At 68.9% G+C, this 57,671-nt stretch carries 52 protein-coding genes (1 of these 52 running past the window's edge); 26 read left to right on the top strand and 26 right to left on the bottom strand.

Annotated elements, in window-relative coordinates; all coding sequences use genetic code 11:
• A protein-coding gene (locus ACFV15_RS05210) for a dihydrofolate reductase family protein (RefSeq protein ID WP_378348867.1) crosses the window boundary here: on the bottom strand, nt 1-91 show its 5' portion. The gene continues 509 nt to the left of window position 1, outside the view; 91 of the gene's 600 nt are visible here — the first part of the coding sequence; its start codon is at nt 89-91; its stop codon lies off the left edge, out of view.
• A gap of 165 nt (nt 92-256) precedes the next feature.
• Here ACFV15_RS05210 and ACFV15_RS05205 point away from each other — a divergent pair, with 165 nt between their 5' ends.
• Both ACFV15_RS05205 and ACFV15_RS05200 read left to right on the top strand, forming a co-directional pair.
• The gene (locus tag ACFV15_RS05205) at nt 257-1,198 is read left to right on the top strand and encodes a D-alanyl-D-alanine carboxypeptidase family protein (RefSeq protein ID WP_378348866.1); all 942 of its coding nucleotides are present in this window, start codon (nt 257-259) and stop codon (nt 1,196-1,198) included.
• Nucleotides 1,199-1,301: 103 nt separating this feature from the next.
• Nucleotides 1,302-3,374: a caspase family protein gene (locus ACFV15_RS05200; RefSeq protein ID WP_378348865.1), complete on the top strand. Its 2,073-nt coding sequence runs from the start codon at nt 1,302-1,304 to the stop codon at nt 3,372-3,374.
• Here ACFV15_RS05200 and ACFV15_RS05195 read toward each other — a convergent pair.
• The 4 genes from ACFV15_RS05195 to dapA form a co-directional block, all read right to left on the bottom strand.
• Nucleotides 3,361-4,722, bottom strand: coding sequence for a permease prefix domain 1-containing protein (locus tag ACFV15_RS05195; RefSeq protein ID WP_378348864.1), 1,362 nt, complete (start codon nt 4,720-4,722; stop codon nt 3,361-3,363). The two genes, ACFV15_RS05200 and ACFV15_RS05195, sit on opposite strands and share 14 nt — an antisense overlap.
• Entirely contained in the window at nt 4,719-5,084 is a 366-nt protein-coding gene (locus tag ACFV15_RS05190) for a PadR family transcriptional regulator (RefSeq protein ID WP_378348863.1), read from the bottom strand. Before ACFV15_RS05190 ends, ACFV15_RS05195 begins: the two co-directional genes overlap by 4 nt.
• Before the next feature lie 44 nt (nt 5,085-5,128).
• On the bottom strand, nt 5,129-7,291 hold the full coding sequence (gene helR, locus ACFV15_RS05185) for an RNA polymerase recycling motor ATPase HelR (protein WP_378348862.1): 2,163 nt from the start codon (nt 7,289-7,291) through the stop codon (nt 5,129-5,131).
• 662 nt (nt 7,292-7,953) lie between these two features.
• Entirely contained in the window at nt 7,954-8,796 is an 843-nt protein-coding gene (gene dapA / locus ACFV15_RS05180; protein WP_378348861.1) for a 4-hydroxy-tetrahydrodipicolinate synthase, read from the bottom strand.
• A gap of 73 nt (nt 8,797-8,869) precedes the next feature.
• On the opposite strand from dapA, the gene ACFV15_RS05175 reads away from it, so the two are divergent.
• The 4 genes from ACFV15_RS05175 to ACFV15_RS05160 all read left to right on the top strand — a co-directional run bounded on the left by ACFV15_RS05175 (nt 8,870) and on the right by ACFV15_RS05160 (nt 13,526).
• Nucleotides 8,870-9,763, top strand: a complete 894-nt coding sequence (locus ACFV15_RS05175; protein WP_378348860.1) for a LysR family transcriptional regulator — start codon at nt 8,870-8,872, stop codon at nt 9,761-9,763.
• 5 nt (nt 9,764-9,768) lie between these two features.
• Nucleotides 9,769-10,125 (top strand): hypothetical protein, encoded by a 357-nt coding sequence (locus ACFV15_RS05170; protein ID WP_378348859.1) that lies wholly within the window; start codon nt 9,769-9,771, stop codon nt 10,123-10,125.
• A 37-nt stretch (nt 10,126-10,162) separates the two neighbouring features.
• Nucleotides 10,163-12,430, top strand: coding sequence for a protein translocase subunit SecD (gene secD / locus ACFV15_RS05165; protein ID WP_378348858.1), 2,268 nt, complete (start codon nt 10,163-10,165; stop codon nt 12,428-12,430).
• 172 nt (nt 12,431-12,602) lie between these two features.
• On the top strand, nt 12,603-13,526 hold the full coding sequence (locus ACFV15_RS05160) for an anti-sigma factor RsbA family regulatory protein (protein WP_378348857.1): 924 nt from the start codon (nt 12,603-12,605) through the stop codon (nt 13,524-13,526).
• 21 nt (nt 13,527-13,547) lie between these two features.
• On the opposite strand, the gene ACFV15_RS05155 is transcribed toward ACFV15_RS05160, so the two are convergent.
• Nucleotides 13,548-14,045, bottom strand: coding sequence for a multiprotein-bridging factor 1 family protein (locus ACFV15_RS05155; RefSeq protein ID WP_378348856.1), 498 nt, complete (start codon nt 14,043-14,045; stop codon nt 13,548-13,550).
• A gap of 135 nt (nt 14,046-14,180) precedes the next feature.
• Here ACFV15_RS05155 and ACFV15_RS05150 point away from each other — a divergent pair, with 135 nt between their 5' ends.
• Genes ACFV15_RS05150 through ACFV15_RS05140 form a run of 3 tightly spaced genes read left to right on the top strand, consistent with a single transcriptional unit; the run spans nt 14,181 to nt 16,163 of the window.
• Nucleotides 14,181-15,152: a hydrogenase expression protein HypE gene (locus tag ACFV15_RS05150; protein WP_378348855.1), complete on the top strand. Its 972-nt coding sequence runs from the start codon at nt 14,181-14,183 to the stop codon at nt 15,150-15,152.
• Nucleotides 15,153-15,156: 4 nt separating this feature from the next.
• Nucleotides 15,157-15,624: a NifU family protein gene (locus ACFV15_RS05145; protein WP_378348854.1), complete on the top strand. Its 468-nt coding sequence runs from the start codon at nt 15,157-15,159 to the stop codon at nt 15,622-15,624.
• Entirely contained in the window at nt 15,621-16,163 is a 543-nt protein-coding gene (locus ACFV15_RS05140) for a DUF5947 family protein (RefSeq protein ID WP_378348853.1), read from the top strand. The genes ACFV15_RS05145 and ACFV15_RS05140 overlap by 4 nt, the downstream gene beginning before the upstream one ends.
• On the opposite strand, the gene ACFV15_RS05135 is transcribed toward ACFV15_RS05140, so the two are convergent.
• A complete protein-coding gene (locus tag ACFV15_RS05135; protein ID WP_378348852.1) occupies nt 16,138-16,281 on the bottom strand; it encodes a hypothetical protein in 144 nt (47 codons plus the stop codon). The genes ACFV15_RS05140 and ACFV15_RS05135 overlap by 26 nt on opposite strands.
• A gap of 270 nt (nt 16,282-16,551) precedes the next feature.
• Entirely contained in the window at nt 16,552-18,399 is a 1,848-nt protein-coding gene (locus tag ACFV15_RS05130; RefSeq protein WP_378348851.1) for an FAD/NAD(P)-binding protein, read from the bottom strand.
• A gap of 177 nt (nt 18,400-18,576) precedes the next feature.
• On the opposite strand from ACFV15_RS05130, the gene ACFV15_RS05125 reads away from it, so the two are divergent.
• The 4 genes from ACFV15_RS05125 (at nt 18,577) to ACFV15_RS05110 (ending at nt 22,287) form a co-directional block, all read left to right on the top strand.
• Nucleotides 18,577-19,470, top strand: a complete 894-nt coding sequence (locus ACFV15_RS05125; protein ID WP_378348850.1) for an NAD(P)H-binding protein — start codon at nt 18,577-18,579, stop codon at nt 19,468-19,470.
• A complete protein-coding gene (locus ACFV15_RS05120) occupies nt 19,467-20,075 on the top strand; it encodes a type II CAAX prenyl endopeptidase Rce1 family protein (protein WP_378348849.1) in 609 nt (202 codons plus the stop codon). Before ACFV15_RS05125 ends, ACFV15_RS05120 begins: the two co-directional genes overlap by 4 nt.
• Nucleotides 20,076-20,117: 42 nt before the next feature.
• On the top strand, nt 20,118-20,657 hold the full coding sequence (locus ACFV15_RS05115) for an AAA family ATPase (protein WP_378348848.1): 540 nt from the start codon (nt 20,118-20,120) through the stop codon (nt 20,655-20,657).
• A 367-nt stretch (nt 20,658-21,024) separates the two neighbouring features.
• A complete protein-coding gene (locus ACFV15_RS05110) occupies nt 21,025-22,287 on the top strand; it encodes a DUF222 domain-containing protein (protein WP_378348847.1) in 1,263 nt (420 codons plus the stop codon).
• Between the two features lie 270 nt (nt 22,288-22,557).
• Here the strand turns inward: ACFV15_RS05110 and ACFV15_RS05105 are convergent, their stop codons facing one another.
• From ACFV15_RS05105 to ACFV15_RS05075, 7 genes are all read right to left on the bottom strand, one after another.
• Entirely contained in the window at nt 22,558-22,710 is a 153-nt protein-coding gene (locus tag ACFV15_RS05105; RefSeq protein WP_378348846.1) for a hypothetical protein, read from the bottom strand.
• The gene (locus ACFV15_RS05100) at nt 22,707-23,156 is read right to left on the bottom strand and encodes a DUF664 domain-containing protein (protein WP_378348845.1); all 450 of its coding nucleotides are present in this window, start codon (nt 23,154-23,156) and stop codon (nt 22,707-22,709) included. The genes ACFV15_RS05105 and ACFV15_RS05100 overlap by 4 nt, the downstream gene beginning before the upstream one ends.
• Nucleotides 23,157-23,255: 99 nt before the next feature.
• Entirely contained in the window at nt 23,256-23,753 is a 498-nt protein-coding gene (locus ACFV15_RS05095) for a hypothetical protein (protein ID WP_378348844.1), read from the bottom strand.
• Nucleotides 23,754-23,843: 90 nt separating this feature from the next.
• Nucleotides 23,844-24,674, bottom strand: a complete 831-nt coding sequence (locus ACFV15_RS05090) for a carbohydrate-binding protein (RefSeq protein WP_378348843.1) — start codon at nt 24,672-24,674, stop codon at nt 23,844-23,846.
• Between the two features lie 69 nt (nt 24,675-24,743).
• Complete coding sequence (locus ACFV15_RS05085) at nt 24,744-25,649, bottom strand: AraC family transcriptional regulator (protein WP_378348842.1); 906 nt, start codon at nt 25,647-25,649, stop codon at nt 24,744-24,746.
• A gap of 117 nt (nt 25,650-25,766) precedes the next feature.
• The gene (locus tag ACFV15_RS05080; protein ID WP_378348841.1) at nt 25,767-26,213 is read right to left on the bottom strand and encodes a hypothetical protein; all 447 of its coding nucleotides are present in this window, start codon (nt 26,211-26,213) and stop codon (nt 25,767-25,769) included.
• A 67-nt stretch (nt 26,214-26,280) separates the two neighbouring features.
• Nucleotides 26,281-27,288: a hydroxyacid dehydrogenase gene (locus ACFV15_RS05075; RefSeq protein ID WP_378348840.1), complete on the bottom strand. Its 1,008-nt coding sequence runs from the start codon at nt 27,286-27,288 to the stop codon at nt 26,281-26,283.
• 181 nt (nt 27,289-27,469) lie between these two features.
• Between ACFV15_RS05075 and ACFV15_RS05070 the strand changes: the two genes are divergently transcribed.
• From ACFV15_RS05070 to ACFV15_RS05030, 9 genes are all read left to right on the top strand, one after another.
• Nucleotides 27,470-28,798, top strand: coding sequence for an ABC transporter substrate-binding protein (locus ACFV15_RS05070; protein WP_378348839.1), 1,329 nt, complete (start codon nt 27,470-27,472; stop codon nt 28,796-28,798).
• Nucleotides 28,795-29,757 carry a carbohydrate ABC transporter permease gene (locus ACFV15_RS05065; RefSeq protein ID WP_378348838.1) on the top strand — a complete coding sequence of 321 codons (963 nt, stop codon included), beginning with the start codon at nt 28,795-28,797 and terminating at the stop codon, nt 29,755-29,757. The genes ACFV15_RS05070 and ACFV15_RS05065 overlap by 4 nt, the downstream gene beginning before the upstream one ends.
• A complete protein-coding gene (locus ACFV15_RS05060; RefSeq protein WP_378348837.1) occupies nt 29,754-30,620 on the top strand; it encodes a carbohydrate ABC transporter permease in 867 nt (288 codons plus the stop codon). The genes ACFV15_RS05065 and ACFV15_RS05060 overlap by 4 nt, the downstream gene beginning before the upstream one ends.
• 28 nt (nt 30,621-30,648) lie before the next feature.
• Nucleotides 30,649-31,929 carry an alpha-L-fucosidase gene (locus ACFV15_RS05055; protein ID WP_378348836.1) on the top strand — a complete coding sequence of 427 codons (1,281 nt, stop codon included), beginning with the start codon at nt 30,649-30,651 and terminating at the stop codon, nt 31,927-31,929.
• A 13-nt stretch (nt 31,930-31,942) separates the two neighbouring features.
• Entirely contained in the window at nt 31,943-33,385 is a 1,443-nt protein-coding gene (locus ACFV15_RS05050) for a chondroitinase-B domain-containing protein (RefSeq protein WP_378348835.1), read from the top strand.
• 22 nt (nt 33,386-33,407) lie between these two features.
• Entirely contained in the window at nt 33,408-34,436 is a 1,029-nt protein-coding gene (locus ACFV15_RS05045) for a LacI family DNA-binding transcriptional regulator (RefSeq protein WP_378348834.1), read from the top strand.
• 66 nt (nt 34,437-34,502) lie between these two features.
• Nucleotides 34,503-35,645, top strand: coding sequence for a Gfo/Idh/MocA family protein (locus ACFV15_RS05040; RefSeq protein WP_378348833.1), 1,143 nt, complete (start codon nt 34,503-34,505; stop codon nt 35,643-35,645).
• Nucleotides 35,642-36,403 (top strand): sugar phosphate isomerase/epimerase family protein, encoded by a 762-nt coding sequence (locus ACFV15_RS05035; RefSeq protein WP_378348832.1) that lies wholly within the window; start codon nt 35,642-35,644, stop codon nt 36,401-36,403. Before ACFV15_RS05040 ends, ACFV15_RS05035 begins: the two co-directional genes overlap by 4 nt.
• Nucleotides 36,400-37,059 carry an SGNH/GDSL hydrolase family protein gene (locus tag ACFV15_RS05030; protein WP_378348831.1) on the top strand — a complete coding sequence of 220 codons (660 nt, stop codon included), beginning with the start codon at nt 36,400-36,402 and terminating at the stop codon, nt 37,057-37,059. The genes ACFV15_RS05035 and ACFV15_RS05030 overlap by 4 nt, the downstream gene beginning before the upstream one ends.
• Before the next feature lie 165 nt (nt 37,060-37,224).
• On the opposite strand, the gene ACFV15_RS05025 is transcribed toward ACFV15_RS05030, so the two are convergent.
• Nucleotides 37,225-39,009: a hypothetical protein gene (locus ACFV15_RS05025; protein ID WP_378348830.1), complete on the bottom strand. Its 1,785-nt coding sequence runs from the start codon at nt 39,007-39,009 to the stop codon at nt 37,225-37,227.
• 196 nt (nt 39,010-39,205) lie between these two features.
• On the opposite strand from ACFV15_RS05025, the gene ACFV15_RS05020 reads away from it, so the two are divergent.
• Nucleotides 39,206-40,363: a PucR family transcriptional regulator gene (locus ACFV15_RS05020; RefSeq protein WP_378348829.1), complete on the top strand. Its 1,158-nt coding sequence runs from the start codon at nt 39,206-39,208 to the stop codon at nt 40,361-40,363.
• Nucleotides 40,364-40,391: 28 nt separating this feature from the next.
• Nucleotides 40,392-41,096 carry a class I SAM-dependent methyltransferase gene (locus ACFV15_RS05015; protein ID WP_378348828.1) on the top strand — a complete coding sequence of 235 codons (705 nt, stop codon included), beginning with the start codon at nt 40,392-40,394 and terminating at the stop codon, nt 41,094-41,096.
• On the opposite strand, the gene ACFV15_RS05010 is transcribed toward ACFV15_RS05015, so the two are convergent.
• The 5 genes from ACFV15_RS05010 to ACFV15_RS04990 are packed head-to-tail and all read right to left on the bottom strand — an operon-like array spanning nt 41,097 to nt 47,861.
• Nucleotides 41,097-41,939: a DUF3592 domain-containing protein gene (locus ACFV15_RS05010; protein ID WP_378348827.1), complete on the bottom strand. Its 843-nt coding sequence runs from the start codon at nt 41,937-41,939 to the stop codon at nt 41,097-41,099.
• A gap of 8 nt (nt 41,940-41,947) precedes the next feature.
• Complete coding sequence (locus ACFV15_RS05005) at nt 41,948-42,475, bottom strand: hypothetical protein (RefSeq protein ID WP_378348826.1); 528 nt, start codon at nt 42,473-42,475, stop codon at nt 41,948-41,950.
• A gap of 58 nt (nt 42,476-42,533) precedes the next feature.
• Nucleotides 42,534-45,527, bottom strand: a complete 2,994-nt coding sequence (locus ACFV15_RS05000; RefSeq protein ID WP_378348825.1) for a hypothetical protein — start codon at nt 45,525-45,527, stop codon at nt 42,534-42,536.
• A gap of 1 nt (nt 45,528) precedes the next feature.
• Complete coding sequence (locus ACFV15_RS04995) at nt 45,529-46,572, bottom strand: hypothetical protein (RefSeq protein WP_378348824.1); 1,044 nt, start codon at nt 46,570-46,572, stop codon at nt 45,529-45,531.
• Nucleotides 46,569-47,861, bottom strand: coding sequence for a hypothetical protein (locus ACFV15_RS04990; protein WP_378348823.1), 1,293 nt, complete (start codon nt 47,859-47,861; stop codon nt 46,569-46,571). Before ACFV15_RS04990 ends, ACFV15_RS04995 begins: the two co-directional genes overlap by 4 nt.
• A gap of 431 nt (nt 47,862-48,292) precedes the next feature.
• Here ACFV15_RS04990 and ACFV15_RS04985 point away from each other — a divergent pair, with 431 nt between their 5' ends.
• Nucleotides 48,293-49,444: an IS481 family transposase gene (locus ACFV15_RS04985; protein WP_378348822.1), complete on the top strand. Its 1,152-nt coding sequence runs from the start codon at nt 48,293-48,295 to the stop codon at nt 49,442-49,444.
• Between the two features lie 64 nt (nt 49,445-49,508).
• Here the strand turns inward: ACFV15_RS04985 and ACFV15_RS04980 are convergent, their stop codons facing one another.
• The 5 genes from ACFV15_RS04980 to ACFV15_RS04960 all read right to left on the bottom strand — a co-directional run bounded on the left by ACFV15_RS04980 (nt 49,509) and on the right by ACFV15_RS04960 (nt 54,490).
• Entirely contained in the window at nt 49,509-50,489 is a 981-nt protein-coding gene (locus ACFV15_RS04980) for a VWA domain-containing protein (protein ID WP_378348821.1), read from the bottom strand.
• Nucleotides 50,486-51,424: a DUF58 domain-containing protein gene (locus ACFV15_RS04975; protein ID WP_378348820.1), complete on the bottom strand. Its 939-nt coding sequence runs from the start codon at nt 51,422-51,424 to the stop codon at nt 50,486-50,488. The genes ACFV15_RS04980 and ACFV15_RS04975 overlap by 4 nt, the downstream gene beginning before the upstream one ends.
• Nucleotides 51,424-52,488 (bottom strand): AAA family ATPase, encoded by a 1,065-nt coding sequence (locus ACFV15_RS04970; protein ID WP_378348819.1) that lies wholly within the window; start codon nt 52,486-52,488, stop codon nt 51,424-51,426. Before ACFV15_RS04970 ends, ACFV15_RS04975 begins: the two co-directional genes overlap by 1 nt.
• A 116-nt stretch (nt 52,489-52,604) precedes the next feature.
• Complete coding sequence (locus ACFV15_RS04965; RefSeq protein ID WP_378348818.1) at nt 52,605-53,153, bottom strand: molybdenum cofactor guanylyltransferase; 549 nt, start codon at nt 53,151-53,153, stop codon at nt 52,605-52,607.
• Nucleotides 53,150-54,490, bottom strand: coding sequence for an NlpC/P60 family protein (locus ACFV15_RS04960; RefSeq protein WP_378348957.1), 1,341 nt, complete (start codon nt 54,488-54,490; stop codon nt 53,150-53,152). Before ACFV15_RS04960 ends, ACFV15_RS04965 begins: the two co-directional genes overlap by 4 nt.
• A 313-nt stretch (nt 54,491-54,803) precedes the next feature.
• On the opposite strand from ACFV15_RS04960, the gene acnA reads away from it, so the two are divergent.
• Entirely contained in the window at nt 54,804-57,614 is a 2,811-nt protein-coding gene (gene acnA / locus ACFV15_RS04955; RefSeq protein ID WP_378348817.1) for an aconitate hydratase AcnA, read from the top strand.
• Nucleotides 57,615-57,671: the final 57 nt, after the last annotated feature.

The following is a 57,671-nucleotide window of genomic DNA, read 5'->3' as shown; positions in this document are numbered from 1 at the left end:
ACCACTGGAACAGCAGGTCGAAGCCGCTTTCCCCAGGACCGGCGATGAAACCGTCGAGCGACATGGTGGCTCCGGTGATGACCTTGCTCATGGGAGATCTCCTTCATTTTTCAGTGCTTTCGACTGGCTTTCGTCAACGCGTCGATCGGCGATCACCGGTTTCGACACCCGTCGGGACGAAATCGGGACATAACCGGGTCAAGATCGTCGAACTTCCCGGACCGTCTGACGATCTTCGCTGGTCAGAGTGGTGAGCATGCATCCGACAGCCGAGAAAATCACTTCACGCCGCCCTTGGGCCGTCCTCGCCGTCGTCGCGGCGCTCATGGCCGGGATCGCGATCTGGGTGGTGTCCGCGCACACGATCGCGGGCTCGGCGAGTCACCGCCCGCTCTCGGTGCCGTCGCTCAACTGGCCGGTCGACGGCCAGACGGCGGTCGACGTCGAAGGGCTCGGCCGCATCGGCACGGTCGGCGTGCAAACGCCAGTCCCGATCGCCAGCGTCACCAAGGTGATGACCGCGTATGTCGTGCTCCGCGACCATCCGCTGCGCGACGGCGAGGCGGGTCCCGACATCGTCATCGACCAGCAGGCCGAGGCTGAGTCGTCGTCGACGGAGGAGTCCACCGCGCCGGTCCGCGCGGGCCAGCGGCTCTCCGAGCGCAAGCTGCTGGAGCTGCTGCTCATCCCGTCCGGCAACAACATCGCCCGCCAGCTCGCCCGCTGGGACGCGGGCAGCCAGGAGGCGTTCGTCGAGAAGATGAACCGCGCGGCGGCAGGCCTCGGCATGACCGACACCAAGTACACGGGCGCCAGCGGCGTCGAGGACTCGACCACCAGCACCGCCACCGACCAGTTGCTGCTGGCGCACGCGGCCATGCGCGACCCGGTCATCCGGGCGATCGTGGCCACGCCGAGCGTTCAGGCGGGCAAGACCATGCCCAACACCAACACGCTACTTGGCCGCAACGGCGTGATCGGCCTCAAGACCGGTTCGAGCACGGCGGCTGGCGGCGCGCTCATGTGGGCGGCGGAGTTGTCGGACGGCGCCACCCAGCGTCTGGTGCTCGGCGTCGTCCTGCACCAGAACTCGGGCAACTCACCCCGAGCGGGCCTGGAGGCCGCCCTCTCCGAAAGCGGCAAGCTGATCGCCGCACTCGAGCAGGCACTACCCGGCATCGTCAACGCGAACCGGTAAGCCTTGGCCGCACGACTAGGCCAAAAGGATGGTGACGACGAATTGCCGACACAAGCCCGGCGCGCTCCGCGATGAGATAGCCAGCGTGACGGGCGGGTGGGAAATGGATGCTGGTTCCCCGGAGGGGCGGCGGCTCGCGCTGCTGATCGCCACCTACGAGTACCAGGACACCGGCCTGGGCCGGCTGACCTCGCCCGCCCACGACGCCGAGGCACTGGCCGCCGTGCTCCGCGACCCTCGGATCGCCGGGTTCGAGGTCACCATCCTCATCAACGAGCCCCATCACCGGGTCGGCCAGGCGATCGGCGACTTCTACCGCGACCGGCGCCGCGACGATCTCACCCTGCTCTACTTCACCGGCCACGGGCTCAAAGACGACGACGGCCGCCTCTACCTGGCGATGACCAACACCTTGCGCGACAACCTACTGTTCACCGGGCTGCCTGCCGACCAGGTCGACCAGGCGATGGAGGGCTGCCTGTCGCGGCAGAAGGTGCTGGTGCTCGACTGCTGCTACAGCGGCGCGTTCCCCGCGGGCCGCACCGCGAAGGCGGACACCACCGTGCACGCGCTGCAACGCTTCCAAGGCCGCGGCCGCACCGTGCTGACCGCGTCCGACGCCACCCAGTACTCCTTCGAAGGCGACCAGCCACACGGCCAGGCCGCCCAGTCGGTGTTCACCCGCTACCTGGTCGCCGGGCTCCGTGACGGCAGCGCCGACCTCGACGGTGACGGTGACATCACCCTCGACGAGCTCTACAGCTACGTCCACGACCGGGTCGTCGAAGAGATGCCCCAGCAACGGCCCAAGCGGCAGGACAACGTCGAAGGCCGCACCGTCATCGCCAAGAACATCAACTGGGCATTGCCCGTCTACCTCCGCAACGCCATCACCAGCCCGATCGCCACCGACCGGCTCGCCGCACTCGACGGTCTCGCGCACCTGGCCCGCATCGGCAACGACACCGTCCGCGCGACCGCGTCGGCGGAGATCGAGCGGCTCGCCGACGACGACAGCAAACTGGTCTCCTCCGCGGCCAAGACCTACCTGGACCCCACTCCGTCACCGGCCACAGTGGACACTCCGCCGGAAGCACCACCCCCGCCGGTCGCCGCGGCCGAACCCGCACCTCCTCAGCGGACCAATCGGTTCAGCCGCCGCACCGAGATCCTCGTCAGCTCACTGGCGGCGCTCGCGGTGGTGGTCGTCCTCGTCGTGGTGCTGATCGTGCAAACCTTGCCTTGGACACGCAATGACCCGATAGCGACACTCACCGGTCACACCGGATCGGTCACCAGCGTGGCGTTCAGTCCCGACGGCAGGACGCTCGCCACCGGCGGCGGACCTGATGACAGGACCGTGCGGCTATGGGACGTGGCGACCGGCAAGACGACGGCCACCTTCACCGAGCACACCTCCCCGGTCGGCACCGTGGCGTTCAGCCCCAACGGTAAGGGCCTCGCCTCTGGCGACGCCGACGGCAAGGTGCTGCTGTGGAACGTGGCGACGAGCTCGGGTCCCGGCACGCTCACCAACGACACCGAGGACGTCACCAGTGTCGCCTTCAGCCCCGACGGCAAGCACCTCGCCGCCGCCGGTAGCTACCCAGTCCCCCCAAGCCCGGAAGGCAGCTCGATCCGCCTTTGGGATCTGGCGACCGGCAAGAAGACCACCACCTTCGCGGACAACGTCCAAGAAATCCGAAGTGTGGCCTTCAGCCCCGACGGCAAGTCCGTCGCCTCCGGCGGCGGCGACCACACGGTACGGCTTTGGGACTCGGCCACGGGGAAGGTCACCGCCGCGCTCATCGGGCACACCGGCTGGATCTACGGCGTCGCGTTCAGCCCCGACGGCAGGACGCTCGCCAGCGGCGCGAGCTCCGACGACAACACGGTGCGGCTGTGGGACGTCGACAGTGGCCGCAGCACCGCGACCCTCACCGGGCACCGGACCGGGATCAAAGGTGTCGCGTTCAGCCCCGACGGAAAGACCCTCGCGAGTGCGGGCGGCGACATGACCGTGCGGCTGTGGAATGTGGCGACCGGCCAGACGACTGCCATCCTCGCCGATCACCACGCTGGGGTCGAAGGCGTGGCCTTCAGTCCCGACGGCAAGCTGCTCGCGACCGCGAGCAGCGACAAGACCGTCAAGTTGTGGACGGTCACTGGTAGCTGAACAACGGCGGGAAGACCAGGACCACCAGCCACGCCCAGACCGCGTACACCGGCAGATAGGTCGTCTGCCAGCCTTCGAGGCTCGCGAACGGGGTGCGCCGCCGCACCAGTCCCAGCGTCAGCCACGCCGACCAGGCGAGGTTCGCCAGCAGGATCACGTTCTCGCCCAGCGCGGCCGCCTTGTTCGCCGACGTGCCGAAGTCGGTGATCCGGCCGACGATTTCCAGCAGTACCAGCACATCGATGGCCAGCGCGCTGACCACGAGCGCGAGCTGGAGTGTGTCGAACAGGGTGGGCGGGCCGAGCGGGTCGCGTGCCGAGATCGAGTAGAGCAGGAGAGCGAGCACCACGACCAGCAGCAGGTCGAACAGGATCAGCGCGTCCCGCTCGATGTCGATGCCCTCGCCGTTGACGCCGACCGCGACCAGGAAAGCCAGCAGCCCCAAGGCGAACAGCGGGGTGAACAGCCTGGTGAGCACCGGGGCGATGTTCTCGACGACACTCTGCTTGGCCTCGACCAGCCACCCGGCCACCACCACCGCGGCCGCCGCGCCGCAGGGCACGAGCCACTGGCCGACGAAGGTCTCCGGAACGATCCCGATCGCTTTGAAAGTGCCGAATGTGAAGGCGATCAGCACGATGCCGCCGAGTCCGATGAGGACACAGTAGACGAACCATTCGCCGGTGAAGCGGATGAAATCCATGCGGCGGCGTGGTGAGCGCGGATCATCGGCCACATAGGACAGTCCGACCGCGAACCACAACGCGATCGGGAGGTGGATGGTGGTCAGCACCAGCGTCTGCGACTTGTCGCCGAGCGGGAAGACGTTGGCCGCGACCGCACCGAGCACGAACAGCCCGAGCAGCGCCCCGATCAGCGGTTTCGGCGCCTGGCGGCGCCACGCGAGGAAACCGGCCAGCCACGGCAGCACGAACAGGCCGATGTTGGGACCGTAGAACGTGATGTCGTGCTCGAGGTCCATTCCGAACAGCGCGGGGATCTTGATGGACAGTGCGGCGCCCGCCGCGCACACGACCATCGCGACCAGGTCGCGGCGCGACCGGGACGCCGCCGGGCTGTCGGGCTCGCCGGTGAGCACCAGCTGCTTCCAGAGGCGTTCCGAATGCTCCCTCGCGAATTCACGCGAGAGATCGTCCAGGCTGCCCATGCGTTTGACCGCGACGAGGAACGCCTCGTCGGCGCGCAGGCCGGCGCCGACGAGCTCGTCGACCGAACCACGCAGGTGGTCTTCGAGCTCGTCGGCGTCGGATTTACGCAGCTCAGGCCGCTTCTGGAGGTACTGGCGCCATTGCGCGAACTGCGACTCGAGCTCGTCGGGGGTGCTCACGCGAGGCCTCCCGCGATGGCCAGCCCGGCGTCGCCGGGGCCGGTCCAGATCTGCTTGAGCGTGTCGACGACCGTCGCCCATTGGCGGCGCTGCTCGGCGAGTTCGGCCAGGCCGGAGCCGGTGACGCTGTAGTACTTGCGCCGCCGCTCCCCCGCGACCGACTGCCAGCTGGACTTCACGTAGCCGAGACGTTCGAGCCGGTGCAGCAACGGGTAGAGCAACCCCTCCGTCCAGTCCAGCTCGCCGTCGGACAGCTCGTTGATCCGCCGGAGAATGGCGTACCCGTAGCTGTCCTCCTCGGCCAATATGCCCAGCACCATCGGCGTCGCCGACGCGGCGACCAGATCCTTCGTGACCTTCACACAGCCTCCATGCCTAGAACCACTAGGCATAGTAGTGCTAGGTATCAGCTCCTCGCAACGAGCCCCGTCAACGCCCGCGGCAGGTCGCCGTGATGCAGCACGCCGAGGCGCTGGGTGGCACGGGTCAGCGCGACGTAGAGCTCGGCCGCGCCGCGCGGGCCGTCGGCGAGGATCCGCTCCGGATCCACCACGAGCACGGCGTCGAACTCCAGGCCCTTCGTCTCCGACGCGGGCACCACGCCCGGTATCCCCGGCGGCCCGATGACGACGCTCGTGCCTTCCCGTCCGGCCTCGTCGGCGTTGAATTCCTCAATGGCGGCTCCGAGTTCCGCGTCGGTGACACGCCGAGACCACGGCCGCAACCCGCACGCGCGCACCGACTCCGGCGGCTTCACACCCGGCGCGAACTCCGCGAGCACCGTGCCCGCGATGGCCATGATCTCCGCCGGGGTGCGGTAGTTGACCGTCAGCGACCGGTAGACCCAGCGGCCGGGCACATACGGCCGCAGCATCGCGTCCCACGACCGCGCGCCCGCCTCCGAGCGCCGCTGCGCGAGGTCGCCGACGACCGTGAACGACCGGCCGGGGCAGCGGCGCATCAGCACTCGCCAGTCCATTTCGGACAGTTCCTGCGCCTCGTCGACGACGACGTGCCGGTACGTCCAGTCGCGATCGGCGGAGGCACGCTCGACGAGATCACGGGTGTCGACCTCGACGAACCGGTCCGCCAGATCCTCGGCGTAGAGCAGGTGCTCGGCCACGAGCGCGACGTCTTCGTCCAGCTCCTCACGGTCGAGCTTCATCATCTGCATGACGCCTTCGGCGTACTCGGCCTCGGCCTGACGTTCCCGGTCGACGCTGGTGTCGACGGGCTTGTCGGGGCCGAGCAGGTCGACCAGCTCGTCGAGCAGCGGCACGTCCGACACCGTCCACGCCGCGCCTTCCGGCCGCGCCAACGCCAGGTCCGCACCGGCCGCCCGCAGCCGCTCCGGCGACATGTACAGCGGCGCCAGCAGATCTTCCGGCGTCATGATCGGCCAGAGCTCGTCGAGCGCGGCGATGAACTTGTCGTCGTCCGCGAGCTCCTTGAGCAAGGACTTCCGCAGGTCCTCCCACTCCTCGCGGTCGTCACGGGTCAGCCAGCCGCGGCCGATCCTGCCGATCGCCCGCTCGGTCAGCACGTACGTGACGATTTCGGCGAACACCGACCGGGCCTCGTTGTGCGGCAACCCACTCTTGCGCGCCTCGTCCCTGGCCCACTCGGCGGTCTCGGCGTCGATCCGGACGGTGACGTCCTTCAGCTGGATCGGCATCGGCTCCTCGGGCAGCCGCTGCCGGTCGGCGATGGCGGCCGCGAGCACGTCGAGCATCTTCAGCGAACCCTTGAGCCGCGCGACCTCCGGCTCGTCCTCGGCGGTCACGCTCATCCCCGGCACGAGGTCGCCGGTGGTCATGAACACCACGTCCGACTCGCCCAGCGACGGCAACACCCGCCCGATGTGGTTCAGGAAGGCGGGATTGGGCCCGATCACCAGCACGCCGTGCCGTTCCATCCGCTCCCGCTGGGTGTAGAGCAGGTACGCGACGCGGTGCAGCGCGACCACGGTCTTCCCGGTACCCGGCCCGCCCTCGATCACCAGCACGCCCGGATGGTCGAGCCGGATGATCTCGTCCTGCTCGGCCTGGATGGTCGCCACGATGTCCCGCATGCCCTCGCCACGCGGCGCGTTGACCGCCGCGAGCAGCGCAGCGTCCCCACGATCACCTTCACCGGGCCGCCCGAGCACCTCATCGGTGAAGTCGACCACCGTGCGCCCACGCGTATGGAATTGACGCCGCTGCCGCATGTTCTCCGGACTCGCGGCGGTCGCGACATAGAAGGGCCGCGACGCGGGCGCCCGCCAGTCCAGCAGCACCGGCTCATACGCGTTGTCTTCGTCGAAAAGCCCGATCCGGCCGATGTAGGAACGTTCGCCCGAAAGAGTGTCCAGCCGCCCGAAGCACAACCCGTCGTCCCCGAACGCCAGCCGCTTCATCTCCTTCGCCGAGGCGCGCACCTGGACATCCCGTTCCATGACCGCCTCGCCGCTCCCCCGCAGCGCGGCGGTGTACGCCCCCTTCGCCCGCGCGCGCTCAGCGTCCAGGCGCGTGTAGAGCCCGGCGATGTAATCCCGCTCCGACCGCAATTCTTCGTCGTACCCCTGCACTCAGCGACTCCCGTTTCCCCAGGTTCTGGCTACGGCGAGAGATTGTGCGGCACAACAGGGGTCTTGCGGCAAGCCCCCCTGTGCGCTATATGTTGAAAAGGGAAGGGAGTGGTCATTCCTCCTGCCCGATGGCCACAGGCCTCAGCCACTCTCCACTTTGGATGATTCAAGCGCCTTTCAATGCTGCCTGTGCGGCCCGCGTTCGACAAGGCTCCACTGTGAAATCACCGCTGCCGGGCTTGAGGTTTAGTGAGGGCCTCCCCCACCACGCTTTGGCGAGTGGGGCAAGGTCGGCTTCGCGGCTTCGCGAAACCCGAGTTCAGGCAGTCCAATGGCCCAAACTCGGGTTTCGCGAAGATCGACCGTCGCCCAGGGCGCCCCGCAAATGTCCACAAAGGACCCACGCTGGCTCACTTTGTCCCACATTGTCGCTTTTGCGCGAGTTTTGGGGCCAGTCGGGAGAAGCGAACGGGGCGTATGTGTCGCTCAGCGTTGCATAAGTGGCGTTGGTGCGCTCAGCCGACACGAGAGGGGCGACTTTGCCGGAGCCCTGACGCATAGCTGAACGAAGGCTCCCTTCACAAAAGCCGACTTGGGCGAGGGAGGCCCTCACCCAAGGCCGGGCCACAGAGACGCGCAGCAGAGCCACACCCGCTCAAGCACTAAGCGAATGCGGCCTCGAGCAGCGGAAGCCGGACCGACGCGTGCGGAATGATCCCGCGTTCGGCCAGCACGGCCTTGGCCATGATGGCGCCCTGCGAAGTGCGCATGATCCTTTCCGTCAACGGAATCAACTCACTCTGGATCACCTGAGCCGACTTGAGATCGCCGTCACGCACGGCCTGGATCAGCGCGGCGTTGCGGTCAGCCGCGACGTTGCCCACCACGCTGACCAAGCCCGCCGCACCACAGGCGAGGTACGGCAGATTGAGTTCGTCGATGCCGCAGTAGTAGGCCAGCGGACTCCGGGCCATCACGGACATGGCCTCGAACAGGTCACCCTTGGCGTCCTTGACCGCGCGGATCCGGGGATGGCACGCGAGTTCGAGCAAGGTCGACGGCTCCATCGCGATGCCCGCGCGGGCGGGAACGTCGTAGAGCATCACGGGTAACTCCGTCGCGTCCGCGACCGCCGTGCAGTGCGCGATCACGCCGGCCTGGGTCGGGCGGGAGTAATACGGGCAGACGAGGAGCAAGGCGTCCGCGCCTGCGGACGACGCTTCGCGGGCGCGCTCGATGCTGGTGGCCGTGTTGTTGGTGCCGACGCCGGCGATCACCTTGGCGCGACCCCCGACCAGCCGGGACACCGTGCGGACGAGGTCGGCCGACTCCGTGTCGGTCAGGGTGGGTGACTCGCCGGTGGTACCGCCGACGACGATGCCGTCACAGCCGGTGGCGAGCAGGTGGTCGACGAGGCCATCAAGACCCGGCCGGCTCACAGAGCCGTCGGGTTCCATCGGGGTCACCATGGCGACGAGGTTGGTGCCGAAGAGCAGATCGGTCATGGGAACGAGCCTGCCGGGCTCGATACCTGCGGTCCAGCGATGCTTTTTTGGTGATATTGCGTAGTCTGGCTTCATGATCGACGTCGGGGCACTACGAGCGTTGCGGTCGGTGGCGGCGCTCGGGACGCTGGCGCGCGCCGCCGATGAGCTCGGGTTCACCGCGTCGGCGGTGTCGCAGCAGATCAAGCGGCTGGAACGGGACGTCGGCGTCCCGCTGCTCGCGCAGGCGGGCCGCGGGGTCGTGCTGACTCCGGCCGGACAGTCGATCGCCGATTCGGCGCCCGAGGTGTTCCAGGCGCTCGAACGGTGTGCCGAGGCCGCACGGTCGGTCTCGGCGGGCGCGCCGCGCGGGGTGCTGCGGGTGGTCGCTTTCTCGACCGCGATCCGCGGGCTGCTCGCGCCCGCCCTGCCGCACCTGGCGAAGCATTGCCCAGAGCTCAAAGTGCAGGTCACCGAGCAGGATCCGGATCAGGCACTGCACAGCGTCGACGCCGGTACCGCCGACCTCGCGCTCGTCCACGACGCCGACGGACTGCCCGCTCCCCTGCCGGGCTCGCTGACCCAGCGGCTGCTGCACACCGATGTCGGCGACGTCGTGATGAGCCGCTCGCATCCACTCGCGAAACTCGGCCGGCCGCTCACCGGCGCCGATCTCGCGGGACAGGCCTGGGTGACGAGCCCGCCGGGCACGGTGTGCCATCAGTGGTTCCGGCGGCTGTTCCCGGACGCGGATCCCGACGTCCGTCATCTCGTCGACGATTTCGCCACCCAGCTGGCCCTCGTCAGCGCCGGTGAGGTCATCGCGCTGATCCCTCGCCTCGCCCGGCCGCCGATGGGCGACCACCTCGTCGCCCGTCCGCTGAGACGACAGCCCAAGCGTGAGGTCCGCGCGGCTTGGCGGCTCAGCGCCGACGCCAGCCCCTCGATCCGAGCCGTGCTCACCCACCTGGAAGATCGGCTAGGGTGAATCGGGTGAGCGGCGGGACGAAGCGGGGGCGGCTGTCGCCGTATCGTTCCGCGCTGCTCGTCCTGCTGCAGGTGCTGGCCGCCCTCGTGGTCGCCACCCCGGTCGCCGCGCCCGCACCCGTTCGCGGCATCACGGCGGGCGCCGTCGCGAAGGCCGAAGCACCAGGATTCATCACCCGCTTCACCGCCACTTCCCAGGGCGAACTGCCCGGCCACACCCCGATCGACCTTCCGCCCGGCACGGCGCAAGCCGATCAGCGGGGATACGGCGAGCCCGTCGCGCTGGCGGCTCACCGCTCCCCCGCGACCACCGGCGCGGGCCCGGTCGGCGGGCGCGCACCTCCTCTCGGCAACGGAATCTGACGACACCGTTCCTTCCGTTCCACTGGAGGTTTTCCCTATGCCGCGCGCATCAGCGCGGCGAGGTCTGCTGGTCAGGGGCTTGTTGTCCCTTGCCGTCCTCGCCGCGTCCGCTTTTCTCCTGCTCACCAGCCAGCCCCGACTCGGACTCGACCTCAAGGGCGGCACCCAGATCGTCTTGGAGACCCACGATTCCCCGACCATGAAGGCCGACGCCAAGGCCACCGACGACGCGATGGAGGTCATCCGCAAACGGGTCGACGCACTGGGAGTCGCCGAGCCGGTGCTCGCCAGGTCCGGCGACAACCGCATCCTGGTGGAACTGCCAGGAGTGCAAGATCCCCAAGAGGCGATCGCGATTCTCGGGCGTACCGCTCAGCTTTCGGTGCGGCCGGTACTCGGCACACCGGGCCAGACCGTCCAAGATGGACAGAAGGTGCTCAACGACCCCGGCGGGCAGCCGCTGCTGCTCGGCGCGACCGCGCTCACCGGCGAAGGCGTCAAGAACGCGCAGGGGGTGAACGACTCGACCACCGGGCGTTGGGTCGTCTCGATGACCTTGCAGGACAAGGCGACCTCGGCGTGGCAGAAGATCACCGCCGACGCGGCGTGCGCGCCGTCCGGGGCACCGGCGCGCCGGGTCGCCATCGTCGTGGACGACAAGATCGTGTCCGCGCCGCAGATGGACCAGTCGATCGGCTGTGGTGCCGGGATCATCGGCGACACCACGCAGATCACGGGCGACTTCACCCGCGCGCAAGCGCAAGACCTCGCGCTCGTGATCCGCTCGGGCGCGCTCCCGGTGCCGGTCGAGGTCGCCGAGCAGCGGGTGGTCGGGCCGACACTCGGCGCCGAGGCGATCAAGAGCAGCGCGATCGCCGCGCTGGCCGGGCTCACGCTCACCGCGGCGTTCCTGCTGGTCGCCTACCGGCTGGCCGGCCTGCTCGCGATCCTCGCCCTGCTCGGCTACGCGGCCGTTTCGTACTCCGTCCTGCTCGCGCTCGGAGCGACGTTGACGCTGCCGGGGCTCGCGGGATTCGTGCTCGCGATCGGGATGGCCATCGACGCCAACATCCTGATCTTCGAGCGGGCCCGCGAGGAATACGCGATGTCCCGGTCGAAACGGCTGCACCGCGCGGCGACCGTCGGGTTCCGCCGGGCGCTCACGGCGATCACCGACACGAACATCACCACGGTGATCGCGGCCGGGCTGCTGTTCTGGCTGGCCGCCGGGCCGGTGAAGGGCTTCGGCGTGACGCTCGTGATCGGTGTCCTGTCGTCGCTGTTCAGCGCGCTCGTGCTCGGCCAGGTCCTGGTGGAATTGGCCGCACAGAACGGTTTCGTGCAGAAACATCCAGGGTTGAGCGGGCTGGCGAGGTTCAGCAGGGTGCGGATCTGGCTCACCACCAAGGTGCCTCAGCTGTTCCGCAGGCCACGCCGCTGGCTCGTCGCCGGGCTGGTGCTGGTCGCGGTGTGCGCGGCCGGGGTCGCGACGCACGGGCTGAATCTCGGCGTCGAATTCACCGGCGGGCGGATGATCGAGTACACCGCCCGGCATCCGGTCGACCCTGGCAAGGTGCGGGCCGCGCTGACCGGCGCCGGGTTCGACCGCGCGGTGGTGGCGTCCTCCGGGGACACCACGGTCACCGTGCGGACCGAACCGATCGACGAGGCCACCGCCGGGAAGATCAAGGCGCTGGTGGATGGCGCGACCGGTGGCGCCCAGCAGACCCGCGACGACCAGATCGGGCCGAGTGTCGGCGCCGAATTGCGCACCAAGGCAGTGCTCGCGCTGGGGCTCGCCGTCGCGGCGCAGCTGGGCTACCTGGCGGTCCGGTTCGACTGGCGGCTCGGCCTCGCGACCGTGGCCTCGCTGGTCGCGGACGTCGTGGTGGTCGTCGGTGCGTTCGCCTGGCTGGGAAAACCGGTCGACGGCGTCTTCCTCGCCGCGTTGCTCACCGTCATCGGGCTGTCGGTCAACGACTCGGTGGTGGTGTTCGACCGGGTGCGCGAGCTGCGCGCCGCGCGGCCGAAGGACGGTTTCGCCTCGGTGATGAGCGCGGCCGTGCTCCAGACGTTGCCGCGCACCGTGAACACCTGCCTCGGCGTGTTGTTCATGCTGCTCGCCCTGCTGGTGCTCGGTGACGGTTCGCTCGCCGATTTCGCCGTGGCGTTGCTGATCGGGCTGGCGGCGGGCACGGCGTCGACGGTGCTGACCGCGGCCCCGGTCGCGATCATGCTCGACGCTCGCCATCCCGGCGCCGGTGTCCGAAAGAGAAAACATCAGACCTCGGGCGCGGTCGTCTAACTGATCCAGTGGGCCGGAAAGGGAATTCCGGCCCACTGGACAGTACTGTCCGCAAAAAGATTTTCCGGGACATAAATGGGCTTAGATCACGCTGATGAAATGACCTCGAGAAGCAATACCGAAATCGCGATGGCGCGGGTAGTCTCCATTCGTCCCAATAGCTGGAGGTCAAATGGAGCCGGGTTTTCGGCATCAGGGCTGCGTCTACGGCAGTGACGCGGAGTTCCTCGCGATGGCCGTTCCCTTCGCCGAGGACGGCCTACGTGGTGAGGAACCCGTGCTCATCGCCATCACGGCGAAGAACCTGGAACTGTTCCGCGAAGCGATGGGCGCCGACGCTGACCGGCTCGACTACGCCGAGCGCGCGGACGCGGTGCGGCGCTACTGCGCACACCGCGGTCCGGTCATCCCCGGTGCCCGTGTGCGCATCCTTTCGGAGCAGACCTGGATGGGCCGGTCACGCCGCGAAGTGATCGCGGCGCAGCGCCGGGAAGCGAAACTCAACGTCGTACTGGCAGGCACCAGGATCTCGATGATCTGCGCGTACGACACCAGGATCGTAGAGGCCGGCATCGTCGAAGACGTGCACCGCACGCATCCCGAATGCGTGGTCGGCCGCCGCGCCGAGCCATCGGCGCAGTTCGTCGCGCCCGAGGAGTTCGCCAGATCCCTGACCTCGCCACCGCCACCCGGCAGCACGGCCGACCTCTTCCGTTTCGAGGGCGACCTCGTCGCCGTGCGGCGGCACGTGCTCGAGAAGGCGACGCCGATCCTGGTCGCGGAGAACGCCATCGCGATGTTCGACATCGCCGTCGGCGAGGTGCTCGCCAAGCTGGTCGAGCGGGGCGTCGACCGCGCGATCGTCTGGGTGCGCGCCGCCGCCGGGCGCGTCGTCTGCACGCTGCACACCGACCAGCCGCTGCGGCCCCCGCACCTCCATCAGGCCGACAGCGGGCTCTGGATGTCCAACCAGATCTGCGAGTGGGTCGACGTCAGCTCCGACGCCGACGGCTGCACCATCGAACTCGCCATGCCCGGCCGTGGCACCGAGGCGACCAGTCCGATCAAGCACGAAGGCCTGGGCTTCGGCGTCTGAGCCGGACACTTCTGTCCCGGCTCACGTCAGCCGCACGTCACCGAACTCTTCCTGGATCCGGCGCAGCTCGCGCAGCCTGGGCTCGGTCTGCCCGCCGAGCCAGCGGGCCACCGTCTTCGGCGACACACCGAGCCGTCCCGCCGCCGTCTCCCTGGTGATCCCCTTGGCGCGCAGGGTTTCCGCCATCCATTCGGCGAACGTCGCGGTGGGCTCCTGCCGGGCGGGCGGCGGAAGCAGTGGTGTTTCCGCGGGCAGCACGTCGAATTCGACGCGATTCGGATAACGACGGCAGGAAACCTGGATCATGCCGGAACCCGCCGCTTCGAGAAGCGCGTTATAGATCGTTTTTCCCACCTCGCGGCTGTCCGCCTCGGTGAGCGGCGAATCCGAAAGGCAGCGGCGGAGAAAGTTCTGTATTTCCGGAACGGAAGACGGCCGCGCGCGGAAAACACTGGTCGTGATCACCACCGGCAGCACCTCGATCGACTCCCCGCGCGACTGCCCGGCCGATTCGATCACCAGGCCAGCATACCTTGCCGAGGTCGGCACACAGGACTACGGTGAGCGACTTCTCCGAAATTGAGTCGCCAGGGAAGGTGTTCCATGGTCACGGCCGAACGCGGCAATTTCCCACCAACCATCCATATATTGTGGATGAATGGTGGCCTGAGCTGCGACGGCGACTCGGTGGCATTGACCGCGGCTACCCAGCCCAGCATCGAAGAGATCATTCTCGGCGGAATGCCGGGGCTGCCCAAGGTCGAATTGCACTGGCCTTTCCTGGACTACCAAACCGGCCCAGACGGGAATCCGGACAGCTTCATCGAATGGTGGCACCGGGCGGACCGCGGCGAGCTGGACCCGTTCATCCTGATCGTCGAGGGTTCCATCCCCGACGAGACGAACAAGCCGGAGGGGTACTGGTGCGCCTTCGGCAACGATCCCGGCACCGGCCAGCCGAGGACCACCAACGACTGGCTCGACCGGCTGGCACCCCGGGCGCTCGCGATTCTGGCCGTCGGCACCTGCGCCAGCTACGGCGGCGTGCATGCCATGGCAGGCAACCCGACCGGCGCCATGGGCGTGCCCGACTACCTCGGCTGGGATTGGAAGTCCAAAGCAGGCCTGCCCATCATCTGCCTGCCTGGCTGCCCCGTGCAGCCGGACAACCTTTCGGAAACCCTGCTGCAGCTGCTCTTCCAGGCTTCCGGGTCGGCGCCGCAGATCGCGCTCGACGAGGCGTTGCGCCCGAAATGGCTGTTCGGGAACACCGTCCACGAGGGCTGCGATCGTGCCGGGTACTACGAGCAGGAAGAGTTCGCCGATCGCTACGATTCGCCGAAATGCCTGGTCAAACTGGGCTGCTGGGGCCAGGTGGTCAAGTGCAACGTGCCCAAGCGTGGCTGGATCAACGGGGTCGGCGGCTGCCCGAACGTCGGCGGTATCTGCATCGGCTGCACCATGCCGGGCTTCCCCGACAAGTTCATGCCGTTCATGGAAGACCCGGCAGGCATCGCCGCACCCGCCGCGACCAGCACCGTTTCCGGCTCCGCCATCCGCATTCTCCGTGAAATCAGCATGAACGTCCCTTCGCAAGGAAGAACCGGCTACTCGACCCAGTGGTGAACGCATGACGCGCCCCGTAGGCGAACGCATCGAAGAACTGCTCGCAGGCCTGCGCTCCGGTCCTGCCCGTGACCAGGCCGAAGAGATCGTGCGGCTGCTCATGGGTTTGTACGGCGACGGGCTCCGCCGCTTCCTCTCGATCCTCCGTGAGCACGACCCGTCGCTGATCGGCGTGGCGGCCGAGGACAAGCTGCTCGAAGATCTCTTGCTGCTGCACGATCTACACCCGCTCGACGCCGATTCCAGAGTCCGCCGCGTGGTCGAAAGAGTCGGCGGATTCGGCTACGACGGCATCGATCCCGACGGTGTGGTGCGCCTGCGGATCGATCTCGACGGCTGCCCGGCCACGACGGTCCCGGTCCAGAAGCAGCTCGAGGCCGCTATCCTCGAGGCTGCGCCGGAGGTGACAGCGGTCGAGTTCACCGGCCGCCCGGCCGCGCTGCTCCAGATCGGCATGGGGCCGCCGTCGTGATCGAGGTCTGCGAACTCTGCGGCACCCCGGTCGCCGCCCGCCACGCGCACCTCGCCGACACCGGCGGCCGTCGCCTGCTGTGCGCCTGCCGCGCCTGTTTCCTGGCATTCACCCACGACTCCCGGTATCGCGCGGTGCCCGAGCGCTACCTGTGGGACCCCGGCCGCCCGATCACCGGCATCGACTGGGAGCTGCTCGACACCCCGGCGGACTCCGCGTTCTTCCTGCGGCGCGGGTTGCAGGTCACGGGGTTCTGCCCGAGCCCGGCAGGCGCCACCGAATGCGTGCTGAGCCCCGGGCTCTGGACCAGGCTGACCGTCGGCCACCCACTTGTGACCGCGGCCGAGCCGGATGTCGAGGCGATACTCCTGCACAAGACCGCGCGCGGGACCGACTGTTTCCTGGTGCCCATCGACATGTGCTACCGGCTGGTCGGAACTGTCCGGCGGCATTGGACAGGCCTCGACGGCGGGCGCAGCATGCGTGCGCGGGTCGAAGAACTGTTCTCGGAGATCAAGGGCCGGGCGCGGCAGGTGTGACGTTGCGGAAGGACGCCACCGCGGTCGCACCCAGCAGTGCGGCCGCCAACCCCGCCGAGACCTGAAGTCCTGTCTCCATCCCGAATCCGGTCGCCGAGATGAGCACCCCGAAGACCACGACCCCGAGCAGATCGACATCAGGTGCTCGGACGCGCCCAGCACGTTCCGTCGGCGCCGCGATGATAAGTGACCGCGCGCGCGACGTTGATCGTCGAGCAGAACGTCTTCGTCACGGCTGAAGGAACTTCTCCATGGTCGAGTCGAGCACCGGCAGGTCGAACTCGGGCAGGAAGTTCTCCGACGGCTCGAACTCATCCGACCGCTGGTACGCGTTCATGGGCGCTTTTGAGCTCGTCGTAATAGCGCGCCAGCGCGTTGTCGAGGTGGGTCACGGAAGCCTCCGGTTGTCGAGCGCGGCCCAGAAACCGTGCAGCCAAGCCACGATCTCCCGCATGACGACGTCGTTGTCGTCCGGCCGCAGCACCGAGAACTGGTAGGTGGCACGGGCGGCGGCCGCGGGCCCGAGCACGGTGATCGCGTCGTGGCCCGTCAACCGTGACCGCTCGTCGACGTCGAGGAAGCCGGGCACGAAATCCTCCTGGCCCGGTGTCGTGTTGCGCCAGAGACCGGCCACGCCGCGGCCGAGGAGATTGCGGTACAGCGGCCGGATGTCCCGTGCCGGGTCGAACGCGTGCACGCGGGCGTCGAGCAGCACGTCGAGTTCGGCCGTCAAGCCGGTCATCGGCCCGTGCAGCACGAAATTCCGGTCCGAGAGCCGGATCTCCGCGCGCGGCCCCGCCGAGACGTCCAGCACCCCGTGCTCTGCCAGCGCGAGGATCTTCGCCATCACCTCCGGCGCGGCGCCGCCGGAAAGCTTGTTCTGGCAACGCCGGTGGTACGCGAGGAACCGCCGATGCGAATCGGCGGTCAGCCCGCCGCCGTCGACCGCGTAGCCGAGCACGTCGCGCAGGTCGGACCAGACGCCGTCCACACTGGCCTTGAACGAGTTGCCGACATTGCCCTGGATCGCCCAGGTCAGATCGCGGTCCAGGAACTCCAGATAGGCCATGCGGAACTCGCCGGGGGTCATTCCGGCAGGAGTACTGATCGGCGCGAGCATGGTCTGCCAGTCGAACCGCTTGATCATCGGCTCGGTGACCAGCTGCTTCGGCAGCGTCTTGACGACCGCGTCGACACCCGGCAGCAGGCGATCTATACCGCCGGGCTCGATCGGCAGTGTCAGGAAACGCTCGTAGTCCTCGTGGACACTCTCGACGATCAGGTCGCCCGCCACGGGCCCGAACAACGTCCGGTAGTGCACGTACGCCATCTCGAGCTGGATCAGCGGCATCACATGGGCGTCGAAGTCCAGGCGGGGGCGGTCGTCGCCGACGTCCGTGCCCGAGGACTTCCGGATCCGGTCGATCGCGGGCTTGGTCAGGAACCGGCCTTGGTTCGGCTGCTCCTTGCGGTTGATCGGCCTGGTGTAAGGGAAAATGCCGCTCGGACTGAACGCGAAGATCAACGCGGGTTCCATGCCGCACGCCTGGTAGCGCAGCCGCTCGCCGTCGAGGAGGAACTGGCCGCCGCGGCCCTCGGTGAGGTAGAGGATCTGATCGATCGCCGTCAGCCCGAGCCCGACGCAGCCGACCGTGGAACCGGGGCGGGGTTCCTCCAAGGAAAGGGCTTCCTGCAACGGATACGCGCTCGGCACGTACACCGCGCCGGTCCGCTTGGCGAAGGCGAGGTACTCCCCCGGCCCCACCCCGTCCGAGTAGTCGTTGCTGGAGTGCCCGGTGATCAGCAGCACCTGATCCGCGACGCAGTGCGAACCCGTGGCCGACACGACCTCCCAGCGGCCGCCGTCCGCCGGAACGAGATCGGTGACCTCCTCGGCGTGCAGCGTGACGCTGACGCCCATCCGGCGAAGCTCGTCGGCGTAGCCGGCCGCGAACCCGACCTGATGCGTGGCACGGTTGAGGTAGCTGGTGAACGGCTGGTCCGCGCTGTGCACCTGCCCGGCGCCTAAGTCTCCGCCGTCGTCGTACAGGTGGACCTCGAGCCGACGGCCCGCGAGCCGGTCGATGGTCGCGGACAGGCGTTCCAAGGCGTAGGTCGACCGGGGCCCGCCGCCCACCACGGCCAGGCAGAACGCGGGTTCGGACAGCTCGCGCGGCGTGGTCGCCGCATTCGTCACGGTGGCGGCCATCGGCGAAACCGGTGACGAAGCATCCATCGCGTCCAGCTTCCTTCCACAAGGCGATCCATTACCCAGCCGTGAAAGGAAAATCCTCCTGTGATCGGGTGCGGGCAGCCAGTCATCGTCTCCGGATCTCGGGTGTGTGTTCCGCACCCGGTCATCGGGTGATCTTCACGTTCTGCGGGCAAGGCTCGACCCGGTTACCGTCGGACCATGGCCGAAGCGAAGCGAGTGCTCGTGGCAGGCGCGTCGGGATTCGTCGGCGGCAGGCTGGGCCTCGCGCTGGAAGCGGCCGGGCACGAGGTGCTCGCGATGACGCGTCACCCCGAGCGGTACACGGGCGCTGGCCAGGCCGTCCACGGCGACGTCTCGGACCCCGCCTCACTGCGCTCGGCCTTCAAGGGCGCTGACGCGGCCTACTACCTGGTCCATTCGCTCGACAGCACGGATTTCCAGCGCCGCGACGCCGACGCGGCACGGGCTTTCGCCGGCGCGGCCGCCGAGGCTGGCGTCGAGCAGATCATCTACCTGGGCGGCCTCGGCGACGACGCCGACGAGCTGTCCGAGCACCTGGCCAGCCGCCGCGAAGTCGAGCAGCTCCTCGCCTCGGCGACCGTGCCGGTCACGGTGCTCCGCGCGGGCATCATCATCGGGCACGGCGGCATTTCCTGGGAGCTGACCAGGCAGCTGGTCGAGCACCTTCCCGCGATGATCACCCCGCGCTGGGTCGCCACCCGCACCCAGCCGATCGCGGTCACGGACGTGATCCGCTACCTGGTCGGCGTGCTCGGCCACCCCGAGGCCATCGGCCGGACGTTCGACATCGGCGGCCCCGAGGTGCTCGCCTACCGCGACATGCTGCGCCGCGTCGCCGACCTCGAAGGCAGGCACCTGCTGATCGTCGGCGTCCCGCTGCTCTCGCCCCGATTGTCGTCGTACTGGCTCGCGCTGGTCACCGACATCGACACCCGCACCGGCCGCGCGCTGGTCGACTCGATGACCAACGAGGTCGTCGTCCGCGACGCCTCGATCCGCTCGATCGTCGAGTTCGAGCCCATGGGCTACGACGACGCGGTGCTCCAAGCACTCGCCGAACGGTCCGCATGAAGCGCGGCTTCCTGGCGGGCGTGACGGTCACCGGCGCGGCGCTGCTCGGCAAGTCCCTCGCGAGCGAACCCGGTTCGCCCCGGTTCTACGGCCTCACCGGAGCGGTCGCGGCCGCCTGGCTGGCGGGCGCATCGGCGGCCGGCCCGGTCCCACGTGGCCGACGCGAGGTCGTGCCGCCCGCGTTGACCGGTGCGAGCGCGTTCGCGGTGTTCTACGCCGTCGCGCTCGTGGCACGCCGGATCCCGCCACTGCGCCGGGCGATCGCGGGCGTGCTCACCTACGCCCACCGCGGTTCGACGGCTTCGGTCGTGCTGACCACCTTGGCCAACGGCGCGGCCGAGGAGGTCTTCTTCCGCGGGGCGGTGTATTCGGCGGCGGGCCCGCATCCGGTGCGCACGTCGACCGCGCTCTACGTGCTCACCACGATGGCGACCCGCAACCCGGCGCTGGTGCTCGCTTCGGCCGTGATGGGAACCCTCTTCGGGGTGCAGCGCCAGCGTTCGGGCGGTGTCCAGGCGCCACTGGTGACCCACGTGGTGTGGTCGGCGCTGATGCTCGCTTTCCTGCCCCGGCTGTTCCCTCGCGATGAACCCGGCCGGAAATAAAAGACTGTTTCTCGCAAGGCCGGACGGCTAACTTTCGTGACCATGAACGGCGAAGTGATCATCTTGACCGGCCCGCCCGCCTCCGGAAAGACAACGGTCGCCGGGCTACTGGCCACGAACGCGAGCACCCCGGCCGTCCACCTGACGACGGATTTGTTCTACCGCGCGATCAAGACCGGTTTCGTGCCGCCGTATCTCCCGGAAGCGCACCGGCAGAACGAAGTAGTCGTCGACGCGATCGTCGCGACCGTTCGCACCTTCGCGCACGGAGGCTACGACGTCGTGGTCGACGGGATCATCGGACCGTGGTTCCTGCCGCCGTTCCGGAAGGCTTTCGAGAACCTGACGTACGTCGTGCTCCGCCCCGACCTGGCAACGACCTTGGCACGTGCGAAGGAGCGCGTCGGCGGCGAACTCAAGGACGTCGACGCGATCACCGGGTTGCACGGCGCGTTCGGCCAACTCGGCGATCTCGAACGCCACGCGATCGACACCGGCCACCTCGACGCGGACCAGACGGCCGCGGAAGTCCGGCGCGCGCTCGCGTCGGGCGAGTATCGGCTGAATGCGGCAACCACATGAAGGCGGCCGAGTACCGCCACCTCGTCCCAGGGGTCGTGAGCGTTTTCGCCGGTTAGAACCGGCCGTACCACTCACGACTGGATCAGGGGAGCCACTTTCGGCTGCTTGCTCTGGGCTTGGGTGGTGGGTCGGATCCAGGGCGGTCCCGTATGAACATTTCCGCTGCCTGGGCCGGATTTCGTGGTGGGTCGCCGCGGAAATATCCATACGGACCGAGGGCACGCTGGCCACAATCCATTGTGACTCACCGAAACTCCGCCCGGGGCTTGATACCCGCCTCGCATGGTGGGTCGGGCTGCCCCGAGATAGTCGAAAACTTTCGGCATGTCTAGTGGCATAGGACTCTAGACGCAGGTAAGATGGAGTCATGATCAGCACCGACAGTCCTCCCGTCGCAGCACCGCCCGAGTGGTGGCGCTGCGAGAAGGACGCGCTGCTCATGAACTACGTCGCGCGCGAACGGGAGAAGCGCCGTCTGGAGGCGGAGCAGGGCCAGATCCTGGCGGAGATCGAATCCCGTGGTGTGAAGGACGTAACCGGATGCGCGGTGCTATCACAGGCACTGGTCGACTGGGTGCAGATCAAACCCGGCGAAGCCAAAGCCCGCGTCGATCGCGCCCGCGCACTCAACCCCCGCCAGGACGGCGGTGCGAGGATTCCGGCGCTGGCCCCGTATGCCGCTTCGGCCGCGCTGGAGGGGGATCTGGGGGCGGCGCAGCTGGATCCGATCATCGCCGGACTCGCCGCCCTGCCCGCGTGGGTGTCGGCGGAGGAACGCGAGACCGGGGAGCAGATCCTCGTCGATCTCGCCCGTACCGCCGGGCCGCGCCAGATCACCGCTGCCGCGACGAGTTTGCGGGATCGGCTCGACCCGGACGGCCGTGAACCCAAAGATCCCGACCCGACGGCACCGCGGCATGAGCTCGGGTTCGTGACCCACCGCGACGGCACCCACGGCGTGAAGATCACAACCGACGCCGAAACCATCGCCCGCCTGAAAGCAGTCCTCGACCCACTGGCGAAACCCCGCCCCGCCACCGAAGAAGAAGGCCGCGACACCCGATCACAATGGGAACGACTGGGGGACGCGTTCGCCGAATTCGTCACCTTCGGCATGGGCAACCCCAAGATCCCCACCCAGGCCGGCGACAGCGTGCACGTCGTGGTCACCATCGGCCTCGAGGAACTCAAGACTGGGATCGGGCGGGCCTGCCTCGACCTTGTCGGGGACATCAGTGCCACCGAGGCTCGGATCTTGGCGTGTGACTGCAAAATCATCCCCGTCACGTTGAATGCTAAAGGTGCACCGCTGGATGTCGGCCGCACCCAACGCCTCGCCACCCCAGCACAACGCCTCGCACTCGCGATCCGCGATGGCGGCTGCGCCTTCCCCGGCTGCGATGCCCCGCCGCAGCGTTGTACCGCACACCACATCGTCTTTTGGGCACATCACGGGGAAACCCAGATCGACAACCTGGTCCTGCTCTGCGGCCGACACCACCGCCTCATCCACTCCAGCGACTGGGAAGTGCGGATCGCCGTCGACGGCTATCCGGAGTTCATTCCACCGGAGTTCATCGACCCGGCACGTGCTCCTCGCCGCAACACCCTGCACACCAGCCGAACCTGACACCGCGCACACCACCGGCCCCGGCTGGGGCAGCCCGACCGACCACCCAGGCAACCACCACAACCCCGGCTGGGGCTTCAGCGAGCGGAAACCTGGTCGCGACAACGTGCCCCCGGTCCGTATGGATATTTCCGCAGCGACCCACCACCCAACCCGGCCCAGGCAGCGGAAATGTTCATACGGGACCGCCCTGGAGTCGACCCAGGCAAACCCAAACCCCTAGTGACAGTCCCGTTATCTCAGCCGGATCGGCCCCGGACACCGAGACGCTCAGCGCGAAACCCGTACAGATACCCGGCTTCCAGCATCGGCGAGGCGTACCCAGGTGGGCAAGACGTCCTCGCCGACACGGCCCCTTTTGACGCCGAAGCCCGCGCGAAGGTCCTCGACCCGAAGATCGTCGAACCACGCGTCGGTCGTCATGACACGAGGAGAAGGTCGCGGGTGATCTGCAGCTGACCGTGATGCTGCGCCAACTCCTCCAAGACGTGCAGCTGCACACCCGCGCGGGCCAGCGGCAAATCAGGCCCCTGACAACTGCGATCCGGCCGATTCACCGGCTCGGCATCCGGCCGCGCGAGATCGTCCCGCATTCGGCGCTGCACCTCGGCGACACGGCGGCGCAGCTCGTCCAGATCACCCGCCGCGCTGAACTCGGCTTCGCGATCGCGGTGGGTGGGCCTGCCCGCGACGACGTGCCCGATCCAGTACTCGGCGACCTCGGCGCAGTGATACACGATCGCGTACGGGCTGTTGGCGCCGTCGAGGCCCGGCTTGGTGTTGATCCGGTCGCCGAGCTCCGCCAGCGCGCCGAGCATCCCGTCGAAAGCGCGGGCCACGAAGTAGAGGTACTCGTCGAGTTTCGTCACCATTCAAACGGTGACTCAGGCTCCCGTCACTGTCAAAACGGCTACGGGAGCTCGGCGCTGTCACCGGGACCGGGCCGCCTTGGTCGGTGAAGGCTCCCTTCACCAAGCGTCAGGATCCGGACGAGCGGCACACCAAGCGGCCTCGAAGTCTGCCGCCTCCATCTCCATGGCGGCGTACTGCGGGTCGTAGAGGTCAAGAGGCGGGTTGAACGGCCACGCGTCGGTTTTGAGCGCCGGGCCATCGGCAGGGACCTCGACCTGGCGAAGCCTCCGCCCATCCGCGCCGAGCTCCACCAGCCAAGCGCCGTCGTCGTCGGGCAACCGAAGATAGATCGGGCTCCTGCCCGCGGTCGCCCCGAAATCCGGGTGCTCACGCTGCTTGACCCGGACATCGCGCATGCTGTCGAGCGGCACGGGCAATGCCCCGTCCAGCTCGACCTCCTCGAGACTCCAGCCTTCCGCTTGGTGGATCGTCTCGGCGTCCGAGACCACCTCGGTTTCGGACAGGGCCAGCACGATCTCCTCGGGAGATCCCGCGATGAGCCACCACCACAGGCCACCCATCCCGTAGTCGTGCACGACCAGATAGCGAGGCATGCGCCAAGAGTATTGGGCGGGCGGATCCCGTACGCCTCACGGCGCATCCGGCGGGATCCGCCCGCGTTTTCCTCCCTCAGCGACGGCCCGTCACGCCGCGCGCCACAGCGCGGGGACGGAGGGCGGTTCCCAGCCCGGCTGGGCGGTGTGCCCCTGCAGGCACACGTAACCGCGGCCGTCGTAAGTGACCTGGGCGCCGGCGGCGTAGCTGGTGCCCACCGTCCAGGTCGTCCCCCCGGGCGGGGTGGAGGTCGTGGGCCTGGTGGTCGAACTGGGCGGAGCGGTGGTGGTCGTCGGGGTCTGCGGGACGTTGAGCACGAAGTCGAACGCGCCTTCGCGGGTGCCGCCCGAGTCGCGGACCGTCATCAGCAGCCGGGGGTCGAAGATCGAGTCGGTGTTGTTGCGTGGCTCGTTCGGGAAGTACAGCTGCGTGGTCAGGATCGGACGGCCCGGCGCCTGGACCTTGACGTGGATGTGGCGGGTGCGGCCGGGGTACAGGCCGGGCACGATCGTCGTCAGTTTGAAGGCGCCGTTGGCGTCGGTGTACTGGTGGCCGCGGAAGGCGTAGCCGACGTTGTCGTACGCGCCGTTGACGTCGGCCTGCCAGAAGTCGAGCAACGCCCGCGCGACCGGACGGCACGCCAGCCCGAAGACGTAGCCGCTCACGACGAGACGGGTGCCGGGGCCGGTGAGCGTCGTGCGCTCGGGGGAATTCGGCTTGAAATAAGGACCTTCGGTCTGCGCGATCGTCGGCTCGTCGCCGTCGTGGCAGTCGGGGGTGAGCTCGGGGACCTGCCCGCTCGCGACGGTGGTGCGAGCGAGCGCGGGCCCGCCGAGCAGTGCGACCGGCGCCGCGACGCCGGCGGCCAGTGCGGCACGCAGCAAGGTCTTGCGGCTGAGCTTGCTGTCTTCTTCGTCCATGTCTGCTCCTCGTGGGGGATGCAGACGACGTTAGGGAGAAGATCAGCCACCGGCGATGGACTCAGGCCGTCAGTCGTGGTGAAAGTCCGGGGTGGCGTCACCCGTCCGCCGGAAGTCGCCGGGGCTCAGCCCGGTCTCCCGCCGGAAGAACCGGCAGAAGTACGCCGGATCCGCGAAGCCGACCCGGCTCGCCACCTGCCGCACGGTCAGGTCCGTGCCCAGCAGGAACCGTTTCGCCTCACGCGTGCGCGCCTCCCTGACCAGGTGCGCTGCCGTCCGGCCGGTCGCGGCCTTCACCGCCTCGGCCAGGTAGCCGGGGGTGACGCCGATGCGTTCCGCGTGCGCGCGCACCGACCACAGGCCCAGGTCGGAGCTGGCGGCCTGCCGCGCGAACTCGGCCGCCACCGCGTTGGCCCGTGCGGGCGGACGGGACTCCGGCGTGCCCGGTCGCCTGCCCGCCCGCACGATCAGGACGTGCAGCAACGCGCGCAAGACCGATTCCGAGCCGGGCGCGCCGAGCCGGAATTCCTCCTCGAGCTCGGCGATCAGCCGCGCGGTGCGGTCATGCGACCGCTCGTCGAGTGGCCACGGCTGTTCACTCAGCCGCCGCAGCGTCTCGCGGTCGGCCGGATGGTCGAGCAGGAAGTCGTCGGTGAACAGCAGCACCGACCCGGTCAGCCGCCGCACGTCCCATTGGTGCACCTGGCCCGGCGCGATCACGGCCAGCTGCGGCGGCCGCAGCTCCCAGCGGACGAAGTCGACGACGTGCGCGCCGGTGCCGCCGGTGACGAACACGATCTCGTGGAACGTGTGCCGGTGCGGGAAGGTCGCCCGCGACAACGGCCCGATCGTGTCGAACGTGCCGATTGCGAACGGCAGCGCGTCCTGGGCCGTCAGCTCCAGCCGGTGCAGTGGCAGCTCCCCCGGCTTCGACACCTCGCAGGCCGTTCCCGGCAACACCGTGGTACCGCGCATGGCCGAAAAGTCTAGACCAATATGCGCGGTACCCGCCCCCGCCGGAAGTTCCGCGTTCACCGCCTGGGGTCGTGAGTGCTGCCGACGGTTCTGGCCGTCGGCAACACTCACGAGTCCTCAGCAGTGCCCGTAGGGCTTGTTCACCGCGTAGCTGAAGCCGTCGATGCCGGTCGCCAGGCCGCCCCAGCGCACGCAGCCCGGCGACTTCAGCGGGTGCGTTTCGGCCAGGAAGAGGAAGGCTCCCTTGTCGATGCTGCATACTTCTTTGCCGTTGGTCTTCGTACACACATAGGCGTTCGTGTTCGTGGCCACGCCATAGGCCGCGCTCTTGTACGTCACGACGCAGTTCATCTGGTACGTCCTGTTCCAGTACAGAACGACCGTGCCGTATAGGGCGTGCGCAGGACTCCGGAGCTCATGCCGGTCGACCTCCACGAAGCCCTTGCACCTGCCGGACTCCGCCACCGGCCCCTGCGGCGACGCCTGCGCGCCTGCCGTCACGGAACCCAGCAAGGCGCCCGCCACGGCCGCGGTCGTCAGGCATCGAGTCACCCATGCACGCATTTCATTTCCCCTCATCCGAGATACGGTGGGGAGCCTGCCGGACCTCGCGCCCAGATCCCGCCCAGGCCTACGCGCGCAAGTGCGCGGCCGCGGGCGCGACCGCGTGCTGCAGCGGGTGCCCCAGTATCAGCCTGCGCAGTTCGGCCGCCACGAGCTCGCCCATCCGGCCACGCTCGGCGCTCATCGCGCCGGCCAGGTGCGGCGTCAGCACGACGTTGGGCAGCGTGTACAGCGGCGAGCCGGCGACCGGCGGCTCCGGGAACGTGACGTCGAGTATCGCCGTCAGGTCCTGGCGCTCGGCCAGCACGGGGATCACCGACGATTCGTCGACGACCGCGCCGCGGGCGGTGTTGATCAGGGTCGCGCCGGGCTCCAGTCGAGCCACGAGGTCGCCGTTCACCAGGCCTTCGGTCTCCGGGAGCAACGGCGCGTGCAGGCTGACCACGGCGCAGGACGAGAACAGCTCGTCGAGCTCGACCAGACGGACACCCAGGTCGGCGGCCTTCGCGGCGTCGACCACCGGGTCGCTGGCCAGTACCTCGACGTCGAAGTTCCGCAGGTGGGAGGCCACCAGCACCCCGATCTCACCCAGGCCGAGCAGCCCGACCTTGGAGCGGTAACCGCCCGCGACGCGGGGATCGGGCGGATACGCCTGCCGCTCACGCAGCTCACGGGAGATCCGGTGCACCTGCTTCAGGCCCAGCAGGATCTGCGCGAGGGTGAACTCCGCGACCGGGATGGCGTTCGCCGCGGCCGCCGACACGATCGGGATCTCGCGGGCCCAGAATTCGGGCGTGGTCAGCGGGCGGACGGAGCCCGCCGCGACCAGCACCGCGCGCAGGCTCGTCGCGTGTCCTAACAGGACGGAGTCGAGCTGCGGGGCACCCCAGCCGGACAGCAGCACCTCGACACCGTCCAAAGCGGACGGATCGCTCGCGAGCTGCTCGCGGGTGAGCGGCTCACGCCACCGCGTCAGGCTTTCGAGTTCCGCACGCACCACCTTCGGGTACACCTCGTCGCGGCGCCGCTCCTCCATCACGAGCAAGGTCACCGGCCGGTGCTGTTCACGCGTCATTTTCGCCTCCGGAACTGACCATACATCCGATCCCTGTACCCACAGTAACCCGGTGAGTCCCCCTGATCGGGTAATTCTCCTTACGAAGGATTCGTAATCATCAGACCATTGACCGGTGGCCGGGAAAGCGCTTACCGTCCCTCCCCAGTAGACAGCGCGGTCCACATGAACGGGAGAAGCGATGCGCAAATCGCGACGGATCGGCACCGGACTCATCGTCTCGGCACTGGTCCTCACAGGCTGCTCCGGCAGTCCGGCGGGAACGAACATCGCGCAGGACACCAAGGCGCCACTGGAACTGTGGACCCGCACGACCCCCGGCCAGGCCGGTGAAGCGGCCACCAAGCGGCTCGCGGAGGCCTTCGAGAAGGCGACCGGGTTCAAGGTGCAGGTCACCGCGATCTTCGACGACTTCGAGACGAAGCTCGCCCAGCGCGCCGCCCAGCGCGACCTGCCGGACATCGTCATGAACGATGTCGCGCAGCTGGGCACGATGAAGAGCCAGGGACTACTGCGCGAGGTCGACCTGACCAAGCTCAAGAACGCGCCGGACGTCATCGAGCAGGGCCTGAACGCGACGAAGACGCCGGACGGCAAGCAGTACGGCCTGCCGTTCTCGGCGCAGGCCGCGGCACTGCTGATCCGCAAGGACTGGCGGGAGAAGCTCGGCCTGCCGGTGCCACAGGACTGGGCCGGGATCGCGAGCCTCGGCAAGGCTTTCGCCACGCAGGACCCGGACGGCAACGGCAAGAACGACACGGCGGGCCTGGTCGCGACCATGTCGACCAAGCGTGGCTACGCCTCCTGGTACTTCTCGAACTTCCTGTGGGCAGGCGGCGGTGACTTCATCGCCAAGCAGGGCGACGGCAAGTACAAGCCCGCGATGAGCACCCCCGAGTCGGCGGCCGCCGTGCAGTGGTTCCGCGACCTGGCGTGCAAGGACAACGTGATACAGCCCGGTTCGGTCTCCATGGCCACCCCGGCGACCAACGACCTGTTTGAAGCGGGCAAGGGCGGCATGTACGTCGTCGCCTCGTACCTGCTTTCCCGGTTCGACAAGTCGCTGGGCAAGGACAAGTACGAGGTCGTCCCGATGCCGAAGGGCGCGAAGAACGCCGACGTGCTCGCCGAGGGCAACGGCACCTACCTCATGGCCGGTTCGCCGAACCAGGCTGGCCAGGACGCCTTCGCCGACTTCTCCATCTCCCCCGAGGGCCAGAAGATCGGCATGGAGGGTGACGCCGGGCCGATCGTGCAGCTGCCGGTCAACAAGAAGGTCGACATCACGCAGCAGCGTCCCGACGCGCGCTGGAAGACCTACAACGACATCTACACGACGTCGGGCCACTACGCCCCGTCGATCCCGAACTGGACCCCGGTCCGGCAGGACACCGCCGACACCATCAGCTCGCTGATCGCCGACTGCAAGCTCGACACCAAGGCCGAACTGTCCAAGCTGGACACCAAGCTGGCGGAAACGCTGCGGCAGCAAGGAATCGGCGCATCATGACAGTTGACCACGCGAAACCGCTGACCGGCGGCACCCGCCGTCCCGCCGGTCAGCGGCCTGCGGCACCGAAGGCTCGCAAACGGAAGAACAACGGCAGGGACGGCCACTGGTGGACGCCGTGGCTGTTCCTGGCACCCGCGCTGATCCTCTTCCTGTACTTCAAGTTCATCCCGATGATCACCGCGGTGGTGATGTCCTTCCAGGATGTCCAGCCGTACCTGGGCAACCAGTGGGTCGGCACGCAGAACTACGACTACGTGCTCGGCGACGAGGCGTTCCACAACGCCATCTGGCACACAGTGGTCATCGCGGTCGGCCAGACCGTCGGATCGATGGTGCTCGGGCTGGCGCTGGCGCTGCTGATGGAGGGCCAGAGCAAGCGGCTGAAGTTCCTGCGCTCCGCGGCGTTCCTGCCGGTGGTCGTGCCGATCGCGGTGGTCGCCGAGCTGTGGCGGATCATGTATCACCCGACAGAGGACGGGATGCTCAACTCCATCCTCGGCCTGGTCGGGCTCGGGCCGTCCGGCTTCATCAACGACCCCGACACCTCGATGGTCTCGGTGATCATCACCGGTGTCTGGCGCGGCGCGCCCTACGACATGATGATCTTCCTGGCCGGGCTGGCCGGGATCGACCGCGGGCTCTACGAGGCCGCGACCGTCGACGGCGCCTCACGCTGGCGCAAGATCCTGCACGTCACGCTGCCCGGCCTGCGCTCGGTGTTCTCGATCCTGTTCGTGCTCGCCGCGATCCGGGGTCTGCGTGTGTTCACCGAGGTCTTCCTGCTCACCAACGGCGGGCCGAACGGCTCGACGGAAGTGGCGATGACCTTGATCTACAAACTCGGCCTGGAACAGAACCGGCTGGGCGTCGGCGCGGCGGGAGCCGTGCTGCTGTTCCTCGCGACGCTCGTGCTGACCCTGTTCGTCCAGATCATCCGGCGGAGGCGGGACGCATGACCTCGACCCACGACAGCGCACTCGGCCTCGAGGCCGTCAAATCCCCTGCCGGGCGCGTGCTGAAGTTCGTCCTGTACACCTTCCTGCTGCTGGTGTTCGCGGGCCCGCTGCTGGCGTTGCTGGTCAGCGCGTTCAACAACGTCACCGACCCGACCGCGCTGAGCGTGGTCCCGTCGAGCCCGACGCTGGACAACTTCGGCATCGCCTGGAACCTGGGCGTCGGCAAGTACCTGCTGAACTCCTTCCTCATCGTCGGGTTCGGCCTGCTGCTGCAGGTGGCGGTCTCGGTGCTCGCCGGCTATGCCTTGGCGCGCAAGAGGTTCCGGTTCATGTCGCTGGCGCTGGTCGCCATCCTCGCGACGCTCATGCTGCCGGAGGAGATCCTCGCGATCCCGCTCTCGCTGATCCTGTCCGACGTCCCGGTGCTGCACATCAACCTGATCGGCAGCCTCGCCGGTGTCATCGTGCCGCTGGGCGCGTGGGCGTTCTCGATCCTCGTCATGACCGAGTTCATGAAGGACGTGCCCCGCGAACTCGAAGAGGCCGCCCGCATCGACGGCGCCGGTGACCTGCGGATCTTCGCGCAGATCATCCTGCCGATGTGCAGGCCGGCGCTCGGCGTGATCGGCGTCTTCGGCTTCACCATGATCTGGGACCAGTACCTGCTGCCGCTGCTGGTCTCGACCGACTCGTCGACCTACACGCTGCCGCTGGCACTGCGGACACTGCGCGTCGACCCGAACGTCACGCCCGGCGTGATCATGGCCGCGTCGCTGCTGGCGCTGCTGCCGTCGGTCGCCGCGTTCCTGTTCTTCCAGCGCTCGTTCGTCCGGGGCTTGGCCTCGGGCGCGCTCAAGGGCTGAGTCTCAACGCTTAGGGAGCACAACTGTCGTGAGTTCCACCGACACCACCTGGTTCACCCATGACCGGTTCGGCATGTTCGTCCACTGGGGACTGTACTCATTGGCCGCGCGGCACGAATGGGTCCAGAACCGGGAAAAGCTGACCGACGAGCAGTACCGGGTCTACTTCGAGCACTTCGAGCCGGACAGGTACGACCCGCGCGAGTGGGCACGCGCCGCCAAGAGCGCGGGCATGCGCTACGTCGTGCTCACCACCAAGCACCACGACGGATTCTGCTTGTGGGACAGCGATCTCACCGACTTCTCGGTCAAGAACACCCCGTACGGCAAGGATTTGCTGGGCCCGTTCGTCGAGGCCTGCCGCGACGAGGGGCTCAAGGTCGGCTTCTACCACTCACTGATCGACTGGCATCACCCGTCATTCCCCATCGACGGCACGCACCCGCGCCGCGACGACGCCGAGTACATCGCGGCGAACTCCGGCCGCGACATCGTCGAATACCAGAAGTACCTGCACGGCCAGATCCGCGAGCTGCTCACCCGCTACGGCACCATCGACTACCTCTTCTTCGACTTCTCCTACGAGGGCCGCGAAGAATGGTGGGGCGGCAAGGGCCCGGACGCCTGGGCCGCGCCCGAACTGCTCGCGCTGGTCCGCGAGCTCCAGCCCGGCATCCTGGTCAACGACCGCACCGGCATCCCCGGAGACTTCATCACCCCCGAGCAGTACCAGCCGTCGGGCCCGATGACCTCGGGCGGCGTGCCGGTCATCTGGGAGGCGTGCCAGACGCTCAACGGCAGCTGGGGCTACGACCGCGACAACCTCGACTGGAAGAGCCCCGAACTGCTCATCCGGATGCTCGTCGACGGCGTGTCGAAGGACGGAAACCTGCTGCTCAACGTCGGGCCGAACGGCCGTGGCGAGATCGACCCCGACGCGCGCGCGGTGCTCGCCGAACTGGGCCGCTGGATGGACCGCCACGACCGGTCCATCCGCGGCTGCGGGCCCGCCGAGTTCACCGCGCCCGCGGACGCCAGGTACACCCAGCGCGGTGACCGGCTCTACCTGCACCTGTTCGCCTGGCCGCTGCGTCACGTGCACCTGCCGGGGCTGGCCGGGCGCGTGCGCTACGCCCAGCTGCTGACCGACGCCTCGGAGATCGAGCAGGTCCGGATCGACCCGGACCAGCCCGCCCAGAACACCCGGATGGGCGGGCAGCCGGAAGGCACGCTCACCCTCCGGCTGCCGACACGCAAGCCCGATTCCCCTGTTCCCGTCATCGAACTGTTCCTCACCTCCGCTGATTGACAAAGGAGTCGTCATGGACCGTAGAGCGTTCCTCAACACCGCCGCGCTCGGAGCCGTCGTGGCCGCAGTGCCGTGGGTGACCACCACGGCCGCTTCCGCCACCACCCAGGGCGTGACCGTCAACTCGCTGACCGCGCTGCAGAACGCGATCAACTCCGCCACGCCCGGCTCCGTGATCACGCTCGCGAACGGTGACTACACCGTGCCAGCGGGCGGCCAGATCACCGTGGCCAACAAGAACGGCGAAGAAGACTTCCCGATCACCATCGTCGCCCAGTCGCGCGGTGGCGCGATCCTGCGCGGCGAGAAGAGCTTCGTCATCAGCAACTCGTCGTGGATCACCATCAGCGGCTTCTCGCTGCGGCAGAGCACCACGCTCGACCTGCCGCCGAGCTGCTCGCACATCCGGCTGACCCGCAACGACCTGCAGTTCGCCGACATCGATGGCCTGCACTGGGTGATGGTCCGCGCCGACGGCACCAAGGTCGACCGCAACCACTTCCACAACAAGACCACCCTCGGCATCTTCCTGGGCGTCGAGGGCGACGGCGACGAGGAGATGGCGCAGGACGTCCAGATCTTCCGCAACTACTTCTCCGACCACACCTTCCCCGGCGACAACGGCGGCGAGCCGATCCGCCTCGGCATCAGCAAGCGTGCGCTGAGCGTCGCGGGCGCCAAGGTCGAGTACAACCTGTTCGAGCGGGCCAATGGCGACCCCGAGGCGATCTCGGTCAAGTCGTCGGGCAACACCATCCGGAACAACACGATCCGCAACAGCCTCGGCGGCATCGTGCTGCGTCACGGCAACGGCACCCGTGTCGAGTCGAACTACATCCTCGACGGCCAAGAGGGCATCCGGATCTACGGAAACGACCACGTCATCGTCAACAACTACCTGTCAGGCCTCACCCAGCCCAAGAGCCGCGCGCTGGTGGTCGGCAGCGGGAGCGAACGCGACCACGTCCCCGGCGAGTCCGAGACCGCGCGGCGTGGCAATGACGCGGCCGACCGCGTGCTCATCGCGCACAACACGCTGCTGAACAACACCAGCACACTGTCCGGTGAGACCAGCCGCCCGTTCGAGCCGTCCTACTGCAAGATCGTGGACAACCTGTTCGTCGGCGCCACCGGCGACCTGGTGGCCATGGGCAACACGACGGGCTTCACCTGGTCGGGCAATATCCTCTACGGCGCCGCCGGCAACGGCAACATCCCCGCGGGCACCTTCACCAGGGCCAACCCGCTGCTGGCGGCCGGCTCCGACGGGATCTCGCGGCTCTCGGCGGGCAGCCCGGCGATCAACGCGGCGACCTACTCCCCCGCGCCGGTCACCACGGACATCGACGGCGAGCCGCGTGGTTCCGCCCGCGACGTCGGCGCCGACGAGTACAGCACCTGCGGGCCGTGCGCGCACCCGCTCACCACCGCGGACGTCGGGCCCAACGCCCCCTGACGGGCGGATCGAGGAGGAAAGCATGCCGCAGCGCGTCGCAGGTTCGGCGACTCTGGCCGACGTCGCCCGTGAGGCAGGCGTGTCGCTGGCGACGGCGTCACGCGTGCTCAACGGCGGCAACCGCCAGGTCGGCGGTGAGCTGCGGAAGTCCGTGCTGCAAGCGGCGAGACGGCTGCAGTACACCGCGAACGGGCCCGCGCAGGCGATGGCGCGCGGGCGCGGCACCGTGGTCGGGCTGCTGGTCCACGACATCGTCGACCCGTATTTCTCCTCGATCGCCGCAGGCGTCATGCGCGTGGCGGCGCTGCACCGGCTGACGGTGACCATCGCCAGCACCGCGAACCATCCCGAGAACGAGCTGGAGTACGTCTCGACGCTGCGCGGGCAGCGGGCCAGGGCGGTCATCCTGGCCGGTTCGCGGGTCGAGAACCGCTCGCTGCAACGGCGGCTGACCGACGAGCTCCGCGCGTTCGAAGCGGCGGAAGGCCGCGCGGTGGTGATCGGCCAGCGGAAGCTGCCGTTCGACACCGTGATGCTCGAGAACCGGCGAGGCGCGGCCGATCTGGCCAAGGGCCTCGCCGGTCTCGGCCATCGCTCGTTCGCGGTGCTCGCCGGCCCGCCGGAGCTGCTGACCTCGCGGGACCGGGTGACAGGTTTCCGCGAGGCGCTCGCCCACCAAGGGGTCGCGCTGCCGCCGAAACGGGTGCTGCACACGGTGTTCACCCGCGACGGCGGCTACCAGGCGATGGTGCGGCTGCTCGAGAGCGGCTTCGACTCCGGCTGCGTCTTCGCGGTCAACGACGTGATGGCCGTCGGCGCCATGGCCGCTTGCCGTGACCGTGGCCTGCGCGTGCCGCAGGACATCGCGGTGGCGGGGTTCGACGACATCATCACGTTGCGGGACATCAGGCCCTCGCTCACCACGGTGCGCGTGCCCATCGAGTCGATGGGTGAGAAGGCCTTCGAGTTCGCGCTCTCCGACCGGCTCGGTGAGCCGCGGCTCCATCAGGTGACCGGCGAGGTCGTACTACGGGAGAGCACCGCGCCCTAAGGGCGCGGTGCTCGGTAAAAACCTGCGCCGACCTACCATGGGAAAGCGCTTTCAGGAGGAGGACGAATGAAGCTCGGTGTGGTCATGAACGGCGTGACCGGACGGATGGGGTACCGCCAGCACCTGCTGCGGTCCGTACTCGCGATCCGCGAGCAAGGCGGCGTCGAACTCGCCGACGGAACCCGGGTCCAGCTCGAGCCGATGCTCGTCGGCCGCAACCCGGACAAGCTACGCGAGATCGCGAAGCGGCACGGCCTGGAGAACTGGACGACCGACCTCGACACGGCGTTGTCCGACAACGACTACCCGCTCTACTTCGACGCCCAGCTCACCCAGGCGCGCGAGAAGTCGCTCATCGCGGCGATGGACGCCGAGCGGCACGTCTACACCGAGAAGCCGACCGCCGAGACGCTCGAAGGCGCACTCGACCTCGCCAGGCGCGCGGCGGCCGCCGGTGTTAAGAACGGTGTCGTGCATGACAAGCTTTACCTGCCGGGGCTGCTCAAGCTGAAGCGTCTCATCGACTCCGGCTTCTTCGGCCGGATCCTGTCGGTGCGCGGCGAGTTCGGCTACTGGGTCTTCGAAGGCGACTGGCAGGCCGCGCAGCGCCCGAGCTGGAACTACCGCGCCGAGGATGGCGGCGGCATCGTCCTCGACATGTTCTGCCACTGGAGCTACGTGCTCGAGAACCTCTTCGGCCGCGTCGAGTCCGTCACCGCCAAGGCGGTCACCCACCTGCCGGAGCGCTACGACGAGCACGGCGTCAAGTACGCCGCCACCGCCGACGACGCCGCGTACGGCATCTTCGAGCTGGCGGGCGGGATCATCGCGCAGATCAACTCGTCGTGGTGCGTGCGCGTGGCCCGCGACGAGCTGGTCGAGTTCCAGGTCGACGGCACCCACGGCAGCGCGGTCGCCGGCCTGCACGGCTGCAAGGTCCAGCCCCGCGTGGCCACGCCGAAGCCGGTCTGGAACCCCGACCTCGCGCAGAACGAGCCGTTCCGCGAGCAGTGGCAGGAGGTGCCGGACAACGCCGTGCACGACAACGGCTTCAAGGCCCAGTGGGAGCAGTTCATCCGCCACGTGGTCGACGACGAGCCCAACCACTACGACTTCATGGCGGGCGCGCGCGGTCTGCGCGTCGCGGAGGCCGGTCTCCAGTCCTCGAGGGAAGGCCGCCGCGTCGAGCTCGGGGAGCTGGCGCTGTGATCCGCCCCGGACTGTGCTCGGTGACCTTGCGCCGCCTCGACGTCGACGACGTCGCCGAGCGGGCAGCCACGGCGGGCCTGAAAGTGATCGAATGGGGCGCGGACGTGCACGTCCGCCCCGGTGACGACTGGGGACTCGGCCGCGCCCGCGAGGCCATGGCCCGCCACGGTCTCACCTGCGGCTCCTACGGCTCGTACTTCCGCGCCACGCACAGCGAAGCCGGGCAGTTCAAGGACATCGCCGCGACCGCGCGGGAGATCGGCGCACCCCGTATCCGGGTCTGGGCAGGCAAATCCGGCTCGGCCGACGTCGAGCCGGACGAGCGCGAGCAGGTGGTCACCGGCCTGCGTGAGGCCGCCGACATCGCGGCCGACCACGGCATCGAGGTCGCGCTCGAGTTCCACGGCGGCACGCTGACCGACACCGCCGAGTCGACGGTCCAGCTGCTGGAGGAGGTCGGCCGCGCCAACCTCGGCACCTACTGGCAGCCCCCTCAGGACCTCCCGGACGAGCCTGCGCTGGCTGGCCTGCGGCTGGTACTCGACCACCTGCGCGCGGTCCACGTCTTCTCGTGGTGGCCAGCCAACGAGCGGCAGCTCCTCACCGCCCGGGCTCCTTTGTGGACAGAGGTCTTCAAGGTGCTGGCGGCGTTGGACCGCCCGCTCGACGCCCTGCTCGAATTCGTGCCCGGCAACGACCCCGAGCTCCTCACCGGCGAGGCACAGTCCCTGCGCGCACTGATCGGCGAGCAGCCATGACCGGCCCGTTCACTTCCCAGGACCGGCTGCTCTTCATCGGCGACTCGATCACCGACTCGGGCCGCGACCGTTCGGACCCGACGTCACTCGGCAACGGTTACGTCCGCCAGATCGCGGCCCACCTCACCGGGCCTGTGGTGCTCAACAAGGGCCTCAACGGCAACCGTGTCTACGACATGGAGGCCCGCTGGACCACCGACGTGCTCGCCGAGCGCCCGACCGTGGTCACGGTCAAGATCGGCATCAACGACACCTGGCGCCGCTTCGACCGCGCACTCCCCAGCCCGATCGACCGCTTCCACGCGGCTTACACCCGGGTCCTCACCCAGACCCGCCAGCACCTCCCGGCGGACCTGTTCGTCATCACGCCGTTCCTGCTGCCGGTCAAGCCCGAGCAGCACACCTGGATGGACGACCTCGCACCCCGCATCGAGGTCGCCCGTGAGCTGGCGGACGAATTCGGCGCCCGCCTGATCAGGGCGGACCTCCTGATGCCCCGCGCGGCCACGGAACACGGCGCGTCGACGCTCGCGCCGGACGGCGTCCACCCGAGCAGGCTCGGGCACCGCATCCTGGCCGAAGCGTGGCTCGACGCGGCAGGCGTGCCCCCACCCCACTCCTGGGCGCACGCCGACAAGACGGGTGCGTCCTGCTGATCGGCGTGTCGTCCATCCATGCACGGGTGCCGTCCATCCGCGTTCCCTGAACATGGATCGATCCCGTACCTGGACGGATGACACACGTACCCAGATGGACGACACGGCATCAGCGGCCAGCCTGGCGAGAGAAAGGGCCCGGCCCCCACGCCCGGGCCCTTCCGATCACCTGGCCGCGTCCTTGACGTGGAAGTCGTAGTACCGCGTCTCGCTCGAGCTGCCGTCGGCGTTGGTCGAGCTCACCCGCAGCTGATGCGGGCCCGCACTGTCCGGTGTCACCGAGATCGTCGCCGAGCCCTCCCGCGCCGCCACCGTCACCGGCGCGCCACTGTCCACTGTGTACACAAAGCTCACCACGCCGGAACGCTTCGTCGTGAAGGTGAAATCACCCGCGACACCGGGGCCGCCGCCAGGCTTGTCCTGCGGGTACACGGTGCTCGTCACCGAAGGCCTGCCGTTGCCCAGCTGCAGGAAGGCCCGTGATTCCTGGGAGAGCCAGCCCTGCGAGGTCTTCGCGCGCACGCTCAGGCTGCTCCACTGATCGACCGGGGTCACGGTGACGAACGCGGTGCCGTCCGGGTGCGCGGCGATGGTCTGGTCACCGTTGCCGTCGAAGTTGTAGACGTACTCGACGATGGCACCCGGCATCTTGCCCGGCGCGAAGTGCAGCTGCAGCGGCTCGCCCACGGTGATGACATCGGCGTTCGTGGTGACCGCCGGTGAGGTCGAGTTGACCAGGAAGCCGTAGCTCGACTCGGGGCTGAGGTTGCGTGCCCGGTCGACTCCCCACACGCTGAACCGGCCGAACTCCTCACGCGGGGTGAACTGCACGGTCGCCTTGCCACCGGGCCGGTCGGCCGGGATGTAGCCGGGGATACCGGCGACGCTGAAGCTGACGATGTCGGTGTCGCCCTTGGCATCGACGACGAAGGTGCCGGGGACGCCCTGGCCACCGTGGTACTGGCCGTCGTCCGGGTAGTCGGCCGAGGTCACCGCAGGGACGGTGGCGGGCGCGGTCCGGTCGACGACGAACGAGCAGGGTGCGCTGACGGGCCCGGTCAGCGCGCCTTCGTCGACACCTTGCATGGTCCACCGGTAGGTGCGGCCGTCGGCGAGGTAGTCGGCGGGCGGGTCGAAGCGGGCCGCGTGCGGTGCCGGGCCGCGGGAGTCGGGTCCGAGTTCCAGCTTGTGCGCCGGGTCGTCGGCAGGCCACAGCGTGACCTTGCCGGAGACGTACGAGCCGTCGGGATCCGGCACCACGCCGGTGAGCGTTCCGGGAATCGCCTTGGTGTACAACGGTTCCGGGCCACAAGGGTCGTTGTCGACCATCAGGCCGGTCGGCACGCCGGGCGGCCGGTTGTAGTCCATGGTGATGTGCAGCTTGTTCGCGACGCGCCTGCCGTACGCGGGGTTGAACTGCTTGCTGTCCGGCATCCGGAGCACCACGGTCAGCGAGTCCTTGCCTGCCGCGATCGCCGCGCCGAGTGCCTGGGTGGCGTCCCATTCGACACGGTCCCAGAGGCAGCCCGGCTGCGCGCCGGGACCGGCGAGCTTGGTGCGCTCCTTCGGCTGGTCACGCCAGGTCGGGTGGGCCGCCGCGTCGGTGACCCACAGCTCGGTCGCCCGCGCCTGGGCACAGTCGTTGGCCACGGTCTCGGTCGCGAACGCCTCGGCAGAGGCCACCGTCGCGCCGCGGAACGGGCGCAGGTCGAAGGTGAAGTAGGCCTTCGACGAGTGGAACCGGTGGTTCGCGTCGGTCCAGGCGCCGACCGGGACGTCCGTGCCGGTGGCCGGGAAACTCTTGGCAGGCGCGGAGATGTCGGTGTACACCCCGGCCGCCGACTCGGGTGTGTCCCACGTGGCCATCGCGGGCGTGGCCGCCGAGACGGCGACCGACGCGAGCACGCAGGCCGTGCCGATGGTCGCGGTTCTTCGCAGGAAACTCTTCATCGAACCTCCCCAGAAAGTGGTTTCGACCCCCGAAACCGGATGCTCATCCTGCTGAGCCAGGCACGCGCGAAACCAGGCGGCCGTCCGGCCAGGTTCGGCGGCTCTTCCTTGCCGGATCCCGGCAAAGATCATCAGGACATCTCGCGCTCTCGGCTATCGTCGGGCCAGGCTCACTGCCTGATCCACGCAAACGATCATGGGGGACGACTTGGCGACCGGACGGGAACGGCATCGGCTGGACGTGACCGCCCGCGCCGCGCGGGACGCGGGCGTATCAGCGGATTTCCTCGACGGCTGGGTCGGCATGCTCGACGCGGTCAGCGGCACGGGCCGCCGTCTCGCGCACCGCGAACTCGACTCGCGGCGCGCGCTCGGCGCCGCCGCGGCCGAGCAGGATGTCCCGCTGCGCGCACTCATCGATCTCTATCTCAGCGCGAGCTGGATGACCTGGCACACACTGCCCGCGATCACCGCCGCACGCGGGAAGGACCAGGTCATCACGATCGCCGAGGCAGTGCTGCGTGCCGCCGACGACGCGATCGTCGCGCTGGCCGACGGCTACGACGGCGCCCGGCGGCTCGTGCTGCGCCGGGAAGGCGCCGACCGCCGCGAGTTCATCGACGATCTCCTGCACGGACGCGCCGACCTCGGCCGTCTCGCCGAGCGGGCCGAACGCTTCGGCCTGCGCCTCGCCGCGGGCTATGTCGTCACGGCCGTCCGGGCGGGCACCCCGTTCGCCGAAGACGACTCGGCGACGCTGAACATCGAGTCCGCGCTGCTGAGCCGGTTCGACACCCGCGACGTCCTGATCACCACCAAGGACGGGCTCCTGCTCTGCATCGCGCCCGGCACGGACACCGACGTGCCCGCCGAGTTCGCCAAGCAGGCCGAAAAGACGCTCGCGGGCACCTGGCAGATCGGCGTCGGCCGCCCGCATCACGGCCCCAGTGGAGTCGTCCGGTCCTACGAGGAAGCCCGCAACGCGCTCGACCTGGCCACCTCGCTCGGCCTGGCCACCCGAGTACTCCACGCCAGCGAACTGCTCGTCTACCAGGTCCTCTTCCGTGACCGCGCGGCGCTTGTCGACCTCGTCACCACTGTGCTCGACTCGCTCAACCACACCAGGGGCGGTGCCCGGCCGCTGCTCGACACCCTCACCGGCTATTTCGCGTCGAGCGGCATCACGGCCGAAACGGCACGCAGGCTGTTCCTCAGCGTCCGGACCATCACCTACCGGCTCGACCGGATCCACCAGCTCACCGGCTACGACCCGCGCGACCCCGCGCACCGCTTCACCCTCGAAGCCGCGGTACTGGGCGCCCGCCTGCTGAATTGGCCAGCGCAAGATCAGTGATTCGCGTTTTGTGCCAGTATCGAGTGGCATGACGAACAGTTACGACACTCTCGCCGAGGCCTACTCGGCCGAGAACGAGACAAGCCTTAACAACGCTTACTACGAGCGTCCCGCGATGCTCGAACTCGCGGGAGACGTCGCCGGACGGCGCATCCTCGACGCCGGCTGCGGATCTGGCCCACTGTTCGCAACGCTCCGCGACCGCGGCGCCGTCGTCACCGGCTTCGACGCGAGCGCCGGAATGATCGAGATGGCCAGGCGCAGGCTCGGCGAAGACGCTGACCTGCGAGTCCTCGATCTCGCCGACCCGCTCCCCTACCCCGACGCCGCGTTCGACGACGTCGTCTCGTCGCTGGTCCTGCACTACCTGCGCGACTGGGAGTCCCCGCTCGCCGAGCTCCGCCGGGTGCTGAAGCCCGGCGGCAGGCTCATCGTCTCGGTCGACCACCCGATGTGCAATCACCTCATGCACCGGATGGCCGGGCGCAGGCCGGACTACTTCGAGCCGTTCAAGCGGGACGAGGAATGGAACATGGGCGGCCACACCGCCCAGCTGAGCTTCTGGGAGCGTCCGCTGGGCGCGATGACCGAGGACTTCACCGCGGCGGGCTTCCGGATTTCGGCCATCCGTGAACCGCTGCCGTCGCCCGCCGCGCGTGAGGCGTACCCCGACGATTTCCCTCTGCTCAACACGTTCCCGGTCTACCTGTTCTTCGTGCTGCACGCCGAGTGACTACCACTGTGGCGGCAGGAAGCCACCGGGGTTCCGACCGGCCGACTGGTCCTGCGGGTCAGGTTCCACCAGCACCGCGTCCGGGTCCTGCGGGTCGTACCTGACCTTGACGGTCGAACCACGCGACGGCGCCTGGAACGCGGGCGTGATCATCGTCGTGACCACGGTGCGTTCCCCTGACTCGCCGGGGTACGTCACGTGCACCTTGAACCGCGGGTTCCCCATCACCCAGACGTTGGTGAACTCGATGTGCGTGACGTGCCCGGTCACCACGCGACCGCGCTGCTGCAACGCCTCCGCCCGGTCGTCCGCCGCCGAAACGGCGAGGAAGTCCTTCAGCAGCACCAAGATCAGCACGAGTGCGATCACCCCCGCGATGCCAGGCACCAGGTACGGCTCGTAGTAGACGATCCAGTCGACCTGTGACCACTCCTGCGCCGGACCGTCGAGGAAGCCCAGCCGCTTGCCGACGGCCTCCGGCTCTGTCCACGAAGGACTCGCGAGCCCGCTGCCGATCGCGATACCCAATGCGGCGGCCAGCGAACCCGCCCGGAACCCCATGCCCATCCGGCTCAGCGACATGCCGGAGGACCACAACATCGCGAACCCCAGCGAAGACGCCACGGTGATCGCGACGCTGAAGAACAACATCAGCGACACCGCCGGTCCCCCGTCGGCCCCCCACGAGCCGACGCGGTTCAGCGACATCAACCGGAAGTTGTCGAGCAGGCCCAGCGCGCCGGTCCAGCCGACGACAGCCCACGCGAGCGTCGTGGGCACCCCGAGCCACAGCAACCGCCTGCCGGGACGGCGCGGGCTGTCCAATCCCAGTGCGAACATCATCGCCCCTCTCAAGCGATCGGGCCGAACACGCCGACCTTGGCCGGGTCGGCCGGGTCGACGCGGGCCTCGTGCTTCGTGCCGGGCGCGTACTGCTGGATCGTGGCCAGCGGCGCGATCAGCTGGATCACGGTCCGGTAGCTCGCCCCACCCTGGACGGTCACCTCGAGCGTCGCGCTGTACTGCGCCTGCCCCGCGATCGTCCGCCCGGTCGGCTCCAGCGCCTCGATCACCAGCGTCGCGTGCTCGCAGGTGTCGTAGAGCCGCCGCAGCTCGGTGCCGTAAGCCTGCAGTTCCTGCTGCTGACGCAGCTGCTCCTCCATCGGAAGCGCCAGGAACTCGGCCATCGCCGGGTCGGCCTGCATGTTCTGGTAGGCCTGCGCGGCCAGCTGCGGCGTCGGCAGCTGCGGCACGATGTGGTGCCCCTGCGCGGCGGCCGCCTGCTGGAACTGCGCCGCGTGCCGCTGGAAGTCCTGCGCGCCGCGGGCCATCCCCTGCTGCGTGGCCTCGTTGACCTTGTCGCGGATCTTCTTGAACATCTCGTCCTGCCTTTCGCCGGTGCGTTCGTGCTGCACACAGCTTCGGCGGACGCCACGGCTACCGAACCCAGGTTTGCGCGTCGAGGCAGGTCAGTCCCGCCCAGAAGACCGGGGAGACCTCCGGTCCGCCACCCGCGCGCCACGCCGCGAGCCGGTCGCGTTGCCAGGCGCACAGCGAGCCGACCGGGTCTTCGCCCGCGAGTGCGGTGTCGGCGGCGATGATCAGCTCGGCCATCGGGTCGCCCGACGGCACGGCGGCCGAGGTCGGCAACGCCCACACGGTCGCCGCGACCACGTTCGCGCCGGCGGCAACGGCGGCCAGCAGCATTCCGAACGGCTCTGCCAAGCCGAAATCACTCGCGCTGGCACAGCCGATCAGCGCGACCCTGGGGGGCATGGTATCCACTTCGGACAGTGCGAGATCGGCGGCGGTGAACGGCCGGTGCGCCCCGATCGGCGCCGCCGTCCCCGGCGACTCCGCCGGACACGACAGGTGCAACGCCGTCTGCGCCCCATGCTCACCCGAGACAACGCTGACGTGCCCCGCGAACACCAGCCGCGAGCACGGCTCCTTCAGCAGGCTCGACAGCAACCGCCGATCGGTGTCGGCCCGGCGCACCAGCTCCAGCCCTCGCGCCGCCGCCGGCCGGACAGGCCCCTCGGCGAGCCGTGCGTCGAGATGCCGGATCAGCGCCGACGACTCCTCCTGCTTACCCAGCACCGAGCCCAGTTCGCCGAACGCGCTCTGCCCCGGGATCCGCGGATCGAGCAGATACACCGGCGGCCCCTCCGCCGCGGACGAAACCCGGGCGATCCCGGCGGGCGCGAGCAGCGAAACGTCGGCGACGTCCAGCACCCGCTCGTCGCCGTCGAAGCACGACCACTCCTCACCCGGCGACAGCACCCGATCGGGCCGTCGGTCCGGCAGGGCGAGCAGCCCCCACGGCACCGCCGCGAGACTAGGCGACGGCTGCACGCGCAGCAGCGGGCGCCGCCCGGCCGCGGCCCGCAACCGGGTGACCAGATCCGCCGGAAGCAGGTTGAGCGCGAGACTCCGCGCCAACCGTTGCTCCCCGGCGCGGCTGAACGCGGCGAACGCCCTGCCCACCGCGTCGGCGACGCTCTCACCCTCGTGCGGCGTCGGCGAGGCGTCAGCCAGGAACTCGCGGGCCGTCCCGACCAGCCTGGCGTCGATCGGGTGCGTGTGGACGGTGTCCGGGTCGGCGCTGCTGCGCCAGCTCAGGTACGTGTGCCCGGCATCGGCGTACCGCAGCACGAAAGTCTCCCGGCCCGCCTCGGCGGCAGGCCAGGTCGGCACCGGCTCGGTCGGCTCCCGGCGGAGGTCGTAGCGCTCGGCCGCCACGCCGAGCCAGCGGTCGAGTTCCATCGCCGATGACGGTGACCAGCGCAGATCCGGCGGCGGCGCGAGCCGCAGCGGCAGCGACGCGGTGACCGCGCCCAGCGCCGCCAGCGGCAGCCGCTCCCCCGGCGCCGGTCGGCTCATGGACAAGCTCGGCACGACCCCGCTGAGGTCGAGCGAAGCCCCGCTGAACGACCCGACCGCGCAAGTCCGTTCGATCATTTCGGCGCTCAGCCGCCGCTTACCCAGCTGCGTCAGCAACGCCATGACCAGCGAGTTCGCCGGACCCGCGACACCGCTCGCCCAAGCCGTGCGCGCGGCGGCCGAGTCGAAGCGGAAGCGGTACTCCTCCGCGGCCAACGCCACCGGCAACAGCAAATCCAGTACCGCGGGCAGATCCTGGCCGTGCGCGTACCGGACCGTCGCCGCCAGGAAGTCGGCACGCAGGCATTCCAGCCATTCCCGCGACGCGGCGGCCGATTCCTGCGCCCGCGCGGTGTGCTCGTACGCCGACTCCCAGCGCCCCTCGGACGCGTCACACCTGGCCAGTGCGACATCGAGGCGACGCAGCCCGGCAGTGTCTCCGTTGGCCTTCCACAACTGTCCCGCGTGGACGAACTGTTCGCGCGCCTGCGGGATGTGCCCGTGCAGCAGCAAGAGGAACCCGAGCGCGTGGCTCGCGTCGGCGACGTCACCGCTCAACCCCGCCGCAGCGAGCCGGTCGCGGGCGGCGACGATCATGTCGATCGCACCGGCGAGATCACCGCTCATCGCCCGTGCTTCGGCGACCTGGATGTCGAACTTGGCCGCCGCTGGCCCGTCGTGCCTGGCGCTCAAGCGCAGGAAGTCGGCCTCGGCGTCGGCTTCCTCGCCACCCGCCTGGCGGATACGGCCACGCTCGGCCAGCGCCATCACTTCGAGCCCGGCCACCTGATCCCGGATCTCGTCGACGCCCGCGAGCCGCGCCAGCTCGGCCAAAATCGGTTCGAGCGCGCTCCGCGCGGCCGCCAGCTCACCGTCGGCGATCAGCACCCGCACGTCGAGGATGCGCAACTCGATCTCGTCCGCGCCGTGCACGTCGAGCAGTTCCGGCGGGAACTGCCCCGGCTCGGCCGCCTTCCGGAACGCGGCCCTGGTCCGCTGCCCGGCGATCAGCTCGCGGGCCCGTCCGGTATCGCCTTCCTCGATGCTGAGGTTGACGAGCACACGTTCGGCGACCTCACGCGAACCCTCGATCATCCGCAGTTCGGCGTACTGTCCGAAGTGGACAATCGCGGCGACGCTGACCCGGAACATCTCCAGTACGGCCTCGGCACACTGCCGGGCATTGCGCAGATCGCCCGCCGAGTAGCAGACCACGGCCAGATCGCTCACCGCGGCGAGTTCGAGATCGGTCCGGTCGAGCTCACGCGCGATCTCCCGCATCCGCCCGTACGCGCGGTGCGCACCCGCCACATCCCGCTTGGCGGTCAACCTTTTCGCCTTGTCCTGGACACGACTCGCTTCGAACAGCAGTCGCCGGTATTTCCCCTCACTCAGCGAACAGGCGGGCACCTCACCGTAAGAAGCGGGATCAACGCCGAAATGCCGGGCGACACACCGGCAGTTGTACCCGTGCGAGCAGCAGCCCGCCAGCTCGGCGGGCAACGGCTGGTCGGGCAGCGCGGACGGCGCAGGCAAGCCGACGAGCATGTCAGAACTCCTCAGCGGCGGACCCGGCCGCCGCACGCTCGGCCAGCGTCCGCAGTGACAGCGGCAACTCCTCGCGCGCCAGCACGAGCGCCACCACGGCGGCACGATCTTCGGGCGTGGTCACGAAAACCGGCTCGTCACCGATCTCGACTCCAATGTGGACATCCCGATCAGCCGCGAGCCGCGCCGAGTCCTCGTCCAGCTCCACCGAGCCCGCGAAGCTTCCGGCGCCGAGTGCGAGCGGCACCTCCGCGAACGCCTCGCCGTCGTTGGTCGCGAACGCCGTCAGGGCCGCGTCCGCGAACGCACCGGCCACCTCGACCTGCATCCGCGTGGCACCCGCCGCCGTGACGATCCGCCACGCGACCGTGTCGTCGGCGGCGTCGAGCACACCCGGCGGCACCCTGGCCCAATCCACGCTCGCGCGTCCCTCCGCGAGCAGCCCCGCCCCGGCCACCGTCCGTGGCGTACCCGCGGCCAGCGCATACGAACGTTGTGACGGCGCAATGTTTTCCAGCCGCTCGGCCAGTTCCGCGGCGGATTCGGCCCGCACGACATCGTCGCGCTCGTCGAACCACGACGCCAAGCGCCCGCACAGTCCGCGAACCTCGCCGGTGACCGGCCCCGAGGCCGCGAGCAAGGCGTCGGCGGCCGCGTCGAACAGCTCGCCGGGCGTCGCCTCGAAGCCGTCGAGCATCCCCTCGGCCACGTCCTCGACCGCCGCGGTCGCGATAGCCGCTTCGAAATCCAGCAGCGCGGGATCGAGCGACGCGATTCCGCGCACCGCGCTCGCGGGCCACCACCGCCGCGCCCACAGCAGCAACGCCAGCTCGGCCAGCTCCGTCACCACCGGGACGTCGACCTCGCCGCCGAGCGCGGCCATGGCGTTTTCGGGACCACACAACCGAGTCAGCCACGGTTCGGCCGCGGCGTCGATGACTTCGATCCGCATCGACGTGACGGTTCCACCCAGCAATTCGGCCAAATCGAAACGAATCAGCGCGCCATCGGCGGCGACGACAGGCGTGCGCACGGGATGGGTCACGACGCCACCTCCAGCTCCGGCAGCCTGGCCATGAGCGAGCGCCGCACCTTCGTCCGCAGGTCCAGCGACGTCGACCGCACCACCCCGGTGACGAGATCGCGCACCTCCGCCGCGTCCGACGGCCACTCCCCGCGCACGTCGAACCCGTGCAACCGGATCCACAGCCTGCCAAGGAACTGCTTGGCGAACTCACGCAACTCCCGCACGAGATCGCCGTCGGGCCGCGGCGTCAGCGGAGTGCTCCCGGCCAGCGCCCTCCGCGCGTGCAACACGTACCCCTCGCGCGCGACCTGCGCGTTGAGTCGCCGCGCGAACTCGGGAACCCCGGCAGGCGAGGCACCATCGAGCGGCCTCAACGCCGGCGCGAGCACGACCCCGAGCGCGAAACACGCGGCGAGCGCGGCCTCCCCCAGCCCGAACCCGGCAACACACCGGGTGAGCTCATCGTCGACAAGCTCGGCCACCGGCCGGTCCCGTTCATCCGCGGGCAGCCGCCGCAACGTCGCGCGCACCCGGCGTTCAACGCTGCGTTCCAGCAACTCGGCGCCAGTCTCACCGCCACGGTCCAGCGGCGGCATTTCGGTCACCTCGCCCCGCTGCAACCCCAGCTCCGGCGCGGCCACCCCGCAGATCTCCTGAATCACGCTCTTGAGTTCGTCAAGGCCACCGGCCCGCCGCAGCGAAACTCCGAGCGCATGCCCGGCCCCGGATTCCGCCACCTTCCGCCACGCCGCATCGGTCAACGTCTCGACGAACGCCCCGAGGGCGGTCACATCCCCGGCGGGCTCGCCGACCGCGAGCCACCGTTCCCGCAGCGCGGCGGTCAGTTCGGCGGCCACCTGCTGATCCGCGAGATAGGCGGCGAGCCGGTCGACGGCGGCATCACCCGCCTCACCATGCAGGTCACGCAACGCGTCCGCGGCCAGCCGATCGGCGTCCACCCCCGGCATCCCGAACCCGGTCGCCAACTCGTACGCCAGCGGGAAACAAACGTCCTGAACATCCCCGGCGGTGATCCGCAACGCCCGCCGCTGCCGCTTCAACCGCGTGAACCAGGCCGCGGTCGCCCGCAGCCGCTCGGCGTCGGCGACGACCAGCTCGATCAGCTCGGCGGCCTCATCCGGCTCGAGCAGCGGCTTGCCCAGCCTGGTGCGCACCGAAGTCCGCACGACCAGCGGATCGATGATCTTCTTGACCGTCCGGGTCAGCGGCCCACCATCCCGGGCCGACAGCACCTCGACACCGTCGATCCGCGCCCAGGCCCGCGCGAGCACAACCGAGCGCAGCATCGTCCTCCCTCTGGATCCGACCGGACTCTAGCCGACGGGTGCACCGGTCCATGACTGCTGAACTACCCACACGAACAAGGGCTCGTGAGCGTTCCGGGCGGTTCTATTGGGCGGGAAGCCAAAGGTGGCGTGCTCTGGGTTGGCCGGTGAGGGCCTCTCCCACTACGCCCGGCGAGGCGTATTCAAGCCTTCGGCGGGTGTGAAGTGAGGGGGCCGTTGGGTGCGTAGTACGCATTCGGGGGCACCCTCGCTTCGCGATGAGGCTCTGACAAGCGGTCGTGAGTGGTATGGCCGGTGAGAACCGGTTGTCTGATTTCAGGACTTCCCGGACAGTTGATGTTTCAGGACCTCACAGACACTGACCGGCCTGTCGGTGTGGTGACCAGGGGTGTTGTGGTGATCATGCGGCGATGGGCAGAGCAGGGTTTTCGATGGATCCTGAGTTCGTCGCTATGGTCGCGCGGGTCGCGGCGGGCGAGAAGATCAACGTGTCGCGGTTCTGCGACGAGCATGACGTGTCCCGTGACCGGTTCTATCACTATGTGAGCCGGTTCCGGGCCGAGGGAGCGGCGGGGTTCACCCGGCGCAGCACCGCCCCGAAACACCACCCGGCCGCGTTGCCGGCCCGGGTGGCCGAGGCGGTGCTGCGCGCCCGCAAAGAACTGGCCGACGAAGGCCTGGACAACGGGCCGATCTCCATCCGCTGGCGGCTCGAGGACGCCGGGATAGTGCCCCTGCCCTCACCGTCGTCGGTCTACCGGATCCTGCGCGAGCACGGCCACATCACACCCGAGCCACGCAAGAGACCCCGCACCCGGCGCCGGTTCGAGTTCGCCGACCCCAACGGCTGCTGGCAGATCGACGGCATGGAGCACTACCTCGCCGACGGCACCAAGGTCTGCATCATCCAGATCCTCGACGACCACTCCCGCCTCGACGTCGGCACCTACGCCGCGGCCAGCGAGAACGGCGCAGACACCTGGACAGCGCTGCAACAGGCGTTCGACGGCCACGGCCTGCCCGTGAAAGTGCTCTCCGACAACGGGCTGGCGTTCTCCGGTAAACACCGCGGACGGATGGTCGAACTCGAACGACACCTCGCCGCACGCGGCGTCACCAGTATCGCCTCAACCCCCTACCACCCGCAGACCTGCGGCAAGAACGAACGCGTCCACCAGACCCTGCAAAAGTGGCTACGCGCACGCCCCGCGGCGGAGAATCTCGTTGAACTGCAACAACTTCTCGACCACTACCGCACGATCTACAACAACCGGCGCCACCAAAGCCTCGACGGCCAGACACCACAACAGCGCTACGACGCCAGCACCAAAACCAGCCCCGCCGGCGGCACCCAAGCCCCCAGCGGCCTGACCCAACGCCCCGTCTCGGCCACCGGCGTCGTCGCGTTCACCGGCTGCTCCATCGTCATCGGCCGCCGCTGGGCCGGACACACCGCCGACCTCTACTGGCAAGGCGACCGCGTCACCATCATGATCAACGACACGGTCGCCCGCCAGCTCACCCTCAACAGAGCAGTACGCTATCAACCACTGACCAGCCAGAAACTGTCCGGGAAGCCCTGACACACATCTGTCTGTGAGGTCCTGAAACAGGACAGCCGGTTCTAACCGGTCAAAACACTCACGACTAAGGCAAGCGCTGGCCGAGGAAGAGCGCACCGCCCGCCGCGATCATCAGCAGCAGCGTGCCAACGATGACCCACGGCCTGCTCGCGTCCGTGTTCTTCAGCTCGTAGCCGATCTGCTCGCCGAGGTCCGCGTACACACGCTTGATCTCCTCGGCCGTCGCCGCCTTGTAGAACTCGCCACCGGAAAGCTTGGCGACCTCCTTGAGCGACTGGTCGTCGACCTCGACACCGACCGTCTTGCCCTCGATCTCGACCGTGCCGTGCGAGGTGCCGAACGAGATCGACGAGATCGGGATCTGAGCCTGCTTCGCCGCTTGAGAAGCCGTGTAAGCGCCACGCGGGGCGTACAGGTCCTCGGGCACGGTCTGCTTGCCGTCACTCATCAGCACGATGCGCGCCGGCGGCGGACCGTCGACGCCGCCGACGACCGCCGAGAAGCTTTCGATCGACTGCAGGGCCGCGAAGATGCCCTCGCCCGTCGCCGTCGACTGGGCCAGTTTCAAGTTCTTGATGCCGTTGACGACGCCTCGGCGGTCCGTCGTCGGCGCGACCAGTACCGTCGCCGTGCCCGCGAAGGAGATCAGGCCGAGGTTGACGCCAGGGGTGAGCTTCTCGGCGAAGTCCGTCGCCGCGTCCTGGGCCGCCTTGAGCCGGTTGGGCGCGACGTCCGTCGCCTCCATCGAGAGCGAGACGTCGACGACCAGCATCACGGTCGCGCGGTTGCGCGGGACCTTCTGCTCGGCGGTCGGCCCGGCCAGCGCCACGGTCAGCACCAGCAGCGACAACACGACCAGCACCGCGGGCACGTGCCGGATCCAGCCCTGGCTGCGCGGCGCGACCTTTTCCAGCAGCTCCAGGTTGGCGAAGCGCAGTGTCCGCTTGCGACGGACGCGCTGCGAGACGACATACCCGACGGCCACCGCGATGACCGCGAGCAGCATCAGGAACCACCACGGCGCCGCGAATCCGGTGATGCTCATGCCACACCCCCTGACCAGCGCCGCTTGCGTGCCACCACGAACCTGACCATGTCGGCGATCCAGTCGGAGTCGGTGCGCAACGTCAGATGCGCCGCGCCGGCCCGCCGCAGCGCCGCAGCGACCTCCTGCCGGTGCGCATGCGCTGCCGCGCCGAATTCCTTACGCAGCAACGGGGTCGCGTGCACCTCGCGCTGACGCCCGCTCTCCGGGTCGGCCAGCACGACCGTGCCGACCTCCGGCAGGTCGACGTCACGCGGGTCGACGATCTCGATGCCGATCAGCTCATGCCTCGCCGAAAGCGCGCGCAACGGCCGCTGCCATTCCGTCCCGCCGAGGAAGTCCGAAATCACCACGGCGAGCCCGCGACGGCGCGGTGGCCGACGCAGCTGCTCGATCGCGGAAGCCAGATCACCGCGCACCCCTTCCGGCGCGCGCGGCGTGTCGGCGACGCGCCGGACCAGGCCACGCGCGTGCGGCAGGCCGCCGCGCGCGGGGACACGGGTGACGTCGGAGCCGTTGGTGATCAACGCGCCGAGCCGGTTCCCACCACCACCGGTCAGATGCGCGACGGCGGCCATCGCGCAGACGACCAGGTCGCGCTTCTCGCACAGCGCGGTGCCGAAGTCCAGGCTCGCCGAGAGGTCGGCGACCACCCAGGTCTCCAGCTCACGGTCGGCGACCGTCTCGCGGATGTGCGGCGTCGTGGTGCGCGCGGTGACCGCCCAGTCCATCCGGCGCACGTCGTCGCCGGGCTGGTACGGCCGCGCCTCGCCCGGCTCGGACCCCGGCCCCGGCACCAGGCCGAGGTGGTTGCCCTGCAGCAGCCCGTCGAGCCTGCGGCGCACCTCTAGTTCGAGTGTCTTGAGCCCGGCTTCCAGCCGCTCCCCCCGCAGCACCGGGGGTGCCCACGACGGACGGCCCTTCTCAGTCTTCACTAGCGGCCCGGCACTCCAGCCGGGACCGGCTGGCTTCCAGGTCCGCCCTGCGGCCTGGCGGAGACCTGCGGCAGCGGCACCGTCTGCAGCACGCGCGTGATGATGTGGTCGATCGGCACCCCGTCGGCGAGCGCGTCGTAGGACAGCACGAGCCGGTGACGCAGCACGTCGGGCACGACGTCGACGACGTCCTGCGGCAGCACGTAGTCACGCCCGCGCACCAGCGCGAGCGCGCGCGAAGCCGCGATGATGCCGAGGCTCGCACGCGGCGAAGCGCCGTACGAAACCCAGCCCGCGACGTCGGTCAGGCCGTGCTCGGCCGGGGTGCGCGTGGTCAGCACCAGCCGGACGACGTAGTCGACGAGCGCGTGGTGCACGAACACCTGCGACGCCACGTTCTGCAGCCGGACCAGCTCGCCGGGGCTCAGCACCTCGTGCGGCTGCGGCGGCGTCACACCCATCCGGTAGACGATCTCGCGCTCTTCTTCGGCCGTCGGGTACTCGACGAGGATCTTGAAGAGGAACCGGTCGCGCTGCGCTTCCGGGAGCGGGTAGACGCCCTCGTTCTCGATCGGGTTCTGCGTGGCGAGCACCAGGAACGGGTCGGGCATCGGGAAGGTCTTGCCGCCGATGGACACGTGCCGCTCCGCCATCACCTCGAGCATCGCCGACTGCACCTTGGCGGGCGCGCGGTTGATCTCGTCGGCGAGCACGAAGTTCGCCACCACCGGGCCGAGTTCGACGTCGAACTTTTCGGCGCCCTGGCGGTAGATCCGGGTGCCGAGGATGTCGGCTGGCACCAGGTCGGGGGTGAACTGGACGCGCGAGAACGAGCCGCCGACCACACGCGCGAAGGTCTCCACCGCGAGGGTCTTCGCCACACCGGGCACACCCTCCAGCAGCAGGTGCCCCTTGGCGAGCAGCCCGACGAGCATGCGCTCGACCAGCCGGTCCTGGCCGACGATGATCCGCTTGACCTCGAACACCGTCCGCTCCAGCAACTGGGCGTCCCGCGCCGGTGTGCCGGGCTGCTGGGCCCCCTCGGCGTAGCCGGGCTCGGTCACTCGTGCCTCCTGCGAAAAGATCTTTGGCCGATTGCGGTGCGACCGTACCTGGTCGAGAGCAGGAAGGTGCGCCAGTCAAGCCAACCGGATCCCCGGTATGACGGCTGTGAAGGGGCTTACTGTGCGAAGCCGTCCAGGTCCTCGGGCGTGTCGATGTCCGCACTTTCCCCCGGTTCGGCGGCCACACCGACCATCCGCAGCCCGCCGAAGACGGCGCGCAGCGAAGCACCCCCGGTCAATTCGGGCAAAGCGGACCGCACGGCGGCGGTCCGCCACACCCCGATCAGCCATTGCAGGCGGCCGTCGGCGTCGACGAGCACGGCTCCGTCGTCCGCTCCGATCGCCGCACGCAGTCTGTCCACAGTGGACGTCGTGACCGCGGCGAGGTCACCGGCGAGCACGACCACGAACTCCGCGTCCGGCACACACGCCAACCCTGCCGCCAAGGCCGCGACCGGACCGGCGCCGCGTTCGGCCTCGACCGTCCACACGACCTCGGGATAGCCCTCGCGCTCGGGACCGACCACGACGATCGGCGAAACACCGGCCAGCGCGTCGACGGCCCGGCGCAGCAACGCCTTCCCGCCGACCACCAGCTGCGGTTTGTCCACTCCGGACAGGCGGCGCGCGCCGCCGCCCGCGAGGACGATCCCCGCCGTCGTCACCCGATCAGGCGGGTCGCGTACGGCATGATCCCGCCGTAGCGCACGGCCGAGACCTTGACGTACGAGCCGGACTGCGGCGCTTCGACCATCTGCCCGCCGCCGAGATAGAGCGCCACGTGGTGGATGCCGCCACCCCCGCCCCAGAAGAGCATGTCGCCGCGGCGCATCTGCGAAAGCGGGACCTGGCGCCCGGACGTGTACTGGTAGCCGCTGTAGTGCGGCAGCGACCGGACACCCGCGAACGCGAAGATCATCAGCCCCGAGCAGTCGAAGCCGATCTTGTTGTAGTCGCCGAACCGGTCGGCGACGCCGCCGTCACGGATACCGCGCGTCGGGCCGCTGGCGTTGCCGCCGCCCCACGCGTACGGGCGGCCGAGCTGCGACATCGCCCGCGCGATGACGGCTTCGACGTTGCCGGAAGCCGGCGGGACCGAGCCACCGCGCGGCGGCGGCGCGGCGCCACCTCCGCCGTTGCCCTTGTTCGCCGCGAGCGCGGCCTGCTTGGCGCGCTCTTCGTCCTCGCGCTGCTTCTGCGCGAGCCAGTCCTGGTAACGCTGACGCTGCCCCTGCAGGCCGGTGACCTTGGACTGCGCTTCGAACAGCTTCTGCTCGACGCTCGCCTTGTCGGCTTCGAGCGCGGAGTTCTGGTTCTCCTGGATGTTCTGCGCGTGCTCGGCGTTGGCCTTCGCGGAGTCGGCGTTGTGCTTGGCGCGCGCGGCGGCGTCCTGCTTGGCCTGCGCGATCTCCAGCGCCTTGCGCGCGGCGGAGTCCTTGTTGCCCTTCTCCGTCTGCGCGCGGCGCATCTCGTCGAGCGCCTTGAGCTGGCCGCCGCTGACGGAGTTCAGCAGCGACGAGCGCGCGAGCAGGTCCTTCGGGCTGTCCGAGCCGATGTAGGCCGAGATCGACCCGACGGTGCTGCCCTGCTGATAGCTGCTGGCGATGAACTTGTCGACGTCGAGGCGCACCCGCTCGATCTCGGCGGCGGCCGCGTCGGACTCCTTGCGCGCGGCCTGCGCCTCGCGGTCGGCCTGGTCCGCCTCGTCCTGCGCGAACTGCATGTCGACAAGCGCCTTGTTCGCCTGCTCCATCTTGAGCTCGACGTCGTCCTGCAACGCCGCGAGCCGCTGCTCCGCCTGCGCCAGCTGGTTGGTGAGCTTGCCCACTTCACCGGCCTTGGCGTTGGCCTCGGCCTTGCTGGAGTTGATTTCCGAGTCACTCGGATTGGGCGGCGGAGGCGGGACGGCCATCGCGAGCCCAGGCGCGCCCAGTGACAGGACGACACCCAGGCAAATGCCCGCCAGTGCCCGTCCTCGCTGGTCATGCCCTCTTCGCGACAACAACCCTCCACCTCCCGTTGAGACTTTCGGAGCAGACTGTGCCACGAACGTCCCATCAATACCAGCCGTAACAGACGAAACTCGCGCACCGTGAGCATCAATACCCCCATCAGGGGGACACTTGAACTCTAAAAAGTACAGGCGTACTGTTTGGGACGTGACGAGGTGTGCCATCCCGCATCCGGACCTACGGTGGGGGTGCGCAAGACTCGATCGCGGCCGACCCGACGGACCGCACTGAACAAAAACGGCTTACGTAAACCAGATAACCGAACTGACCTCGGCCATCGCCTGGCCACCACTGGAGTTAGACGTGACTGCACCCGCCAGCAAGGACAGCTTCGGCGCTCGAGACACGCTGAAGGTCGGTGACGCCTCGTACGAGGTGTTCCGGCTGAACAAGGTCGAGGGCGCCCAGCGCCTTCCCTACAGTCTCAAGATCCTGCTCGAGAACCTGCTGCGTACCGAGGACGGCGCGAACATCACCGCCGACCACATCCGCGCGCTCGGCAACTGGGACCCCAAGGCCGATCCGTCGATCGAGATCCAGTTCACCCCCGCGCGGGTGATCATGCAGGACTTCACCGGTGTCCCCTGCGTCGTCGACCTGGCCACCATGCGCGAGGCCGTCACCGACCTCGGCGGCGACCCCGACAAGGTCAACCCGCTGGCGCCCGCCGAGCTGGTCATCGACCACTCGGTGATCATCGACGTGTTCGGCCGCGCCGACGCGTTCGAGCGCAACGTCGAGATCGAGTACGAGCGCAACCGCGAGCGCTATCAGTTCCTGCGCTGGGGCCAGGGCGCCTTCGACGAGTTCAAGGTCGTCCCGCCGGGCACCGGCATCGTGCACCAGGTCAACATCGAGCACCTCGCGCGCACGGTCATGGCCCGCAACGGCCAGGCGTACCCCGACTCCTGCGTCGGCACCGACTCGCACACCACCATGGTCAACGGCCTGGGCGTGCTGGGCTGGGGCGTCGGCGGCATCGAGGCCGAGGCCGCGATGCTCGGCCAGCCGGTCTCCATGCTCATCCCGCGCGTCGTCGGCTTCAAGCTGACCGGCGAGATCCCCACCGGCGTCACCGCCACGGACGTCGTGCTGACCATCACCGAGATGCTCCGCAAGCACGGTGTGGTGTCGAAGTTCGTCGAGTTCTACGGCGAGAGCGTCGGCGCGGTGCCGCTGGCCAACCGCGCCACCATCGGCAACATGAGCCCGGAATTCGGCTCCACCGCGGCGATCTTCCCGATCGACGAGGAGACCGTCCGCTACCTGAAGCTCACCGGCCGCTCCCCCGAGCAGGTCGCGCTGGTCGAGGCGTACGCCAAGGAGCAGGGCCTCTGGCACGACCCGTCGCACGAGCCCGAGTTCTCCGAGTACATCGAGCTGGATCTGTCGACGGTCGTCCCGTCGATCGCCGGCCCGAAGCGCCCGCAGGACCGCATCGAGCTCACCGACGCGAAGTCCTCGTTCCGCAAGTCGATCCACGACTACGTCGGCGACGAGCAGCCCGCCCCGCACACCAACGTGGACGAGGCCGTCGAGGAGAGCTTCCCCGCGAGCGACCCGGCTTCGCTGTCGTTCAAGGACGAGGACGCGGTCGACCTGCAGTCCGCGGCCAACGGCCACACCGGCCGCCCGAGCAAGCCGGTCAAGGTCAGCACCAGCGACCGCGGCGAGTTCGTCCTCGACCACGGCGCCGTGGTGATCGCCTCGATCACCTCCTGCACCAACACCTCGAACCCGTCGGTCATGCTCGGCGCCGCGCTGCTCGCGCGCAACGCCGTCGACAAGGGCCTGTCGGTCAAGCCGTGGGTCAAGACCTCGATGGCTCCGGGTTCGCAGGTCGTCACCGACTACTACACCAAGGCCAACCTGTGGCCGTACCTGGAGAAGCTGGGCTATCACCTGGTCGGCTACGGCTGCACCACGTGTATCGGCAACTCCGGCCCGCTCTCGGACGAGATCTCCGCGGCCATCCAGGAGAACGACCTCACCGCCGTTTCGGTGCTCTCGGGCAACCGTAACTTCGAGGGTCGCATCAACCCCGACGTGAAGATGAACTACCTCGCGTCGCCGCCGCTGGTCATCGCCTACGCGCTCGCGGGCACGATGGACTTCGACTTCGAGAACCAGCCGCTGGGCCAGGACACCGACGGCAACGACGTGTTCCTCAAGGACATCTGGCCGTCGGCGCAGGAAATCCAGGACACGATCGACTACGCGATCACCCAGGAGATGTTCACCAAGGACTACGCCGACGTCTTCGACGGTGGCGAGCGCTGGAAGTCGCTGCCCACGCCCGAGGGCAAGACCTTCGAGTGGGACACCGAGTCCACCTACGTCCGGAAGCCGCCGTACTTCGACGGCATGAAGGCGGAGCCGTCGCCGGTCACCGACATCTCCGGCGCGCGCGTGCTGGCCAAGCTGGGCGACTCGGTCACCACCGACCACATCTCCCCCGCCGGCGCGATCAAGCCGGGCACCCCGGCCGCGCAGTACCTCACCGAGCACGGTGTGGAGAAGAAGGACTTCAACTCCTACGGCTCGCGCCGCGGTAACCACGAAGTCATGATCCGCGGCACCTTCGCGAACATCCGGCTGCGCAACCAGCTCCTCGACGACGTGCAGGGCGGCTACACCCGCGACTTCACCGTCGAGGGCGCCCCGCAGGCGTTCATCTACGACGCCGCGCAGAACTACGCCGCCGCCGGCACCCCGCTCGTTGTCTTGGGCGGCAAGGAATACGGCTCGGGTTCGTCGCGTGACTGGGCGGCGAAGGGCACCTCGCTGCTCGGCGTCCGCGCGGTCATCACCGAGTCGTTCGAGCGCATCCACCGCTCGAACCTGATCGGCATGGGCGTCATCCCGCTGCAGTTCCCGGCGGGCGAGTCGGCCTCGTCGCTCGGTCTCGACGGCACCGAGACGTTCGACATCTCGGGCATCACCGCGCTCAACGAGGGTTCCACCCCGCGCACGGTGCACGTGACCGCGACTCGCGCCGACGGCACCAAGGTGGAGTTCGACGCCGATGTCCGCATCGACACCCCGGGCGAGGCGGACTACTACCGCAACGGCGGCATCCTGCAGTACGTCCTCCGCAAGATGACCAACGCCTGATAGGACTCGTGAGCGTGGGGGGGGGGGGGTGGTCCCCCCCCAGCCCCCGCGCGATTT

This window comes from Amycolatopsis sp. NPDC059657 (assembly GCF_042734395.1).
Lineage (GTDB): Bacteria > Actinomycetota > Actinomycetes > Mycobacteriales > Pseudonocardiaceae > Amycolatopsis.
This window is presented reverse-complemented; position numbering and strand designations above follow the sequence as displayed.

Bases quoted from the DNA above. Each gene is read 5' to 3' on its own strand.
- ACFV15_RS05205 (WP_378348866.1), top strand. From the start codon at position 257: ATGCATCCGACAGCCGAGAAAATCACTTCACGCCGCCCTTGGGCCGTC.
- ACFV15_RS05200 (WP_378348865.1), top strand. From the start codon at position 1,302: ATGGATGCTGGTTCCCCGGAGGGGCGGCGGCTCGCGCTGCTGATCGCC.
- dapA (WP_378348861.1), bottom strand. From the start codon at position 8,796: ATGACCGATCTGCTCTTCGGCACCAACCTCGTCGCCATGGTGACCCCG.
- ACFV15_RS05175 (WP_378348860.1), top strand. From the start codon at position 8,870: ATGATCGACGTCGGGGCACTACGAGCGTTGCGGTCGGTGGCGGCGCTC.
- secD (WP_378348858.1), top strand. From the start codon at position 10,163: ATGCCGCGCGCATCAGCGCGGCGAGGTCTGCTGGTCAGGGGCTTGTTG.
- ACFV15_RS05160 (WP_378348857.1), top strand. From the start codon at position 12,603: ATGGAGCCGGGTTTTCGGCATCAGGGCTGCGTCTACGGCAGTGACGCG.
- ACFV15_RS05150 (WP_378348855.1), top strand. From the start codon at position 14,181: ATGAATGGTGGCCTGAGCTGCGACGGCGACTCGGTGGCATTGACCGCG.
- ACFV15_RS05145 (WP_378348854.1), top strand. From the start codon at position 15,157: ATGACGCGCCCCGTAGGCGAACGCATCGAAGAACTGCTCGCAGGCCTG.
- ACFV15_RS05130 (WP_378348851.1), bottom strand. From the start codon at position 18,399: ATGGATGCTTCGTCACCGGTTTCGCCGATGGCCGCCACCGTGACGAAT.
- ACFV15_RS05125 (WP_378348850.1), top strand. From the start codon at position 18,577: ATGGCCGAAGCGAAGCGAGTGCTCGTGGCAGGCGCGTCGGGATTCGTC.
- ACFV15_RS05120 (WP_378348849.1), top strand. From the start codon at position 19,467: ATGAAGCGCGGCTTCCTGGCGGGCGTGACGGTCACCGGCGCGGCGCTG.
- ACFV15_RS05115 (WP_378348848.1), top strand. From the start codon at position 20,118: ATGAACGGCGAAGTGATCATCTTGACCGGCCCGCCCGCCTCCGGAAAG.
- ACFV15_RS05110 (WP_378348847.1), top strand. From the start codon at position 21,025: ATGATCAGCACCGACAGTCCTCCCGTCGCAGCACCGCCCGAGTGGTGG.
- ACFV15_RS05105 (WP_378348846.1), bottom strand. From the start codon at position 22,710: ATGACGACCGACGCGTGGTTCGACGATCTTCGGGTCGAGGACCTTCGC.
- ACFV15_RS05095 (WP_378348844.1), bottom strand. From the start codon at position 23,753: ATGCCTCGCTATCTGGTCGTGCACGACTACGGGATGGGTGGCCTGTGG.
- ACFV15_RS05090 (WP_378348843.1), bottom strand. From the start codon at position 24,674: ATGGACGAAGAAGACAGCAAGCTCAGCCGCAAGACCTTGCTGCGTGCC.
- ACFV15_RS05085 (WP_378348842.1), bottom strand. From the start codon at position 25,649: ATGCGCGGTACCACGGTGTTGCCGGGAACGGCCTGCGAGGTGTCGAAG.
- ACFV15_RS05080 (WP_378348841.1), bottom strand. From the start codon at position 26,213: ATGCGTGCATGGGTGACTCGATGCCTGACGACCGCGGCCGTGGCGGGC.
- ACFV15_RS05075 (WP_378348840.1), bottom strand. From the start codon at position 27,288: ATGACGCGTGAACAGCACCGGCCGGTGACCTTGCTCGTGATGGAGGAG.
- ACFV15_RS05070 (WP_378348839.1), top strand. From the start codon at position 27,470: ATGCGCAAATCGCGACGGATCGGCACCGGACTCATCGTCTCGGCACTG.
- ACFV15_RS05065 (WP_378348838.1), top strand. From the start codon at position 28,795: ATGACAGTTGACCACGCGAAACCGCTGACCGGCGGCACCCGCCGTCCC.
- ACFV15_RS05060 (WP_378348837.1), top strand. From the start codon at position 29,754: ATGACCTCGACCCACGACAGCGCACTCGGCCTCGAGGCCGTCAAATCC.
- ACFV15_RS05050 (WP_378348835.1), top strand. From the start codon at position 31,943: ATGGACCGTAGAGCGTTCCTCAACACCGCCGCGCTCGGAGCCGTCGTG.
- ACFV15_RS05045 (WP_378348834.1), top strand. From the start codon at position 33,408: ATGCCGCAGCGCGTCGCAGGTTCGGCGACTCTGGCCGACGTCGCCCGT.
- ACFV15_RS05040 (WP_378348833.1), top strand. From the start codon at position 34,503: ATGAAGCTCGGTGTGGTCATGAACGGCGTGACCGGACGGATGGGGTAC.
- ACFV15_RS05030 (WP_378348831.1), top strand. From the start codon at position 36,400: ATGACCGGCCCGTTCACTTCCCAGGACCGGCTGCTCTTCATCGGCGAC.
- ACFV15_RS05025 (WP_378348830.1), bottom strand. From the start codon at position 39,009: ATGAAGAGTTTCCTGCGAAGAACCGCGACCATCGGCACGGCCTGCGTG.
- ACFV15_RS05020 (WP_378348829.1), top strand. From the start codon at position 39,206: ATGGGGGACGACTTGGCGACCGGACGGGAACGGCATCGGCTGGACGTG.
- ACFV15_RS05015 (WP_378348828.1), top strand. From the start codon at position 40,392: ATGACGAACAGTTACGACACTCTCGCCGAGGCCTACTCGGCCGAGAAC.
- ACFV15_RS05010 (WP_378348827.1), bottom strand. From the start codon at position 41,939: ATGATGTTCGCACTGGGATTGGACAGCCCGCGCCGTCCCGGCAGGCGG.
- ACFV15_RS05005 (WP_378348826.1), bottom strand. From the start codon at position 42,475: ATGTTCAAGAAGATCCGCGACAAGGTCAACGAGGCCACGCAGCAGGGG.
- ACFV15_RS05000 (WP_378348825.1), bottom strand. From the start codon at position 45,527: ATGCTCGTCGGCTTGCCTGCGCCGTCCGCGCTGCCCGACCAGCCGTTG.
- ACFV15_RS04990 (WP_378348823.1), bottom strand. From the start codon at position 47,861: ATGCTGCGCTCGGTTGTGCTCGCGCGGGCCTGGGCGCGGATCGACGGT.
- ACFV15_RS04985 (WP_378348822.1), top strand. From the start codon at position 48,293: ATGGATCCTGAGTTCGTCGCTATGGTCGCGCGGGTCGCGGCGGGCGAG.
- ACFV15_RS04980 (WP_378348821.1), bottom strand. From the start codon at position 50,489: ATGAGCATCACCGGATTCGCGGCGCCGTGGTGGTTCCTGATGCTGCTC.